Raw genomic sequence first — 47,903 nt, 5'->3', positions numbered from 1 at the left:
ATGCCGCCACTCAAGCCCGCTTGCGGGCTTGAGCAACGTGAGTTCATGGGCGTGCTTTATGGACTTCTTAGAAGTCCATGCCGCCACTCAAGCCCGCTTGCGGGCTTGAGCAACGTGAGTTCATGGGCGTGCTTTATGGACTTCTTAGAAGTCCATGCCGCCCATGCCGCCCATGCCGCCGCCGCCCATGCCGCCAGGCATGCCGCCGCCAGCCGACTCCTTCTTCGGAGCCTCCGCGATCATGGCTTCGGTGGTGACCAGGAGGCCGGCGACCGAGGCCGCGTCCTGCAGAGCCGTGCGCACAACCTTGACCGGATCGACGATACCCATGGCGATCATGTCGCCATATTCGCCGGTCTGGGCGTTGTAGCCGAAGGTCGCGCCCTTGTTCTCGAGGATCTTGCCGGCAACGATCGATGCTTCCGCACCGGCGTTGGACGCGATCTGGCGGGCCGGAGCCTGCAGCGCGCGACGCACGATGGCGATGCCCGCGGTCTGGTCGGAGTTGGCACCGGTTGCCTTGATGGTCAGCGAGGCGCGCAGCAGTGCGACGCCGCCGCCGGGAACGATGCCTTCTTCGACGGCCGCGCGGGTCGCGTTGAGGGCGTCATCGACGCGGTCCTTCTTTTCCTTGACTTCCACTTCGGTCGCACCGCCGACGCGGATCACGGCAACGCCACCGGCGAGCTTGGCGAGACGTTCCTGCAGCTTCTCCTTGTCGTAGTCCGAGGTGGTCTCCTCGATCTGCTGCTTGATCTGGGCGACGCGGCCCTGGATCTCGGCCTTCTTGCCGGCGCCGTCGACGATGGTGGTGTTCTCCTTGGAGATCGACACCTTCTTGGCGCGGCCGAGCATGTTGAGGCCGACATTCTCGAGCTTGATGCCGAGGTCTTCGGAGATGACCTGGCCACCGGTGAGAATGGCGATGTCTTCCAGCATGGCCTTGCGGCGGTCGCCGAAGCCCGGCGCCTTGACGGCAGCGATCTTCAGGCCGCCACGCAGCTTGTTGACGACCAGCGTCGCCAGGGCCTCACCTTCGACGTCCTCGGAGATGATGACCAGCGGCTTCGAGGTCTGCACGACAGCCTCGAGGATCGGCAGCATGGCCTGCAGGTTGGAGAGCTTCTTCTCGTGGAGAAGGATGTAGGCGTCTTCCAGATCCGCAACCATCTTCTCGGCATTGGTGACGAAGTAGGGCGAGAGATAGCCGCGGTCGAACTGCATGCCTTCGACGACTTCGAGCTCGGTCTCGGCGGTCTTGGCTTCCTCGACGGTGATGACGCCCTCATTGCCGACCTTCTGCATCGCTTCAGCGATCATCGAGCCGACCGAAGCATCGCCATTGCCGGCGATGGTGCCGACCTGGGCAACCTCTTCCGAGGTCTTGATCTTCTTGGCGTTCTTGATCAGCGTCGCGACGACGTCGGCAACGGCGAGGTCGATGCCGCGCTTGAGGTCCATCGGGTTCATGCCGGCGGCAACCGCCTTGTGGCCTTCCTGGACGATCGACTGCGCCAGAACGGTCGCGGTCGTGGTGCCGTCGCCGGCGATGTCGTTGGTCTTCGAAGCAACTTCGCGGACCATCTGCGCGCCCATGTTCTCGAACTTGTCTTCAAGCTCGATTTCCTTGGCGACGGTAACGCCGTCCTTGGTGATGCGCGGTGCGCCGAACGACTTGTCGATGACGACGTTGCGGCCCTTGGGGCCGAGCGTGACCTTCACCGCGTCGGCGAGGATGTTGACGCCGCGCAGCATGCGCTCACGAGCGTCGCGGGAGAATTTTACGTCTTTGGCAGCCATTTTCAGCTCCTGGCAGGGGCTTGGATTAAGCCCGAAGATTTAAATGAGGGTGAGGCCGATATTCAGCCGATGATGCCCATAATGTCGGATTCCTTCATGATCAGAAGGTCTTCGCCATTGAGCTTGACTTCGGTGCCCGACCACTTGCCGAACAGGATGCGGTCGCCGGCCTTGACGTCCAGCGGGACGAGCTTGCCGGCTTCGTCGCGGGCGCCGGAACCGACGGCGATGATCTCGCCTTCCTGCGGCTTTTCCTTAGCCGTATCGGGGATGATGATCCCGCCCGCGGTCTTGGATTCGGATTCGACCCGACGAACGACCACGCGGTCATGAAGCGGGCGGAACTTCGACTTTGCCATTTTTTATTCCTCGATGAGAATGGTGAGAACAGTTCCTCCGTCCGGCGGCGCCGGACATGTGGTTAGCACTCATCTTGGGGGAGTGCTAACGTGGCGCTGAAATAGGCTGGCAGCCCGCGCGAGTCAAGACGCCCGGTGACCATTCTCAGGACGATTGCTTCAAACGGATACTTGACTAAGTCAACTAAATGGCTGATCTTGCCGGGCAGGAGGATGCCATGACCATTCATCATCACCCAGGCAAGGAGCGGATCGACGCGGTGCGGGCCTTCAACCGCTTCTACACCCGCCAGATCGGGTTGCTCGAGGAAGGCTTGCTGAAAAGCGACTTCTCGCTGACCGAAGCCCGGGTGCTCTATGAGCTGGCGCATCGCGATGGCCTGACCGCCACCGAGCTTGCGCGCGATCTCGGCCTCGATGCCGGTTATCTCAGCCGGCTGCTGAAGAAGTTCGAGGAGCGTGATCTGGTCGAGCGCGCCACGATCGAGGCGGATGCGCGGCGCTCGTCGATCGCGCTGACCAAGGCCGGGCGGCAGGCCTTCGCGCCGCTGAACCAGGGTTCGCACGAACAGGTCGCGGCTTTGCTCGAACGGCTTTCGGCTGCCGAACAGGACAGGCTGGTCAGGGCCATGCAGACGGTGCAGCGTCTGCTGGGCGGAAGTGCCGAGCCCAAAGTTCCCTATATGCTGCGGTCTCTGCAAGTCGGCGACATCGGCTGGATCATCCATCGCCAGGGCCTGCTCTACGCGCAGGAATATGGCTGGGACGAAACCTATGAAGCGCTGGTCGCCGAAATCCTTGGTGCCTTCGTCAAATCCTTCGATCCGAAATGGGAACGCAGCTGGATCGCCGAGCGGGAAGGGGAGGTCGTCGGCTCGGTCTTCGTCGTGCGCCAGTCGGACGCGGTGGCGAAGTTGCGCCTGCTCTATGTCGAGCCTTCGGCGCGCGGTCTCGGCATCGGCAGGCGGCTGGTCGAGGAATGCATCGGCTTTGCTCGAACCAAGGGTTACAGGACACTGACGCTGTGGACCAACGACGTGCTCACCTCGGCGCGCCGCATCTACGAGGCGGCCGGGTTCAAGCTGACCGACGAGGAGCGCCACCATTCCTTCGGCAAGGACCTGGTCGGCCAGAACTGGAATTTGGAGTTATAGCAGCGCCGCAGAATTTCGAGCATCGGCCTGCGGTCGCTCAGGTCGCAGGCTTAATGTTTTGGTTCAAGCGAAAGAGATTGGTGGGGTCATACTTGTTTTTTAGCGCGGCCAGCCTCGGATAATTCTCGCGGTAAGCCGCCAGAACCCGATCAATGCCCTCTTCGCCGAGATTGTTGGCGTAGACGCCGCCGGTCGAGAACGGTCTCATTGCATCCCACAGGTCACGCGCCCATCGGATGTGCGTTTCGTCGTCAGACGGATTGTCCCAGATCGATATCGGGAAACAATCGTAAAGAGCATCTCGGTTGGCATAGGGCGTTTCATCCATCGGTACTCGCGAGATGGCGCCGCCAACCTGCTGCAGGACCAGAAGCGACTCGCGGGGTGCGGTCATGTAAGCCGCAAGCATGGCATCGATCGCCTGATCTGTGATTTCGCGCATGAACTGCGCCTTCCAGTAGTAGCGCCGCCCGCGCGGAAAGAGGCTATCCCCGGCCGATTGAATTTGAAGATAGGGGACAGGAGCAATCTGGCACTCAACCGGCGTGCCATATTCTCTCAGAGGTTGAATGATTTGCTGGCCCTCGTCGAGTGGGCCGATGTAGCACGCCGATATGCTGAAGAAGCGTTCGCCCGAGGGCGCCGTCACAAGTGCTGCATCCAGGCTCAGCTCATCCGGGGCGCCGCTCGAGAACGCATGATAGAACCGCATCGCATCGCGTGCCTCTTCGTAGCGGTATAGCATCGATCCCGCGATGAGGAGCGGACCCACGGGATGGAGCTTGTATTCGAAGGTCGTGACTATTCCGAAATTGCCGCCGCCGCCCCGGATGCCCCAGAACAAATCTGCATTTTCGGCCGCGTTTGCCGTGAGCAACCGGCCGTCCGCCGTCACGATTTCGACAGCGACAAGGTTGTCGCAGCTCAGTCCATGTTTGCGGCCAAGCTTGCCGAACCCGCCGCCGAGTGTCAGTCCGGCTATGCCGGTATCCGCGTTGACACCCATGGTCGTCGCGAGACCATGGGCCTGTGTGGCTGCGTCGAACTCGCCCAGGTTCAAGCCGGCTTCTGCGCGCGCAACACGGCGGATCGGGTCGACTTCGATCCGCTTCATGCGGGACACGTCGATCACCACGCCGCCGTCGCATACCGAACTGCCGGCGACGTTATGGCCACCGGCGCGGACGGCGACGAGGAAGCCTTGTGATCGGGCGAAGTTGACCGCCGCGACGACATCGCTGGATTCGGCGCAATAGAACACAGCCGCCGGCCTCTTATCGACCATGCCATTCCAAACTCTGCGCGCCTGGTCATAGCCAGGGTCGTCCGGAAGGATCAGATCGCCGCGGATCGCCTGCCTGAGCCGAGCGATATCTGGCGCATGCAACGTCGGCCCGGAACCATCCATAAGCTTGAACATGCTCATCGACCCTTCGCGATCCGGCACGGTTGGACAGGCCGCTTTCGTTCACCGACATGTGTCGGATCAATGATCTCATGCGGCGCCATTCGCTGCAAAATCGAATATCTCAGTCGCTGGATGAGCTAAATTCATCTAAACTGCGTGGATGAGAAAACTTCCGCCGCTCGGATCGCTTCGCGCCTTCGAAGCCGCTGCCAGGCTGATGAGCTTCAGGAAGGCCGCGACGGAACTCGGAGTGACGCCAACGGCCATCAGCCACCAGATTCGACTGCTGGAGGAGGTCTGTGGGCAACTGCTGTTCCGGCGGCGCCCACGACCGCTCGTGCTCACAGGCGTGGGCGAACGGCTATTCCCGGTAATTTGCAGCGGCTTCGACGCTTTCGCTGCGGCAATCGCATCAGCCTCGGCCGGTGTTGGCCAACGTCCGTTGCGCGTGCGAGCCCAAATGCATTTGCCAGCCGATGGCTGGTTCCGCGCCTGTCGAAGTGGCGCGAACAGCATCCGAACATTCCACTGGAGATCATCGGGACAGACGCCGTTCTGGACCTGCAAGCCGGTGACGCCGACGTTGCGATCCGCTATGCGCGCAGGATGCCGCGGGACGTTCCCGCGCAGGAAATTTTCGGGACGCATTCTTTCCGGTATGCAGCCCGGATCTGCTGGCAGGAGGACACCGACAGATCGAGCGCGCCGCCGATCTGCTGCAATACCCGCTCATCCATTTCAATTGGACGAACCGCGACCCGGAAGCGCCGACCTGGCAGCGATGGCTGGCGATCGCACGCTCGATCGATCCCAGCATCCCCAATGCCAACCGGCCATGGGACTTGAGTTTCCGCGAAGAGCTGCACGCGATTGACGCGGTAGCGGCAGGCCAAGGCATCGCTATCTGCAGCGATGTGGTCGTCAGTGGCGAACTCGAGGCTGGCAGGCTGGTCAAGGCACATGATCTCTCTCTGCCAGGCTATGGCTTTTACCTTGCTGGCGTAGCCAATCACCCCCGACAAGCGCATATCGAAGCCTTTTCCGCCTGGGTGAGATCGATAGTCTGAGCATCTGAACGCCGATCTTCCGCATGCTCGTCACAAGCGCCCGGCGTAATAAATTGCTAACCACGATCGCCCTGCACCGATTGCCATGCACACTTACCGGCTTCTGGCACAATCGGGCTCCTTGAATTATGAGCACGCTTATTATATATGTCGCTCATGGTTTCCGACGGCATCGACAGATTGGGCTTTTTGATCCACGACGTGCAGCGCCTGATGCGCAAGCGCTTCGAGGCGCGCGCCAGTGGTTTCGGCCTTTCTTCAGCGCAATGGCGGCTTCTGGTACGTGTCGCCAAGGAGGCGGGGGTCGCGCAGGCGCGGCTTGCCGAGCTTCTCGAAATCGAGCCGATCAGCGTCTCGCGTCTTGTCGATCGAATGGAGGAGGGCGGCTGGATCGAGCGCCGTCCCGACGCAACGGACAGGCGAGTGCGCATGATTTTCCCGACCGCCAAGGCGAACGCGGCCTATGCCCACGTCAAGAGCCTTGCCGGCGAGGTCTATGAGGAATCGCTCGTCGGCGTTTCGCCGGAAGATCGCCGCGTCCTGGTCAAGGCGCTGGAAACAATGGTGCAGAATCTTGCAGATGGTGAGACGCCGCCCTCGGAAAAAGTGAAGAATACGGAAGGCGCAGCAACATGAACGCGGTAGCCAAACTAGATGAGAATGCGGCCAAGCTGGAGATGGAAGCTCCCGCGAAGCCGGCGGCAGCTCCGGTGACGGTCGCTCCGCAGGTAGCTCCGGCGCCGGTGGTGCCGAAGAAGAAGCGCCGTGCCGGCCGCTTCCTTTTGATGTTTGTGCTGCCCGCTGCATTGATCGCCGGCGGCAGCTATGTCTGGGTGACCGGCGGCCGCTATCAGGAGACCGAGAACGCCAATCTGCAGCAGGCCAAGGTGTCGATAGCCGCCGATACGGCGGGCCGCATCGTTCAGGTCGACATTTTCGACAACCAGTCTGTCAAGCAGGGCGACGTGTTGTTCGCCATCGATCCCGAGCCCTATCGGATCGCGTTGGCCCAGGCCGACGCGGCGGTGGCCGGCGCGCGGCTCAATGTCGAGCAACTGCGTGCGGCCTACAGCCGGGCGCTGGCGCAGGAGAAGTCCGACGAAAGCCAGGTCCAGTACGCGCAGTCTCAATATGACCGCGCCGCCGACCTTGCCCAGAAGGGCATCAACGCCAAGTCGTCGCTGGACGAAGCCAAGAACGACCTCGACAAGGCCAAGCAGCAGCTGGCCGTAGCCCAGCAGGGGATCGTCAGCGCCAAGGCGGCACTTGGCGGCAATCCCGACATCGAAACCGACAAGCATCCGACGGTAATGGCGGCGCTCGCCGCACGCGACAAGGCGGCCTACGATCTGGTCCAGACCAAGGTCAAGGCGCCTGCCGACGGCATCATCAGCCAGGCCGCTTCGTTCAAGGTTGGCCAGTATGTCGGTTCGGGCACGCCGCTGTTTTCGCTGGTCGAGACAGGCGACACCTGGGTCGACGCCAATTTCAAGGAAACCCAGCTCACCAACATGAAGCCAGGCCAGAAGGCCGAAATCGTAGTCGATACCTATCCGGGCAAGACCTTCGAAGCCACCGTCAAGGCGATCGGCGCCGGCACCGGGGCCGAGTTCTCGCTGCTGCCTGCGCAGAACGCCACCGGCAACTGGGTCAAGGTCACACAGCGCATTCCGGTCCGCCTGGAATTGGCCGATGCCGACGCCAAGGCGGCGCTGCGCACCGGCATGAGCGCTACGGTCACGGTGGACACCGGCGTTTCCCGCGGGCTGCCGAGCATTTTCCGCGGCGCCACGGCAGGCGAGGCCAAGTAAGGAGGCCGAACAGCGGCCGCATAGCAAACAGTGAGATGGATGCAGGATTGGTCCGAAGGAGGCGCAGGAAAAGTTGAATGCGTAAACGGGCTGCGCTGTAACCTGCCTGAGCAGACAACTCCGCGCAGGATCTTCGGTTCTCAGGTTTCCGGGCGGCAGGCGCCCGCTTGTCGAGACGCTCAGTTGATGTAACCCCCACATCGATGCTCGCGTCCCACCGCGATGAGGGTCTCTCTACGGCGAGGGCCTCGCCGTCCGGAAACCCAATGTACACGTTTTTGTTACCTGCTGGAAGTTTTACGTCATGAGCAGCCCAGAACCCTTTCGCGAAGTACCGCAGCGCGGCCTGATCACAGTCGCGCTCATGCTTGCGACGATCATGCAGGCGCTCGACACGACGATCGCCAACGTTGCGCTGCCGACCATGACCGGCGATCTCGGCGCCTCCCCCGACAACATCAACTGGGTGCTGACCTCCTACATCGTTGCCGCGGCGATCATGACGCCGGTGACCGGCTGGCTTGCCGACCGCTTCGGTCGCAAGGAGCTGTTCCTGACGGCCGTGGTCGGCTTCACCGTCTTCTCCATGCTGTGCGGCATCGCCTGGAGCCTGGAGACCATCGTTTTGTTCCGGCTCATGCAAGGCGTGTTCGGCGCCGCCATCGTGCCGCTGTCGCAGACCTTCCTGCTCGACATCAACCCTAGGGAACGCCACGGCCAAGCCATGGCCATCTGGGGCGCCGGCATCATGCTGGGACCGATCCTTGGCCCGACGCTGGGTGGCTGGCTGACCGAGAACTTCAACTGGCGCTGGGTGTTCTTCATCAACCTGCCGGTCGGCATCATCGCCTTCCTCGGCATGGCGGCGTATCTTCCCAGCGTCGCCCGGCGGGTGCGCAGCTTCGGTTTCTTCGGCTTCACCATGCTCTCGCTCGGTGTCGGCGCGCTGCAGCTGATGCTCGATCGCGGCGGCGAGGTCGACTGGTTTTCCTCGATCGAGATATGGATCGAGCTCGGTCTTTCCATCACCGGCTTCTGGGTGTTCACCATTCACACATTGACGGCGGAGCACCCCTTTATCGACCCGAAGATCTTCCTCGATCGCAATTTCGTCACCGGGCTGGCGTTCATCTTTGTCATGGGCGTGCTCATCTTGGCGAGCATGTCGCTGCTGCCGCCAATGCTGTCGACCATCTTCGGCTATCCGACCCTCACCATCGGCATTGTCCTGGGACCGCGCGGTGTCGGCACGATGATCGCGATGCTGTTCGTCGGGCGGATCATGCACAGGATCGATGCCAGGATCCTCGTGGTCATCGGCTTCCTGCTGACCGCGCAATCGCTCTACACGATGTCCAGCTTCTCGCCGCAGATGGACGACTGGCTGATCCTCAGTTCCGGCGTCATCCAGGGCCTGGGAATGGGCATGGTGTTCGTGCCGCTGTCGACTGTAGCCTTCGCCACGCTCGACGCACGCTTCCGCACCGATGCCACGGCGTTGTTCAGCCTGGTGCGCAACCTTGGCTCGTCGATCGGCGTGTCGGTGGTGACGGTTTTGCTGGTACGCAACACGCAGATCAACCATGCCGAGCTTTCGGCCTACATCAATCCGTTCAATCCCAACCTCTGGGCGGCATCGCCGGCAGCGGCGGGCGGCGATCCGACGGCGCTGTCGCTGATGGATCGCATGGTCAATGTACAGGCGATGATGATCTCCTACGTCAATGACTTCAAGCTGCTGATGATGATGACGCTGCTTGCCATTCCGTTTGTTTTCCTGCTGCGCAAGCCAAAGGCCGCGCCGCCCGCCGGTGGGGCGCCTGCCGCGCATATGGACTAAGCCTCAGGGCTTACGGCAACCGCGACCGGCTCGAGGTTTCCGTTGGCTGTCCCGGTCGCGTCGCGTTGAGCCAGGTTCACCTGCCATTAGTATATCCGGACCAATATGCACTCGCTTTTGGGTTGAAGGCGAGCCTCCATTGCTTGCCTCAAGCATCAGCGGGAGGAATTGTGTTTGGCCACGAAATCATCCAGGCAAACCGCCGCAGCGCCCGAGTCCGCCAATCTGACGACGCTGGCAAAACTGGCGACTACCTCGTACGAAGTCCTCGAGCGCGAACTTCGCGCCACGATTGCGGCGCTTCAGGACCAGGCACTGCGGTTCCAGACCGCGATAGAGAACATCTCGCAAGGCATCTGTTTCTTTGACGCCGATGAACGGCTGATCCTGTGCAACCGACGCTACGCGGAAATCTATCGCCTTGCACCGGAGCAATTGCAGCCGGGTGTGGCGCTGCGCGAAATCGTCGAGCGGCGCGTCGCTGTCGGGACCTCGGCAATGAATGCGGACGCCTATCTGGGGTTGGCCCGGGCAGTCAATTCGGGCACGGCTTCGGGGAACTGGACAGCCGAGCTCGCCGATGGCCGGACAATTCAGGTCTGCCATCAACCGATGCCTGACGGCGGCTGGGTGGCCACGCACGAGGACATCAGCGAGCTCAGCGCCAATCGCTTGGTCGTTGACGAGCGTATCTCCTTGCAGACGCTGATCGACCTGGTGCCTGACTACATGTGGGTGAAGGACACCGAGAGCCGCTTCGTCGTCGCGAACCGAGCCATTGCGTCCGACAGCGGTCGGGACAGTACGAGCGACATGATCGGTCTGAGCGACTTCGACCTTCATGCGCCGGAACTTGCGCAGAAATTTCGCTTCATCGAGCAGCAACTGATGCGCGACGGACAACCGATGATCGACGAGGAAGAGTTCGTCATCGATGCGTCAGGCACCGGCAAATGGTTCCTGTCGACGAAACTGCCGTTGCGCAACGTTCAAAACAACATTTTCGGCCTCGTCGGCATTGCCCGCGACATCACTGCGCGCAAGCAGGCCGAAATCCTGCGCGACGGGCAGGCGCATATCCTCGAGATGATCGCAAAGAGCGCTCCCCTCGAAGATGTGCTCGAGCGGCTCATGCGTCTGGTCGAATCCCAACTGGCGGGGATATTCGGTTCGGTCTTGCTGCTCGACAAGGATGGCAGCCACTTGCGTCACGCCGCCGCGCCCAGCCTGGCGAGAGACTACACCGACGCCGTCGACGGCGCCGCGGTCGGCCCCGGAGCAGGGTCTTGCGGAACCGCAGTCTATCGGCGCGAGCCGGTGATCGTCGCTGACATCATGCGCGATCCGCTTTGGCAGGATTATCGCGAACTCGCGCGGCCGCACGGTTTGCGTTCATGCTGGTCGACCCCGATCCTGTCGCATCAGGGCGCCGTGCTTGGCGTCTTTGCGATGTATTCGATGACGGTGCGCGAACCGACCGAGGCCGAGACTCGCCTCATCGATTTCACCACGCGCATCGCCGGGATCGCCATCGAACGCAAACAGGCCGAAGACCGGATCCACTTCATGGCCAACCATGACGTGCTGACCGGGCTTCCCAATCGCGCCTTGTTGGAGGATCGGCTTTCACAGGCGGTCTTGTACGCCCAGCGATACGATCGCTGGGTGACGGTGGTGTTCATCGATCTGGACAATTTCAAATTCGTCAACGACACGCTCGGCCACAATGCCGGCGACGAGCTTCTGAAGACCGTCGCTAGTCGCATGGTCGACTGCGTAAGGGCGACCGATACCGTCGTGCGGCTTGGCGGTGACGAATTTGTCATCGTGCTGTTCGACCAGCCGGCGAACGTTGATCTCGTTTCCGAGACGTTGCAAAAGCTCAGGGCTGCACTTGCCGAGCCGGTTCGGCTCGGAGCACATCTGGTGCGGGCGACGGCCAGCATCGGCATTGCCAATTATCCCAAGGATGGAACGGATCCCGATACGCTGCTGGCAAATGCCGATGCGGCCATGTATCGCGCCAAGGAGTTCGGCCGCGACAATTTCCAGTTTTACGCTCCCGAGTTCAACACCAGGGCGCATGAAAAATTCGTGCTTCAGGAAGAGTTGCGAAACGCCTTGGCGCGTTCGGAATTCACGCTGCTCTACCAGCCGCAGGTGGACCTTCGGTCAGGTCGGATTTTTGCGGTCGAGGCGCTGATACGCTGGAACCATCCAACGCTTGGCACGGTAATGCCGACGATGTTCATCCCGACCGCCGAGGAGACAGGTCTGATCGTACCGATCGGCGACTGGGTTCTGCATGAGGCGTGCCGGCAGAACAAAGCCTGGCAAGACGCGGGACTGCCGCCCTTGACCGTTTGCGTGAACGTGTCGGCGCGGCAATTCAGGGAGCGCAACCTGATCGATCGCATCGTCAGCGCGCTGAAGGACAGCGGCCTGGAGGCCAGGTATCTCGAGCTGGAGGTGACCGAGAGCCTTATCATGCAGGATATCGAGCTGGCGGTCGCCACCATGAACGCCCTGCAAAGCCTGGGTGTCCAGATCTCGATCGATGATTTCGGCACCGGCTATTCCAGCCTCAGCGCACTCAAGACCTTTCCCGTGGCGCGGCTGAAGATCGACAAGTCCTTTATCAAGGATCTCGCCGCCGACGAGAACGATCAGGCCGTGGCCAGCGCGGTGATTTCATTGGGGCAAAATCTCAACCTGAGGGTCATCGCCGAGGGCGTTGAGACAGATGATCAGGTTGCTTTCCTGCGCAGGAACAATTGCGACGAAATGCAGGGCTATCATTTCAGCAGGCCGGTTTGCGCGCAGGACATCGAGGAATTGCTCGGCGGCGGCCGCAAAGACTGACGAATCGGTCGTCAGCAGGCTTCCGCCGACCAAATGGCGGAAGTTATCTGCCGAGCACAAGGCACCAGTAGCGAAGCGTGCTGTCGCGGCCGTCGCGCACGTAAGCGAGACCGAAGCGGGTGAAGCGCGGGTCGAGCATGTTGCGGCGGTGGCCTGGCGAATGCACCCAGATATCAAACAGCTTCTGCTGGTCGAAGCGGCCTTCGGCGATGTTTTCGGCGGCAGCGCCGGCAATGCCATTGTCTTTGACGCGCGAGGCAAAGTCCTTGCCCCAGCCGGTGGTGTGGTTCATTCGGCCGCCGCGCGCCATATAGCCGGCCTGCTGCAGCGCTGCCTGCTCGAGCTGCGCATCGGGGACAAGCGGCCCGAGACCCGCCGAAGCGCGGATGCCGGCCAGCGTGCCAGCGGCGGAGGCAGAGACACCGGCGCCTTCGCCGGTGGGCAGCACGGTGGCGCAGGCGACGAGCCCGGCAAGGGCGCCAAGGCCGGCAGCTCTGAGCAGCACGCGCCTGCTTAGGCTTGGTTGGGCCCCATAATTTTCGATTTTCGTAACGGTCATGCCCGCCTGACATAAGCGCGATCATGGCTTTTGCCGGGCGGGGCGGTGAAAATGCGTGATGATGGTTTCCGGCTCGATACCAGTCAGGCACGGACAGACAGTTTCTTTTGCCCCATCTCTGCGGCTTCACGAGCGCTGGCGAGGTATCCTCGGTTGCAAATTTTCTCTGGGGGATATCGCTTGCAGTGACGACCGGAGCGATTCGTACGCCTGAGCACCAAGCAGCCTCCGGTATTGGTCTTCGAGACGCTGATTGAAATCGTGGACGGTCCGGATCACCGCAAGCGTCGCGTCAGTTGCAACGATTAATTTGGCCCGTCGGTCGTTCGGATCATGCGAGCGCCGAACATAACCGAGGCGCTCCAGTTCATCGATCAACTCACCCATCGATGCTTTGCCAATGCCCGCACGCTCTGCGAGGACGCTGGGTCGGGTTCCCTCCGCGTCGATGTTGGCGAATAAAGCGCCGTGTTTGGGCTTGATTGCCGAATGGCCGCTCTCCCGGAGAACCTGGACCAAAGCGCTCGCCGACGATTGATAAGCATAGAGAAGCAGAGACTGCGTGTATGGCGGATTATCCATCTTTCCAAACTTATATGGTGTCCATATAGTATGGCAACCGAACTATATGACAGGAGGTCAGCATGGCTGCCGGCAACGTCCGAACTGAAGGGGTGGAAAGTGTCGCGCACAGGCTGATCGAAGCTTGGAATCGTCACGATGCTCGCGCCTTTGCCGCCGTATTCGCGGCAGATGCCGAATTTACAAACGTCTTCGGTATGCAGGCGACTGGACGTGACAAGATCGAGCAGTTCCATGCCCCAATTTTTGAGAAGATGTTCAAGCACAGCCACCTATCCGCGGAAAGCGTGCGGAACAGGCTTGTTCGCCCTGATGTTGCCACGCTCGACCTGCGGTGGTCCATGACTGGCGCACTCGATCCGATGGGAAACGAATGGCCGCGTCGGCTCGGATTAATCAGCGTAGTGGCGACGCGGGATCACGATGAATGGTTGATTGCAACGATGCACAATATGGAACTTGGAGACGATCAAATGGCAAAGTCTCAGGAGAAACTTCAAGAGGATAAGTAGGCTCTTCATTCACGTCAGAGTCGAAAGCGACAGCCATCCAGCATGGTCAGCCGATCTGATCGGGCAATGAGATCGAACGGCGGGTCAGGTGAATCGGGATTGGCGAGCCATGCTACAGGAGTTGGTGCTGGATGGCCCGCGCCTTGCCCGGTTTGGCCGGCCACAATGGCGCGCCATATAAGCCGGTCGCTTGGTCTTGCGGGATCTAATGTATGAACGGCTTGGCGCGCGCTGGGCTCTCGCCGGCAGTTCTTTGCGGCGCGGTGATCGCCGGTCGGCTATTCCGCCGCCACGAGTTTGGTTTCCGGCGTCGATGAAACCCGGCCGGCCCGATCGTCTTCGGTATGTTCCCACCAGTCGCCCAGGGCGTCGATAAGCGGCACAAGCTTGAGGCCGGGCTCCGTGAGGTCGTAATCCACGTGTAGCGGATAGCCGACATGCGCCGTTCGCCGCACGATCCCGGCTTCCTCCAGCTTGCGCAGTTCCAGCGCCAGGATGCGGTGCGACACTGCCGGGTTGTCACGCCTCAAATCGCTGAAGCGCTTGGTACCATCCTTGAGATAATAGAGCAGCAAGGTGGGCCATCGACCGCTGAGCACACGCATGGTCTCCTCGATCGGGCAGCGTGAGACGACATCTTTCATGGCGGGGACCTGGTTACAGAATAGTGCCTAATTTACATGGGGCGACCAGCGTTTAGGGTCAAGTTTCGCTGCGCAGCGTGACCCCTAACATGGAAGAGACAAAGAAATGGAACCTATTCTCCTTTACGGCTTCCCGCTGGGAAGTTCGATGGGGCTTGTCGCTGCTTTTGAACGCCTCGGACAACCCTATCGCCTGTGTCGTGTCGACATGCTCACTGAGATGAAGAACGAGGCCTATGCCAGCATCAACGGCCGTCAGGAAACGCCGGTGTTGATCACGGACGAGGGCAGGGTACTCACCGAGACCATGGCGATTGCCGCCTGGCTCGAAGCCCGCGATACGCAACGCCGTATCAGCTTCGATCCTCGCTCGCCGGAGGCCGACCGGATGCACCAGCTGGTCGCCTTCATAAACACCGGCTTCACCGCCGCCTTCACCCCGCTCTGGGCGGCATATGAAATGGAGTCGGCCGAACCGGTGCTGCTGGCGACTTTACGTGATTTCGGCCGCAAGGTCGTTACCAACCGCCATAACCAGCTTGAGGCGATGATCCTCGACACGGATTTCCTGATCGGCGAGCGGCTGACGCTTGCCGACACCACGTTGATCGGCGTGGCGCGCTGGGCGGAATTCCACCAGGCGGTCGACGGCGCCGCTTACCCAAAGTTGGCGGCGCTACGCCGCCGCATCGAAGCCGATCCGGCCGTGCAATACGCGCTCGCTGTCGAGGCTGGCGAAAAGCTCGCCGGGTCAGGCGCTTGCTTCGGTCACTTGCCGCTGGCCGAGGTGATCGATCGCTTCGCGGCGTAACTGTTCGCTCAGCGCCCGGCGCCCTGGCGCCGGGCGCTGGCGACAAGCACGCCCAGATCGGCTATCATGTCACCGTTCTTGAAGTGGCAGCTGCAGGCGGCCATCCTGGCGGTGACCGCCCCGACACACGGGAGAAAGGTTATGGCCGGCTTTCATGTCATGGCTGATGCACGTGGAATGCATGTACAGCCCACGGTGCGCCGCATCAGCACCGAGGATCTGATTGATGCGCTCCGTCTCGGCGTCGAGGATTTCTGGGCCAAGCCGTCGCATTATGTGTTCCTGTGCCTGATCTATCCGGTGGTCGGCCTGATCCTGACGCAGTGGACCTCGGGCTCGAACGCCATCCAGCTCATCTATCCGCTGATGTCCGGCTTCGCTTTGGTCGGTCCGTTCGCGGCTATCGGCCTTTACGAAATCAGCCGCCGGCGCGAGTTCGGCATGGATACATCCTGGTGGCATGCGCTCGATGTGCGCCACTCGCCGGCGCTCCCCGCGATTGCAGTCATCGGTATTATGCTGCTGGTACTGTTCCTGCTCTGGCTGTTCACCGCGCAGTCGATCTACACCGGCCTGTACGGCAATCAGCCTCCGGCCTCTATTGCCGGCTTTATTCGCGAGGTGCTGACGACCAGCAAGGGCTGGAAGCTGATCCTGCTCGGCAACCTGGCCGGGTTCGCTTTCGCCGCGATCGTTCTGGCGACGACCGTCGTCGCCTTTCCGCTGCTGCTGGACCGCGATGTCGGCGCGGTCTCGGCAGTCGAGACGTCGGCGCGCGCCGTCCTGACAAACCCGCTGCAGATGGCGCTGTGGGGCCTGATGGTCGCCGTGCTCCTGGTCATCGGCTCGATCCCGCTATTTGCCGGGCTTGCCGTCGTCATGCCCATCCTTGGCCACGCGACCTGGCATCTTTATCGCAGGGTGGTCGAACCGGAGCGGGCGGAGCAGGTCAGGCGGCCGATGTAGGACCGATCAGCGTTGCGCGTCGGTTGCCATCTTGACGGCCAGCGCGGTCAGCACCGTGCCCATCATCCAGCGCTGGATCACCATCCATAAGGGCCGCCCGGCGAGGAAAACCGCGATCGAGCCGGCCGTCACCGCGATGATGGCGTTGACGGTCAGGCTGATCGCTACCTGCGGGGCACCGAGCACTAGAAGCTGCGACAGCACGTGGCCCTTGCCGGGGCTGATGAATTGCGGCAGCAGCGACAGATAGAGCACTGCCACCTTCGGGTTGAGCAGGTTGGTCATCAGGCCCATCGCGAACAGCTTGCGCGGCCTGTCTTTCGGCAGTTCGCGGATATGGAAGGGCGAGCGCCCGCCGGGCTTCACCGCTTGCCAGGCGAGCCACAGCAAATAGAGCGCGCCGGCAAGGCGCAGCACATCATAGGCAAAGGGTACGGCGAGCAGCAGCGCGGTGATGCCGAACGCCGCCGACAGCACATAGAACAAGAAACCGAGCGCCACGCCGCCCAGCGAGATCAGCCCGGCCTTCGGCCCCTGCGACAGCGAGCGCGAGATCAGATAGATCATGTTCGGGCCGGGCGTCAGCACCATGCCGAGGCAGACCAGCGCGAAGGCAAGGTGGTTGGCGGGTTCAGGCAAGAGCGCATCTCCGGATGGGAACACTCACCACATGCTTCCATCATCCGCAAGGGCATGAGGGCAGGAGCCTTTGCGCCAGTGCGCCGGGCCTCCTGCCTTAGTTCCCGGACGACAATCTTGCGGACACAATGAAAGCTGGTGACAGGGCGAAGCGCTTCGGTTAATCCGGGCCGGCCGCTACGGACCGTCGGTCGCGGCGCTTGCAAGCATCATGGTACAGGGACAACGGCATGGCGGATTCGCCCGACATCATCGGTTCGCTCGCAGACTTGTCGGGAGCCTATTCAGCCATACTGTGCGACGTCTGGGGCGTGGTGCACAATGGCGAATGGCATTTCCCGGCGGCGGCTGCCGCGCTGATCGCTGCTCGCGCGGCGAGAATACCTGTCGTGCTGATCACCAATTCGCCGCGCCGCAGCGCCGACGTGGTGGCGCAGATGAACGCCATCGGCGTTCCTCCCGCTGCCTATGACCGTGTCGTAACGTCCGGCGACGTTACCCGCGATCTGATCGTCGAAGGGCCGCGAAAGATCTTCCATATAGGCGCCGATCGGGATTTCACGCTCTATGAGGGCCTCGACGTCGAGCTCGTCGAGGAGTTCGAAGCATCCGGCGTGGTCTGCACCGGCCTGTTCGACGACGAGGTGGAGAAGCCGGAAGATTATGCCGATCTTCTGCGGCGGCTGCGTGCCAGGAACCTGCCCTTCATCTGCGCCAATCCCGACATCGTCGTCGAGCGCGGCGAACGCATGATCTGGTGCGCAGGCGCTTTGGCCCGCGAATACGCACAGCTTGGCGGACGCACGCTGATCGCCGGCAAGCCGTACGCGCCGGTCTATGACGTCGCCATGAAGGAGGTCGCCGTCATTCTCGGCCGCCCGGTCGAGCGTTCGCAAGTTCTGGCCATCGGCGACGGCATGATGACCGACATCAAGGGCGCGGCCGACAATGGCTTCGACGTGCTCTACGTATCGGGCGGCATCCATGCCCGCGATTACGGTGAGACGCTGCAGCCGGATCCGGCTAGGCTCGCGGCCTTTCTGGAAAAATACGGCTACAGGCCGGTCGCGGTGATTCCCAGACTGCAATAGGTTCAAGCCATGACGGCAATGTTCGAACGCATTTCCGCAACCGCACCGCTGCCGGCCCATCTGCGCGGCGGCGTGGTGGCTATCGGCAATTTCGACGGCGTCCACCGCGGCCACCAGGCGGTGCTCGAACGCGCGCGCGCCGAAGCGGAGCGTCGCGGCGTACCCGCCCTGGTGCTGACCTTCGTACCGCATCCGCGAAAGGTTTTCAGGCCGGACATGCCGTTGTTCGTGCTGACACCGCCGCCGATGAAGGCGCGGCTGTTGTCGCATCTGGGCTTTGCGGCGCTGGTCGAGCAGCCGTTCACACGCGAGTTCGCCTCCTTGTCGGCGGAGGCTTTCGTCACCGGCGTGCTCGAGCGCAACCTCGGCATAAGCCACGCCGTCACCGGCTTCGATTTCCATTTCGGCAAGGACCGCCAGGGCGGTCCGGCCTATCTGATGGCTGCCGGCGAGCGCCACGGCTTCGGCGTCACGCTGGTCGATGCGTTTCGCGACGAAAGCGCCGAGGTGGTGTCGTCGAGCCGCATACGCACGCTGCTGTGCGAGGGCAATGTGGCCGAGGCCGCCGGCTTGCTCGGCTACCGTTTCACCGTCGAGGCGGAGGTGATCGGCGGCCAGCAGCTCGGCCGGACACTCGGCTTTCCGACCGCAAACATGAGGCTTTCGCCGGAAGCCACCCTCAAGGAAGGGATTTATGCCGTCCGCTTCCGCCGCGCCGACGGTTCCCTTCATGATGGCGTCGCCAGCTTCGGCCGCCGGCCGACGGTCGACGACAATGGCGCGCCATTGCTGGAGACCTTCGTCTTCGACTTTTCCGGCGACCTCTATGGCGAGATTTGTGCCGTGTCCTTCTTCGGCTACCTGCGCTCGGAGGTGAAGTTCGACGGGCTTGACGCGCTGGTCGCCCAGATGAAGCGTGACGAGGCCGAGGCGAAGGCACTGCTCGCCGGCGTCAGGCCGCTTTCCGGGCTGGACCGCGCGATCGCGTTTTGACAACCCGCGCCGTCGTCGTCCGCGTCGCTTCGCCCTGGGATGATGAAGCTGGGGATTTCAGCCAATCTCGAAGGTATGCGATAGAAATGAACGACGAGCATTACCTGTCGGCGTCCTGCAATCCGCCATGTCGATCACAATTTATCTCTTCAGCGCCAGGCCGACGGCAATGAAGGTCCAGCCTTGGAAAATCAGGTCGACGGCTAGGAACAGGCCGAGCACCCACACGCTGTTGAACGGCCAACCCATGGCGATGACCAGTCCCGCCAGCGCGCTGATGACGCCGGCCGTGACCACCCAGCCCCAGCCCGGCTGCGGCCGGTGGCTGTAGCCGACCCAGGCCCTGAGCACGCCTGAGGCAAGCAGCGCGACCGCCAGGAGGAATGTCAGCACCGCCGAGGCCAGCAGTGGATTGTAGAAGGCGAAGAACCCGGCGACGGCGTAGAGAAGCCCGCTGAGCAGCCAATAGAAGAAGCGGCCCCATGTCTTCACGCCGAAGGCATGGATGATCTCGACAATGCCGGCCATCAGCATCAGCCAGCCGACGACATAAACCGAGGCGACGGTTGCGATGAACAGATTGCCGAAAGCAATGCCGCCGAAGATGAGCAGCAGCACCCCGAGCGCGACGAACCATCCCCACTTCGCCCGCGTCTGGCCAATGGCGTCTTTCATGGCATCGCTGTGCACGGTCATTGCCCTTCTCCGTCAAGGTTGCCTAGCTTCTTTGTTCCGAAAGGTAGCGCCGATCGCCTTGCCCGTCCAGCGAGCAGGCTGTGAGCGCAACACTCCCGAGCGATCCGCTTGCCAGACCTTCGCTTTTTATCCGAAGCGGCCAAATACCAGATGGAATATTCGATCGTGTGCAGCGGTGGGCCAGCGCTAAAAGATGACAAGCGGGTTTACGGGCGACCCCCGTCGTCCCGTGTATTCGCCATGGCGCAAGTGAAACGAAAAATTGCCAGCGCTGGAATTGGCCCTTTATCGATGACGTGCGGCTGCTGCTGTATACCGTTTTCTACGCTTGATGAGGCTGGGGAAGCAAAATGAGCGATATGGACGAACACCGCGATCTGCTGGAGATCAATGCCATCCGCAGGCTGTTGACGTCAAAACCACGAACGGTCCGCTGGGACGAACGCCGGGCACGGCTCGACGAAGTCGGTTCGGTCTGGCCGGTCGCGGAGGACATCCGATGCGAGCATGTGGTTTTCGATGGCCTCGAGGGAGAGTGGTCCCTGGCGCCTGGCAGTGACAGGGATAAGATTCTGCTCTTTTTCCACGGTGGCGGCTACTGCTCCGGCTCTCTTAAAAGTCATCGTCGAATGGTGACCGAGGCAGGTCGGGCAATGGGAATGCGCACCCTCGCGATCGACTATCGACGCGCGCCGGAACATCCTTTCCCTGCGCAACATGAAGACGCACTCACCGCATGGCGCTTTCTGAGGCGGCAAGGCATCGCGCCGGATCGCATCGTGGTTGGGGGAGACAGTGCGGGCGGCAATCTCACCCTGTGCCTGGTCAGTATATTGCGCACGGCAGGCGAGCGGTTGCCGCGATGTCTTTGGCTGTGTTCGCCCTGGACGGACCTTTCGATGTCCGGCGCGACACTATCAACCAAGGACGCAATCGACCCTATCATCCACCGGGCGTATTTGGGGGAACTGGCAACCGCCTATGTTCCCAATGGCGTTGGTCGGCGCGATCCGCTGATCTCGCCTTTGTTCGCCGATCTGAGCGGATTTCCCCCAATGCTTATACAAGTCGGTTCGGCCGAGACGCTGTTGTCGGACGCAACTCGGCTCGCGGAAGCCGCTGGCGCGGCTGACGTCAAAGTACGTCTCGAAATTTGGCCGCATATGATTCACGCTTGGCCGGTTTGGAATGCGGGGCTGGGTGCCGGTCGGCGCGCTCTTCACAGCGCGGGCATGTTTGCCCGCGAATATTTATAACCCCTGCCGAGGCAGCTGCTGGCGCATTCCAAACGTCTTGATCTGGAATCTTGGTGCGCCAGTACAATTCGCTGCAATGCGGAAAACAGCCCGGCCAATGCCGCCAACGTTACGGACATTAAGTCAAATTTTACCGAACTGGCGCCATGGCTTGGATAAAGGCTGATAGTGTTCGTCAACGCGTTCGACGTATGGAGTAATGATGCGGTCTGTCCCGACGGTCTTGGCCGCATTCATGCTCGGCGCCTGCGGCGTTGCCAAGGCAGGCGAGGGCACCTTTGGCTGGATGTCCGGAGACTGGTACCTGACGGTCGGCGCCACCGGCATGGTTGCCCCGAATTTCGAAGGCGGCAAAAAGTACCTGCTCAGCGCCTCGCCGATCATCTCGCTCGGCAAAGCTGGTCCCGCGGCGCGCTTCACCTCGCGCAACGACAATATCTCGTTGGCATTGATCGACGATGGCGGCGTCCGCGCCGGCCTGACAGGCAAGTTCCTGTTTTCCCGCGACGGTGGTGATGCCGACGAGTTGAAGGGCCTCGACCCGGTGCGCTGGGGCGGCGAGGCCGGCGGCTTCTTCGAATTCTATCCTTTGGATTGGCTGCGTGCCCGCGCCGAATTGCGGCATGGCATTCGCGCCCATAACGGCTTTGTCGCCGACATCGCCGCCGACGCCTTTTACGATGTGACGCCCGATGTCAGGATTTCGGGCGGGCCGCGCGTTTCATTCGCCTCATCGGACTATTTCGACGCCTATTACGGCGTTGATGCCGAGGAGTCCCTGGCCTCGGGGCTCAGCGAATATCATCCCGGTGGCGGGGTGAAGTCGGCGGGCCTGGGCGGCGCGGTGACCTGGAAGGTGACCGAGCCGATGACGGCCAGTCTGTTCGGCGAATATTCCCGCCTGATGGGCCCGGCCGGCGATTCCAGCCTGGTCAAGGAGCGCGGCGATCGCAACCAGTTCACGATCGGCGTGTCGACAACCTACCGCTTCGATTTCTCGATGTGAGCGGGCGGGCGTCGGCTCATTTGATCAAACGGCTGTCGAACGGATAATGGTATAGGCCCGCAATCGTAATGCGTGACGCATCGTCATGGGTCGGGTTGAGCAGATAGTTGTTTGCCTTGCGCATTATGATCGAAGGAATTTTCATGAGCGCGTAACGATTGGCCGAGAGAAAGTCCGTGCCCTGTCGCCGTGTCGATTCCATGTCCTTGTCCCAGCCGTCCTGAATAACCGGTTCGGTCATTTCTATTCCGTCCGGAACGTCGATTTCGATAAGCTGGTAGGTTTCCGGAACGGTTTCGCGCGTCGCATGCACCAGTATCTCCAGCAGTGCCGTCGAAGGGTGGTCGGTGCAATAGACGATGGGCATTCCGCGCCTGTTCCATCTTCCATCAACGAGCGTTCCGCCACGACCCGAGAGATCCGCGAAACTGGAGATGCGCCAGATGCGCATCGTCAGGCAAGCATGCCAAAGTCGATACGGATAAGCTCTTCGGAAACGACGTGGGCGCCGGTCTCTGTCTCAAGGAGATCGATCGGCCTTGCACCATCCAATGCTATGATCTCGCTTCTCAGCCAACGCTGGGCTTTCTCATGGCTACCGAATACCCGATCCGCCTGCTCGGCGATGCGTTCAAGGCGCAGGGCGCGGTCGGATTCAGCTGGCGAAAGCGGCTCGGCATGTTCCTTGCGACGCGCCAGCGTGCGGCGGGGGGCAACGATACGATAGAGTTCTTCGCTACTGAAACCCAGACTGCGCAGATGATCGATCTTGTCCGTAGGGACGGAAAAGTCGCGTGTTGCGCGAATTGCCCTTGCTGCGACCGACATGAATTGTTTCCTTGGCACTGCAGGCCATTTGCCTACAAATGTATGCGCAATTGGCACCTAACGCAAGGAAGCATCAGAGTTCGGGCTTTTCAATATCGCCTGTCTCGGTTAAAAGCCCAGCCATGACGAGCTTTTCGCGCCTTCTCGCGACTGCGATACGAATTACAGGCCCGGTGTTCCGGGCGGCTTGACCGCCGCCGGGGCCGCCGGGAATCTTGCGCGCGGCCTCTCGCGCTTTTTCCAGATCATCAACGCATATCGCCCAAAAGTGGGTCCGGTTTTGGGAAGACGATATGCGTCAAAGCGAAGAACTTCAACGCCCGGGCTCTTTTGCCGCCGGCAACGCATATGGCAGACGAATGACTGATACCGAGACCGCCGAGACGATCGACTATTCCAAAACGCTCTACCTGCCGCAGACGGATTTCCCGATGCGCGCCGGTTTGCCGGAAAAGGAACCGCTGCTGGTCAAGCGCTGGCAGGACATGGACCTTTACCGCAAGTTGCGCGAAGACGCAGCCGGCCGCGAAAAATACGTGCTGCACGACGGCCCGCCTTACGCCAATGGCAACATCCATATCGGCCACGCGCTGAACAAGATCCTCAAGGACGTCATCACCCGCTCGTTTCAGATGCGCGGCTATGACTCGAACTATGTACCCGGTTGGGATTGCCACGGCCTGCCGATTGAATGGAAGATCGAGGAGCAGTACCGCGCCAAGGGCAAGAACAAGGACGAGGTGCCGGTTAACGAGTTCCGGCAGGAATGCCGTGAGTTTGCGGCGCACTGGATCAAGGTGCAGGGTTCCGAGTTCCAGCGCCTCGGCGTCGTCGGCGACTTCGACAATCCCTATACGACGATGGCTTTCCACGCCGAGGCGCGCATCGCCGGCGAGCTGCTGAAATTCGCCATGTCCGGCCAGCTCTATCGCGGCTCCAAGCCGGTGATGTGGAGCGTCGTCGAACGCACCGCGCTGGCCGAGGCGGAGGTCGAATACCAGGACTATGAGTCGGACACGATCTGGGCGAAGTTTCCGGTCGTCAGCCTCGCTCGCCAGGTCATCAACATCGAGGATGGACAGCCAGCCCTGGATCCCAAGCTGACGCAGACGTCGCTCGATCTGCTTGATGCCAGCGTCGTCATCTGGACGACGACGCCGTGGACAATCCCCGGCAACCGCGCCGTCAATTACTCGCCGCGCATCAACTATGGTCTCTATGAGGTTACAGCGGCCGAGAACGCCTTTGGTCCCCAGCCCGGCGAAAAGCTGATCTTTGCCGAGAAACTTGCAGACGACGCTGCCGCGAAGGCCAAGGTCACCCTGAATCGGCTTCGCAACGTTGGCGCCGAAGAGCTTGAAAATCTTACGCTTTCGCATCCCCTCAAAAGTCTGGGTGGCGGCTACGATTTTCCCGTGCCCATGCTCGCCGGCGATCATGTCACCGACGATGCCGGCACCGGATTCGTCCACACCGCGCCGGGACACGGCCGCGAAGACTTTGACGCCTGGATGGATGCCGCCTCTGACCTTCGCCAGCGCGGCATCGACACTGCGATCCCCTTCACCGTTGACGATGCCGGCTTCTTCACCAAGGACGCGCCGGGCTTCGGCCCGCACCGCGAGGGTGGAGCGGCGCGCGTCATCGACGACAATGGCAAGAAGGGCAACGCCAACCAGGCTGTCATCGACGAGCTGATCAAGCGCAACGCGCTGTTCGCGCGCGGCCGCCTGAAGCACTCCTATCCGCATTCCTGGCGCTCGAAGAAGCCGATCATCTTCCGCAACACGCCCCAATGGTTCGTCTATATGGACCAGGAGCTTGGCGACGGCACGACGCTGCGCGGCCGCGCGCTGAAAGCCATCGACGATACCCGCTTCGTGCCCGCCGCCGGCCAGAACCGCATCCGCGCCATGATCGAGGAGCGCCCCGACTGGGTGCTGTCGCGCCAGCGCGCCTGGGGCGTGCCGATCGCCGTCTTTGCCGATGCCGACGGCAACGTGCTGCGCGACGAGGCAGTCAACCAGCGCATCATGGACGCCTTCGAGAAAGAAGGCGCCGACGCCTGGTTCGCCGCCGGCGCCAAGGAGCGGTTCCTCGGCAATCACGATGCCTCGAGATGGCAGCAGGTCATGGACATCCTCGATGTCTGGTTCGATTCAGGCTCGACGCATGCCTTCACGCTTGAGGACCGGCCCGACCTGAAATGGCCGGCCGACCTCTATCTCGAAGGCTCCGATCAGCATCGCGGCTGGTTCCACTCGTCGCTGCTCGAAAGCTGCGGCACCAGGGGCAGGGCGCCCTATGACACCGTTGTCACCCATGGCTTCACCATGGATGAGGAGGGGCGGAAAATGTCGAAGTCGCTCGGCAACACGGTCGTGCCGCAGGACGTCATCAAGCAGTCCGGCGCCGACATCTTGCGGCTGTGGGTGGTGACGACCGATTATTGGGAAGACCAACGGCTCGGCAAGAACGTGCTGCAGACCAATATCGACGCCTACCGCAAGCTGCGCAACACCATCCGCTGGATGCTGGGCACACTCGCCCATGACGACGGCGAGGAGGTGCCGCTGGACAAGATGCCGGAGCTGGAGCGGCTGATGCTGCACCGGCTCGCCGAACTCGATGAAGTCGTACGCTCGGGCTACGACGCGTTCGAATTCAAGCGCATCACCCGCGCGCTGCTCGACTTCATGGTGGTCGAGCTATCGGCCTTCTATTTCGACGTCCGCAAGGACGCGCTTTACTGCGAAGCGCCTTCCAGCGTGAAGCGCAAGGCTTCCGTGCAGGTGGTGCGCCATCTCTTCGACTGCCTGGTGAAATGGCTGGCGCCGATGCTGCCCTTCACTATGGAAGAGGCTTGGCTCGACCGTCATCCGGATGCGGTCTCGGTGCATCTCGACCAGTTCCCGAAAATCCCGGCGGACTGGAAGGACGAGGCGCTGGCGGAGAAGTGGCGCAAGGTGCGGCAGGTCCGCCGTGTCGTCACCGGCGCGCTGGAAATCGCCCGCGCGCAGAAGGTCATCGGCTCTTCGCTGGAAGCGGTGCCGGTCGTCACCCTCGACGATGCCGCGCTCGAAGCGGCGATCGCCGATGTCGATATGGCCGAGATGGCGATCACCAGCGATCTGGTAATCGTGCACGGCAAGGCGCCGGCGGGCAGCTTTACCCTCGACGACGTTAAAGGCGTCGCCGTGGTCGTCGAGAAGGCGGAGAACCGCGGCCTGGTGAAGTGCGCGCGCTCTTGGCGCTACACCGCCGATGTCGGCTCAGATCCGGAATTCCCGGATGTTTCGGCCCGTGACGCCGCTGTCCTGCATGAACTCAAGGCTTTGAGCCGCCTCTAAGGCGGTGCACAAATGCCACGGCGGGCAGCCGATCGGCCCCGGCGCGTTGCCCTTAACGAGTGGTTGAGGTAAACACGCGAAACTCCGGACGACAAATTGTCGCCGGAATTCCGTCGGAAGAGCATAGGCGACGGGGACCGGACCTTTCTTTGGCCGGCGGCAATCGAGAGGCTGTCTACAGTGGGACTTTTTGGCATGACCGAGAGAACTTACGCGCGCGTTGCGCTGCTGGCGCCGCTTGTCGTATCGGGCCTCGCCTTGTCCGGCTGCATGGGCTCGCCCACTTACGGGACCGACAAGCCTGCTGCCTCGCAGCTTGCCGACGACCTCACTGGGGCTTTTTCCTTTGCACCCAAGCGCAAGAACAACATCGACTACAAGCCGCGCCCCACGCTGGTGAAGCCAGGGCCGGGGCAGAAGGAAGTGTTGCCGCCGCCCCAGGAAAGCATCGAGACGGCAAGTGCCGAATGGCCCGAATCGCCGGAGCAGCGCCGTGCCCGCCTGCGCGCCGATGCCACCCTGCATCAGGACGACCCGGCCTACCAGGCGCAGATTGTCGATGACGTGCAGACCGACCCGGTGGCCGTCAAGGCCGCGATGGCGCAGTCGGCTTCGAGCCATCCGCCGGCCTGGACTCCAGCGGAGTCGGACAAGGGCCGCGCCGCGGAAGTCAAGCGCCGTCTGGCTGAAGGCAAACAGGGCGACCCGACCACCCGCAGATATCTGAGCGAGCCGCCGGTGCAATACCGCGCCGCCGCCCCCACCGCGCCGGTGGATGACCTCGGCGAGGATGAGTACAAGAAGGAACGCCGCCTCAAGAAGGAGGCGGCCGCCAAGAGCAAGAGCGGCGGCATGTTCGACTGGCTGCCTTGGTAGCCTGACAGCGCCAGAGACGTTCTTGCCTGGATTGGCTGACTTGGATTTGGACCGTCTGCCGGACTGGAAAATCAGGGTCCGCGTCGCTCGCGAAAAAAGTCTTTCAGCAGCGCTGCCGCAGCGTTCTCGGCCATGCCCGGATAGATGTCGGGCACATGGTGGCAGGTCGGTGACGTGAAGAAGCGAACGCCGTTGACCACTGCGCCGCCCTTCTCGTCGGCAGCGCCGAAATAGAGCCGGCGCAACCTGGCGAAGGAGATGGCGCCGGCGCACATGGCGCACGGCTCCAGCGTCACATAGAGATCGTGGCCGCTGAGCCGCTCGCTGGAAAGCTTGCGGCAGGCTTCGCGGATCGCCAGCATCTCGGCATGAGCGGTGGGATCGGCGAACTCGCGGGTGCGGTTGCCGGCACTCGCAACGACCGTATCGCCGCCGACGACGACCGCGCCAACCGGCACCTCGCCACGCTGGGCGGCGGCTTCGGCTTCTTTCAGCGCCAGCGCCATGAAATCCTGCCGCTTCACGCGGTTTCCATTCCGATTATCTCCTCGCCACTAGAGCGCGATCCTGTTACTACCCGCGCAAACGAGCAAAGGCCACATGGACGACAAAAACAAGAAATTCCCGCGCAAGGCCGGCCCGAAGCCGGCAGGGCCGCGTGGTCGCGATAGCGCTCCCGGCAAGGGCGGCAAGCCGTCCTTCGGCGCCAAAAAACCCTACACTCCGCGCGGCGACCGGCCGGCGGCGGCCGAAGGCGAACGGCCGAAGCGCGACTTCAAAGGCGACCGGCCATTCAGCAAAGGGCCGCGTCCGGAAGGCAAGCCTTATGAACAGCGCGAGGGTCCACGCAAGCCGTACGCACCGCGCGGCGACCGGCCAGCGGCGGCCGAAGGCGAACCGCCGAAGCGCGACTTCAAGGGCGGCGACCGGCCGTTCAGCAAAGGGCCGCGTCCGGAGGGCAAGCCTTATGAGAAGCGCGAAGGTCCGCGCAAGCCCTACGCGCCGCGCGGCGACCGGCCGGCCACTGCCGAAGGCGAGCACGGCGAATGGCGCTTCGACCGTCCCAAGCGTGACTTCGGCGATCGTCCCAAGCGTGATTTTGGCGGCGATCGGCCGCAAGGTGGACAAACGGCACGGGCGGGGTCGGACGGCGGCTTCAAGCCGCGCCCGCGTCGCGTCGAGCTAACGGAAGAAGCCGGCGAACGCATTGCCAAGCGGCTGGCGCGTGCCGGCCTGGCCTCGCGCCGCGACGCCGAGGAACTGATTGCGGCCGGTCGCGTCAAGGTCAATGGCAAGGTGTTGTCCTCGCGGGCCTTCAACGTGATGCCCGGCGACATCATCCATCTCGACGGCATGGAGATCCCGCCGATCGAGCGCACCAGGCTGTTCCTGTTCCACAAACCGGCCGGCGTGGTCACCACCAACCGCGATCCCGAAGGCCGCAAGACCGTCTTCGATGTGCTGCCCCCCGGGCTGCCGCGGCTGATGACCATCGGCCGGCTCGACATCAACACCGAAGGCCTCCTGCTGCTCACCAATGATGGCGGCCTGTCGCGCGTCCTCGAACTGCCGGCCACCGGCTGGCTCAGGCGCTACCGCGTGCGCGTCCACGGCAAGGTCGAGGAAAGCGCGCTTGCCGGCCTGCGCGAAGGCCTTGCCGTCGACGGCGTCTTTTATGGCGCCATCGAAGCGACGCTCGACCGCGAGCAGGGCTCGAACGCCTGGCTGACACTCGGCCTGCGCGAAGGCAAGAACCGCGAGGTCAGGAACATCCTGGGCTCGCTCGGTCTCGACGTGACGCGGCTGATCCGCATTTCCTACGGGCCGTTCCAGCTCGATGATTTGCCGGAAGGCCATGTGCTGGAGATCAAGGGCCGTGTGCTGCGCGACCAACTCGGCGAGCGTCTGGTCGAAGAGTCCGGCGCCAATTTCGACGCCGATATCGCCAAGCCATTTTCCAACAAGCCGGTCAGGCGTGAGCGGGAGGAGGAGCCCGAGCGGCCGAAATTCAACCGCGACGGCGAACGCCGGCCGATCGGCGAGGGCGGCCTGATCAAGAACCGCAAGCGTCGCGAAGGCAGCCGCGACGAAGCGCTCGGCAAGCTGTCGACAAGCCCCGACAGGAGCTTTGGGCCGAAAAAGAGCTTTGGCGAGCGTGGCCCCAGACCTGAACGCAGCGACTTCGGGGACAAACCCCGTGGCGACAAGCCTCGTGGCGGCTTCGGTGGCAAGAAATCCGAACGGGAGCAGCGGCCGATCGAGCCGCCGGGCCAGCGCAAGGCCAATGTCTGGATGGCGCCGGGCGCACGGCCGATCGGCAAGGGCAGGGCGGAGGCAGACGCCGCCAAGGCGGCAGAAAACAAGGCGCGCAAGGCCTCGTTCAAGCCGTCTTACGGCAAGCCCGGCGGCAAGCCGCAAGGCGGCGGTGCAAAGCCGTTCGGCAAGCCACGCGGCGAGCGTCAGGATGGCGGTGGCGACCGGCCGCGCGGCGGCCCGAAGGGAAGCAATGCGGATCGTCGGCGGTGAGTTTCGCGGGCGTCCGCTGGCGACGCCCCGCACCTTTGCCATCCGCCCGACGACCGACCGCACGCGTGAGGCGGTCTTCAACGTGCTGGCGCATCGCTTTCCCGAAAGACTGGACGGCGCGCGCGTCCTCGACCTGTTCGCCGGCACCGGTGCGCTCGGCCTCGAAGCGCTGTCGCGCGGCGCCTCCTACGCTGTCTTCATCGAAGAATCCGCCGAGGGGCGCGGCCTGATCCGCACCAATGTCGAGGCCTTCGGCCTCACCGGCCGCACCAAGATATTCCGCCGCGACGCGACGGCCCTGGGCGAGGCGGGCACCATCGCCGCATTCGGCCTGGTCTTCGCCGATCCGCCCTATGGCAAAGGCCTTGGCGAACGGGCCTTGCGCTCGGCCAAGGCCGGCGGCTGGCTCGCCCCCGGCGCGCTCTGCGTCGTCGAGGAAGCGACGGCGGCGCTGTTAGAGGCAGGGCCGGGCTTCTCGGTTGTCGACGAGCGCAACTATGGCGAGACGGTCATCCGGTTCATCGAGGCCGCCTGAGTTCGGTGTCCGCGATGGCGCCTTCAAAATGACGCACAATTCGCTTTGCCTCGACCTGCAACCCCGCCTATCGTCCCACCACCAAACCGGAGCCATCTATGACATTTCAGGCTGAATGGCTACGCGCAACGCTCTTGGGGCTGGCTCTGGTGATGGCCGCGCCGGCTCTGGCGGGCAACAATCCCGACGACGGCGTCGTGACCGATTTCCTGCTCGACAACGGCATGGAGGTCGTGGTCATCCCCGATCACCGCGCCCCGATCGTCACCCATATGGTCTGGTACAAGATCGGCAGCGCCGACGAGCCGCCGGGCAAGTCCGGCATCGCCCATTTCTTCGAGCATCTGATGTTCAAGGCGACCAGCAACCATGCGGCCGGCGAACTCGACCGCGCCGTCGCCGCCATCGGCGGCTCGGACAACGCCTTCACCTCCTACGACTACACCGCCTTTCACGAGACGGTGGTGCCGCAGGCGCTCGGTGAGATGATGGGCTTCGAGGCTGACCGCATGCGCAATCTCATCCTCAACGACGATGTCATCAAGACGGAGCGCGACGTCATCCTCGAGGAGCGCCGCTCGCGCATCGACTCCAATCCGCAGGCGGTGCTCGACGAGGAAGTCGATGCCACGCTGTGGCAGAACCAGCCCTACCGCATCCCGGTCATCGGCTGGATGCAGGAGATGGAGAAGCTGAACCGCACCGACGCGATGGCCTTCTACAACAAATATTATACACCCAATAACGCCGTGCTGGTGGTGGCCGGCGATGTCGAGCCGGAAACGGTCAAGGCGCTGGCCGAAAAGACCTATGGCAAGGTCGCGCGCGGCCCGGATCTGCCGCCGCGCATCCGCCCGGTCGAGCCGGAACAGAACACCAGGCGTACGGTGACGCTGACCGACGGGCGCGTCAGCGTGCCGAGCTTTACCACGCAATGGGTGGTCCCGTCCTATCACACGGCAAAGCCCGGCGAAGCCGAAGCGCTCGACGTGCTGTCCGAAATCCTCGGCGGCGGCAACCGCAGCCGGCTCTACCAGGAGCTTGTCGTCAGGCAAGGCATCGCCGCGACGGCCGGCGCCTTCTTCCAGGGCACCATGCTCGACGACACCAATTTCACCGTCTACGGCGCGCCGCGCGGCGATGCCAAGCTTGCCGACGTCGAGGCCGCGGTCGACGCCGAGATCGCCCGCATCGCCAAAGACGGCGTCACCAGCGACGAGCTGGAAAAATCCAAGGACCGTTTCGTACGCTCGATGATCTTCGCCCGCGACAAGCAGGAGGACATGGCCAACATCTATGGCTCGACGCTCGCCACCGGCGGCAACGTCCAGGACGTTCAGCAATGGCCGGACCGCATCCGCAAGGTCACCGCCGACCAGGTCAAGGCGGTCGCTGCCCGCTATCTCAATCTCGACCACGCAACGACCGGCTATCTTCTGCCGCAAACCCAAGCTGGGAATTGATGTGATGATGAGCCAGCATGGTCCCGCTCTGCCTTCTCCCCTCGTGGGCTCCTCCCCTTCTCCCCCAGGGGGAGAAGGGAAGCGCCAGCACGCCGGCCAGATTCTAGCGACCCTGTTCCTTTCCCTCGTCTTCCTCGTCCTGCCGGCGCTTTCCGCTCGCGCCGCCATGGACATCCAGGAGGTGACCTCGCCGAAGGGCATTACCGCCTGGCTGGTGGAGGACTATTCGGTGCCGATCGTCGCCATCCGCTTCGTTTTCGATGGCGGCGCGACGCAGGATCCGCCCGGTAAGGAAGGGCTTGCCAATCTGATGAGCGGCCTGTTCGACGAAGGTGCCGGCAACCTCGACAGCGAGGCCTTCCAGATCAAGCTTGACGAGGTCGGCGCCGAGATGAGCTTCGATGCGCAGCGCGATGGCATTTACGGTTCGATGCGCATGCTGGCCGACCAGCGCGACGGCGCCTTCGACCTGCTGCGCGTGGCGGTCAACCAGCCGCGCTTCGACCAGGTGCCGATCGACCGCATCCGCGCGCAAATCCTGTCCGGCATCATCGCCAGCGAGCGCGATCCCGATACGCTCGCCCAACGCAAATGGCTGGACGCGATCTATGGCAGGCATCCCTATGCGCGACCCGACCAGGGCACCAGGCAGAGCATCGCGACGATCACGCCGGCCGATCTCAGCGCCTTCCACAAGGCAAATTTCGCCCGCGACGGCCTGCATGTCGCGGTGGTCGGCGCCATCGATGCCGAGACGCTGAAGCAGAAGCTCGACCTGGTGTTCGGCAGCTTGCCGGAAAAGCAGGCGCTGACGCCCGTTCCCGACATCGACCTGAAGCTTGGTCAGCAGCTCGAGGTCGTGTACGACCAGCCGCAGGCCTCGCTGCAGCTCGCCTATCCCGGCGTGAAGCGGAATGCGCCGGATTTTTTCGCCGCGGTGCTGATGAACGAGATCCTCGGCGGCGGCACCTTCACCTCGCGGCTGTTCGACGAGGTGCGCGAAAAGCGCGGCCTGGCCTACAGCGTCAGCTCCGACCTCGTCGACCACCAGCATTCCGAGGCGCTGTCCATCACCACCTCGACCCGCGCCGACAGGGCGGCCGAGACGCTGGCCGTGGTGCGCGACGTGGTCAAGCGCATGGCCGAGGAGGGGCCGACCGAAGCCGAGCTGGCGGCGACCAAGAAATACATGATCGGTGCCTATGCCATCAACAATCTGAATTCCTCGGGCGCGATCGCCTCAACGCTGGTCGAGATCCAGCTCGGCAAGCTCGGCATCGACTACATGCAGCGCCGCGCCGCCCTGATCAACGCGGTGACGCAGGACCAGGTGAAAGCGGTGGCGAAAAAGCTGCTCTCCGCCGAGCCGGCCGTCATGGTGGTCGGGCCGAAGCTAGGCGCGGCCAACAAGGGATGAGCCCTAGCTTCGGCATCGCCTTTGGCGGCGGCGGCGCGCGCGGGCTGGCGCATATCCATGTTATCGAGGCGCTTGACGAGCTGGGCATCAGGCCGGCGGCAATCGCCGGCTCGTCGATCGGCGCCATCATGGGCGCCGGCATGGCCTCTGGTATGACCGGCAAGGACATCCACGACTATGCGCGCTCGATCCTCGGCCGGCGCGCCGAGGTGGCGACGCGCATGTGGCGGGCGCGGCCCGGCACTTTTGCCGAGGCAATGCAGGGCGGCCTGCGGGTCAGCCAGTTCAATGTCGAGCGCATCCTCAAGGCGTTCCTGCCCGATGCCATTCCCGAGACCTTCGCCGAACTCAAAATACCGCTGAAGGTGACGGCAACGGATTTTTATGGCCACAAGCTCGCGGTGTTGGCCGAAGGCGAACTGCCTTCGGCGCTGGCCGCCTCGGCGGCAATTCCGGCGGTGTTCCGCCCGGTGATGCGCGACGGCAGGATGCTGATCGACGGCGGCATCTACAATCCCGTGCCATTCGACCTGATCGAGCTGGACGCCGACATCATCATTGCCGTCGACGTGGTCGGCGCGCCGACCGAGGCCGGGCGCAAATTCCCGACCTCGGTCGACCTGATGTTCGGCGCCACGCAGCTGATGATGCAGTCGATCATCGCCAGCAAGCTGAACCAGAGCCGGCCCGACATATTGGTCCGGCCGGCGGTGTCGAAATACCGGGTGCTCGACTTCATGAAGGTCGAGGCGCTGATGGCCGAGACGGTTGCGATCAAGGACGAGCTGAAGCGCGAGGTGGAGCAGGCGCTGAAGGCGAGGGAAGACGCTGCGGTCGCGGGCAGGCAGCGGACGGTGTAGGGAAGCTGCCAATCTCCCCACTTGAGGAGATGTCGCCGAAGCCGACAGAGGGGTCGTCTCGCGCAATGCGCCAACCCCCCGCTGTCGAAAGAGAGGAGCCGCGCCCGGTCGAACCGACCCCCTCTGCCCTGCCGGGCGTCTCCCCCTCGAGGGGGGAGATTGGCTGATCACGCCATCCCGGCCGCATACTCCAGCGCCACCACGCCGTTGCTGAATTGCGTGGCCGAGATCAGCTCGAGCGGCAATTGCGCGCCAGGCGGGAACAGCAGCTTGCCCTGGCCGACGGCACCGGGGTAGCTGAGCAGCCTGATGCGGTCGACCAGGCCGTTGCGCAGCAATTCCTGCGCGACGCTGAGGCTGCCATGCACATAGATGTTGCCGCCGCTGCCTTGCTTCAGCCCTCTGACCGCTTCCGGCAACGCGCCCTGCAGGAGTTCGGCCGGCTGCCAGTCGAGCGCCTGCAAGCTGGTCGAGGCGACATATTTCGGCAGCGCGTTGAAGCGGTCGGCGAAGTCTCCGGTCTCCTTGGGCCACGAGCCGGCAAAAATCTCATAGGTCGTGCGCCCCAAAAGCATGGCGCCGCTGTCGGCAAGCTCGTCCTCCTTGAACTTCTGCATCTCATGGTTCCAGGCGACGCTCGGCAGCTTCTCGACCTCGGCGATGCCGTCGACGCTGATGAATTCGGTGACGATGAGTTTTCGCATGGCGGGTTCCTTTCTGCCGAGCGCGGGTCTTGTGCGAACTGCTCCGTCAACTAGCGCGGCACTTTTTCAGGGGGAGGGCTTTCCCTGTTCAGATTCGATCTGCAATGACCGCCCGCTGAGCAATACCAGTTTCCTGGCCAGTATCTGCTCCACGTCGAAGCATGCCTCGGCGACTGGATCATCTACCATGAGCCAGCAAGGTAGAAGAGAGCCGAGCTATTTCGCCGTGGCTAAGGTCCAGCTTATCGCCGATCGTGCGCGTCACGTGCTGCCTACAGCTTGGCAATACCGGCTTTCAGCAGTCCTTCGCGGACGTGCTGCACATCGGACTCCTGGGCATAGTGCAGGGTGGCGATGAATGAATCGAGGTCGAATTGGGGATCGAGCGTTCTGATCTTGCCCAGATGCGCCGCGGCCGCGATTTCGTCGCCGAGCCAGCCGTAGCAGGCAGCGGCGAAAGCGTGCTGAACCGCGTCCATGGTCGACAGATGCATGAAAGCTTCGATCGCCTCGCCATACTGGCGCGCGGCGAAATGCGCCTTTCCCAGATGGCTCCAGAACCTCTCCGGATGGTGCGGGTTCAACTGCATGGCCTTGCGGATCCATTCAATTCCCTCTTCCGGCCTCCCGAGCCACGTCAATAACTCGCCTTGCTGCACCACCACGAGGTCGTAATTGGGGTTGAGGGCCAGCGCCCGCTCCTGATGGTAGCGCGCAGTGGTCAGCTCATTGTTGTTCACGTTCACTGCCGCGAGAATGCGGTGGACATCGGCATCGTTGTTGTCCAGCGCCAGCGCCCTGTCCAGCGCCGCCATGATGTTGTTCCAGACGGCATCCCTGTCTTCGCACCAGTTATGGACCCAGGCCTGGCCAAGAATGCAGGCCCGCCAGGCATGGGCATGGGCATAATCGGGGTCGAGCGCGACGGCCCTTTCTATCAAGGTTCGCGCGCGTTCATTATCGGCAATGGTGCTTCGGTGATGCAGCACCTTGGCAGCAAGGACACATTCATACGCGGCCATGTTTGCAGGTTTCGCCCGCGCGAGCTGGTCGCGCTGAGCCGCCTCGACACGACCGGGCAGCGTGGCCGCGATCGCCGCCGTCACCTCATCCTGAATCGCGAATATGTCGACCAGCTTCCGGTCATACTTGTCTGCCCAGATATGAGCGTCATTCGCCGTGTCGATGAGCTGAACCGTCACGCGCACCCTCTCGCCGATCTTGCGGACGCTTCCCTCCACCAGGTATTGGACGTCGAGTTTCTCGGCCACCTCGCGCACATTCACGGCGCGGTTCTTGTAGACGAAGCTGGAATTGCGCGAGATGACGAACAACTCATGGTGGCGGGACAGTTCGGTGATGATGTCCTCGGTCAGTCCGTCCGCGAAAAATTCCTGCTCGGGGTCGCCGCTCATGTTGGTGAATGGCAGCACCACTATTGAAGGTTTCGAGATCGATCGCTTTACCTCGACTTCCGGCAGGACAGGACTGTCAAGCCCGATGCGATAGAGGCGAACCGGGCGGCTGATGTTCTTCAACGTCTTCTCGCCCAGGTCCTCCATGGCAATTTCGAGACGGTCGGCAATTTGGGTCGCCACCGCTGCGGTCACGCAGATGCCGCCGACGTCGGCGAGTTGCTCGATGCGCGAGGCAATATTGACGCCGTCGCCGAAAATGTCCTCATCGTCGAAAATGATGTCGCCGAGATTTATGCCGATCCTGAACTCGATACGCCGTTCTTGCGGCACATCCGAATTGCGCCGTTTCATGCGCTGTTGGATTTCCACGGCGCATTTCACGGCGTCGGTCACGCTCTGGAACTCAACGAGCATGCCGTCTCCGGTGGTCTTGATGATCCGGCCCTTGTTCTTGGCAATGGCGGGATCGACCAGTTCTATGCGATGGGTCCGAAGGCGTGCGAGCGTGCCGGATTCGTCGGCCTCCATTAGCCGGCTGTAGCCCGCCATATCGGCAGCCAGAATTGCGGCTAGTCTCTGTTCCATCGCTGAACCAAAAACCAAGCCTACGCTTCCTGGGCCGCCAAATCCAGCAATTTGGGCTTGTGGCTGAAGTCCTCCTACTGCAGCAGCAAGAAAGGGCGGATCAGAACCCTCCGCCTGGTGGCTGCCGATCGCATCAATGGCGGGAGGCGCGGCGCCGAGCTCGTCGAGGCGACATATTTCGGCAGCGCGTTGAACCGGTCGGCAAAGTCGCCGGTTTCCTTGAGCCACGAGCCGGCAAAGATCTCGTAGGTCGTAGGCTTCGTGAAAATTAGCTCGGGATTTGTCATTTTTGGCCGATGGCAGAGGCAAGCGTCGACTTGGTGGTCCGCTAGAAAACAGAACGGGGTTAGTCCCCAGGCACTTGTCCCCCGCGTGCACTTTAGCGCCAAGGTGGTAAGCTCCAAAACTGAGTCGGAGCACTGGTGGAGGGGTCATGGGGCAGACAAGCAAAGTTTTTGATCGAGAGCGCTCGCCGTCTGTCAAGGCCGGCGGTCTGCGGTGACGAAACCGATCAAGTCCCTCCGACCCTTCTTCAGCTACTACGGCGGAAAGTGGCGTGATGCGGTTCGTCTCTATCCGAAGCCGGAGCACGAAACGATCATCGAACCATTTGCGGGGTCAGCCGGATATAGCCTAAGGTATCCGGACAGGGCGGTGATTCTGTACGAGATTGACCCAGTTATAGTCGCGGTCTGGCGTTTCCTGATCTCTGCTACACCAAAAGACATCTTGGCAATTCCAGACCTTCCTCTTGATGGGACTTGTGACGACCTAAAGGTTTCTCAAGAGGCCAAGTGGTTAGTCGGTTTCTGGCTCAATCGTGGCACTGCCAGTCCACGCAAATCTCCGTCAAAATGGATGCGCGACAAGATTCGTCCTGGATCGTTTTGGGGCGAAAGAGTGCGAAACACGATCGCGACCCAAGTCGAAAATATTCGCCACTGGAAGGTATACAATAGCGGCTATGTTGAGTGTCCCGAAAACTCAGAGGCTACCTGGTTCATCGATCCACCCTATCGCGAGGCGGGCCGGCACTATCGCTTCGGCTCGGAAATCATCGACTATTCCGCGCTGGCAACTTGGTGCCGAAATCGGTCTGGGCAAGTTATTGTTTGTGAAAATGCGGGAGCAGACTGGTTGCCTTTTCGAGATCTAGGATCAACTAAGACCACTCGAGCAGACCGTCGCTCAAAAGAGGTCTATTGGCTAAGTAAGTTCGACAAAGACTTGAATTCCATTGATGAGAACGCAATCATTGATGCAGGTACAAATGGGACCGTAGACAACGGGGTGCCACAGGAGAAGAACGCCGCATGACCGCCCGAGCGGTGCACTTGCATAGAGCGTTGTTAAAAGCCCTGGGTGGCCGGGTGCATTGGACCAGTCCTACCAACGAAAAGCCACTAATCTTAGACTTACGTGAACCAGAGTCCCTGCGTCTGAGGGTCTATATGTACAGCCTAGTTGGCGGCGCTGGCGAACGGGCTCGGCGCGAATACAAAATCGTGCTGCGGGTTCGGGATCAGGCGGTGGGCCAGTATGGTTCGTTCGATCATTCCGACGGTCGGTTCACCACTGTAGTCGGCTATGATGCAGACTTGGACGTCTTTGTGTTTTGGGACGCTAGCCTGCATCCTCGATTTAAGAATGGCGGTAACTTGCAGGTGCGGGATCAGGTCGTCCGCAAAGCTGCCGTCTATGGGACCGCCGAGCAGGTGCGGTACCTGACGAACGGCGCCAAGGAAGCAGTGTTGGTCTGCCAAAGCCCGGACTTGTGGCGAACTCTTGAGACAAGGATAACCACTACTGGCGGGATCGAGGAAGGTGAATGTTTGACCTTTCTCAACTGAATTTGAAAACCTCTTATCATAAGGGTCGCGATGATATTGCGCGCGACTTCTATTTACCTTGCATGATGCAAGCGACCCATTTTGATCGAGCTGTAGGCTATTTTCGGAGCACAGTCTTCATCATTGCTTGGCAGGCATTAAAGGGCTTCATAGAGCGTGGCGGTAAGATCCAAATCCTATGTTCGCAGATTCTAGCTGATGCCGATGTCGATGCTTTGGAGGCTGGCTATGCGGCACGGGTCGACGAGGTAATCGGAAGGCGGTTGCTCGAACAGGTTACATCTTTGCTGCAGAATGAAGAACTCTGCGAGCCAGCCAAGATTTTGGCGGGACTGGTCGCCCGCGGTCTTCTTGACCTTCAGGTGGCAATTCTACGAGAGAACGACCTGCTTTCCGCCAAGGGACGCATATTTCATGATAAACTAGGTATTTTCCGCGACCCGATTGGTCATCGGGTGATATTCAAGGGCTCTATGAACGAGACTTGGACGGGTCTCGCTTCGGACGGAAATTTAGAGTCGGTTGACGTTGCCGTAAGTTGGCTCGGCCTTCGTGACCTTGAGCGATGCAATGTTGAGGAAGGCTATTTCAGTGATCTTTGGCAACGAAAATACCCTGGGCTCTGTGTTCGCCCCTTTCCGGAGGTGGCGCGCGCTGAACTGACCAGCGCCGCGCCCGACGATTTCGAACGAGCATTCGATGATTTTCTCCAGAAAACCACCTCAACAGAACCTGCGGATCCCCGCGGCCGGGTTCTGAAACCACACCAAGCACTCGGCTTGACCTCTTGGGCAGCCAATGGCCGCCGAGGCATTCTCGCGTTCGCCACTGGGGCAGGTAAGACCTTCACAGCAATCACCGCCATTCGCGAAGCTTTGAGAGAACATCGAAATGTAGTGCTAGTGATCGTCCCGGATCAGACTCTCTTTGGCCAATGGGAAAAGGAAATCCGCGAGACTACCGCGGACCTCACTCCACGGATCCTGCGCGCGGGCGCCGGACATAGCGGCTGGCGTGCGACATTGCGTCAGTGGACGACGCCCAGCGAGCAGCTGCGTATCGTGCTGGCTACCGTCCAAACCGCATCGAGTGATGAATTTCGCGGCCAGCTTGATGGCGGGGCGCATCTTATGATCGTTGTAGACGAAGTGCATCGCTTGGGATCGCGGAAACATCGGAAACTAATGGACGATGCCAACTTCGGGCCACGGCTTGGGCTGAGTGCGACGCCTGAGCGTTATGGTGATGCTGATGGAACTGCTGCAATCATGACTTTTTTCGGCGGCGTCCTGCGGCCACGTTACACGCTTCCCGACGCTATTCGCGATGGAGTTTTGACACCCTACTTCTACCGGCCCCACGCCCTGCGTCTAGAGCCAGATGAGCAGGATGCTTGGGCGAAGTTGAGCCGGGAGATCGTACGGATACAAGCGCGAATTCGCGCCAATGACAGAACGCCCGGTTTGGCCGAGAAGGCGCAAAATCTGCTGATCCGCAGGGCGCGCCTAATTAAGCAGGCGCGCGCCAAGGTGCAACTAGCCGTCCGCGTGATTAGCCAGGGCTACGTGGTCGGCGAACGATGGCTGATCTACTGTGACGACAGCACACAACTTAACACTGTCAACGCCAACTTGGCAGCCGCGGGCATTTCGACCTTGGCGTATCATTCCGCGATGGAAGGTGATCGAGATCAAACGCTAAGGTGGTTGGCTAAGCGCGGTGGCATTGTTACAGCTATCAAGTGCTTGGACGAAGGCGTGGACATCCCCTCTGTGACTCACGCCCTAATCCTGGCTTCATCCAAGAACCCGCGGGAGTTTGTGCAGCGCCGTGGCCGCGTACTTCGTAAGGCCGAGGGCAAGGCGCTAGCGTACATCCATGACGCCATCGTCCTTCCATCTAGGCTGGACTCGGACGAAGACAGTGATGAGCGAAGGTCAGATCCAATAACATCCGGAGAGCTGGCTAGGGCGATCGAATTTGCCACATATGCGTCCAACCCCGCGTCAGCGACCGACCTACAACAAATTGCAGTACAAGCAGGACTCGACTGGCACGCACTTATGAGGCTTGGGGTGGAAGATGCGGAAGACTGATCTGGAAGACATTCGCTCGGTGATCCATCGGATTCGTGCAGATCGCTTTTCTCATCTGGACGAGCAGTTTCTCGACGCCGTTTTGGACGCTGAGGCACGTACATTGGAGGACGACGCTGGCGCGGTCCAATTGATCCGGCGCGCTGTGGACACTGCGCTAGCAAAGATGGGCTAAAGCAGATGCTGCTGCTTAAGAAACTGGAAATCGAAGGATTTGGGCCGTTTGCGGACAAGCAAGTCCTGTTGTTTCCGGCAAAGCCCGGTGTACTGGTTGTCTATGGCGAGAACATGCGGGGCAAGACTACCCTTTTGAACGCTATCCGATACGCGTTTTTCGGCAAAGTGTTAGGGAGGGGGCGGCGTGAACGACTAGTCCATAGCTTATCCAATCGCGAGCGAGCATCGGCGGGCAAGTTCGGCTTCAATGTCGCTTTGGAATTCGAGTTCGATGGTCAAGCCTTCGAGCTCTATCGCGGGCATGAAGCACGTGGCCCAAGCCCCATCAATGACGGCGACTATCGCTCTGAGGTACTCCTTCGGCGAGGTGGCCAGGTGGTAAGCCAGCAGGAGCAAGACCGGCTTCTTGGTCAAATTTTTCCGGAGGACATTTCACGGTTTTTTCTTTTCGATGGCGAGCTTCTCCAAGAGTATGAGGAGTTGATCATCAACGAGAGTGAGGTTGGACCTCAGATTTCAAGCGCGATCGAAAGAATTCTTGGCGTGCCGATCCTCAAGGCGGGACGCCGCCACCTTCTTGGGTTGGCGGACGAGGCCGACAGGCAGGCCGCTACGGAGGCGTCTCGACATCAAGAAACTCAGAGCTTGGGCAACGCGCTTCAGGCGGCTATTACGCTGCGCAAGGCTCAACAAGATGAACTCGTCCGACTAAAGGACAATCTCGCAGACCTCACTCGACAAAAGGGCGAAATCGACGCCAAGCTCGCGGCTGATCGACGAGCCGCTGATCTCATGAACCGTCGCCAGGATGCGCTCAATCGCGCTGCTGCAGCGGCGACGAGGCAAGTGGATTTGCGATTGGACATCAAACGCGCCATGAGCGATGCGTGGCGGACGGTTTTGCACGAGCCCATTCGTAAGGCCAGGGAACAAGCACAGATCAACTTGCAGTCGCAGATCGAGGCCTTAAAAGTCGAGCTGCGCCGCGCGGCCGTTGAGCGAAGTCATTGTGACATCTGTGAACAGGATGTTGCCCCAGCCCTGCGGTCGAGGCTGCTCGCGACATTGGGCGACACGGGAGCAGCGCGGCCTGCAGACCAAGCGTCGATCCGCTTGGGGGCCGTAGGCGGGTTCAGGGATTTCGATGTGTCCGGCGAAGTACGTCAATTGGTCCGGCAAATTCAAGATATGGCAGTGGTGGAACAACACGAGCGCGAAGAAGCGAAAGATCTTCTCTCTTCGCTGGCCGATACGGACCAAGCGTCCGTCCGCAGTACCCAAGCAACTTACGTCGAAGTCATCGAACAAATTGCGATCGTCAAGCAGGGTATCGAGAAGCAGGCGGCCCAGCTCGAGCAGCAGGAGACGCGCGTCGATGGATTGCGTCGAAAATTACAGAACACCGCTCGAGCTGATGTTATGGCTGTAGAGGCTCGAGCCAAGCTCTTGCGAGACAGTGCCGCCGTGTTCGACGATGCGGTAGAAGCATACAAGACGGAATTGCGAAAACGTGTTGAGGCCAGCGCCACTGAACTGTTTCTAGCAATGACCACCGAGAAGACTGACTTTGCTGGCCTGAGAATTAACAATGACTATGGCCTGACGATCATACATAGGGATGGTCGTCCCGAGGACGCGCGTTCTGCGGGAGCCGAACACGTCGTCGCCTTGGCGTTGATGGGTGCGTTGCAGCAAAATGCCCCGTTGCGCGGCCCCATAGTGATGGACTCGCCCTTTGGCCGTCTTGACGATGGCCACACGTCCAACGTCGTGAGCGGTCTCCATAAGATGGCCGATCAAGTTGTTCTTCTTGTCTATGAAGCAGAAGTTGGCCGTCAGCGTGCCCGGGAGCTTTTGGGCTCTCGGCTGGTTGCTGAGTACGAGCTCGAACGCGTGAACAGCCGGCGTACCAACATAAGAGAGATTCGCTGATTATGGATCAAGACCGGCGTAGCATTGGCCTTTCGGCCGAATCTCAACGCCTCATGGAAGAGATTCTGAACAAAGACTGGTTCAATGAAGCTCAAGAAGCGGCCCGCTTCTCCATGGCCTATGCGATCAAAGCAGGTGTCACCCCTGGTGCGACGCCGGGCGTGGACACTCGTTGGGCGAGCGGACTATTTGACCCGACCGGCGAGATCGTATCCCTTGTGAATGCGCTCTATCCAGAAGTGACAACTCCAGTGCGTGCGATCGAAAACTTCGTCAACGAAGGCCTGCGATTGGTGCACGAACGATTGGTTATCCGAGGCGAAACACCCGCGGATTTGCTGGGCTGAAGTCATCGCCGACGTAACATACTTTGATGGCATATCTCTTGCCATCCTCGCACCCTTCCCCTAATCGCCCATTGGCGAAAACCTGTTCCCAATCGCCCCGCCGTCGCTGACCTCACCATTTCAGCACCCGCAGGCCCCTAAGAGAAAAGCTTTTCCCACCGGGAGATCGATATCCAAATCATGGCGTCCGACGCCCAGCCAACGCCCGCCAAACAGCCGGTCACCCTCCGCGAGGTAGCCACATCGTCGGCGTCAGCCTCGCCACCGCCTCGAAAGCCCTGAACGGGCGGATGACCGCCGAGACGCGGACCCGTATTCGCGAGACGGCGCAGCGGCTTGGCTTTCGCCCGAACAGCCTGGCGCAGAGCCTCCCCAGGCGGCTCCTTTACCGTCGGGCCCGCTGACCAACGACCTATCGCCGCGCCTTCGGCGCGCATTTGTGACGGTCACCGCCTTCATGAAGCAACTCTGATCCCAAATGTCATCGTGCGATGCCAAGCCGTTGCGTGAGCGGATGCGGGTAACATCGGCGAAATGGAACAATCCGGCAGCCGGCGGGTTTGTAGGATGAAGGGCGATCTGTTTCGGAGGAAGATTACGATGAAACGCGTCCTCGCCCAACATGCGGTGCGACTGATGCTCGGCGCCGCCTGCCTGCTCACAGTTGTCGAGATTCCCAACCCAATTGCGCCATTGTCGCTTGTGTCCGAGGCAAGGGCTGCCACCACCGTTTCGATCAGCACATTCTACGAAGACCTGTCTTCCTATGGCGATTGGGTCTCGTATCACGGAGCGACCGTTTTCGTGCCGGTCGATGTGCCTGACGACTGGCGTCCGTATACGCTTGGACATTGGGTCTACACCGAGCAGTATGGCTGGCTGTGGGTGTCCGACGAGCCATTCGGCTGGGCGACGTACCATTACGGCCGGTGGGGCTATGCCGACGATATCGGCTGGTATTGGGTTCCGGGCACTCGCTGGGCGCCAGCGTGGGTGAGTTGGCGTCGTGACAGGGAGCACATGATTTGGGCTCCGCTGCCGCCGCGCCGCGATCCGGATTTGATTTCAATCGAGGTGACCTTCGACACGACGCCGGATTACTACTGGGTTGTGGTCCCCACCCGCGAATTCCTTGCCGCGGACATTTCTACCGTCGTTATCCGTGATGAGCCGGAGTTTGTGCGCATCGTCGAGGCGGCCGAGCCGGCCGGCGACGTGACGATCCAGAACAACGTCGTGATCAACAAAGTCATTGATGTCGATGTGATCGAAAAGGAGACGAACCAGAAGGTGACTGCCGTCAAGGTCAGCAAGACCGACGCGCCCGAGCAGTCCGGCAAACTGGAAAAAGATACGGTCGCTGTCTTTGAGGGCGAGGTGAAAGCCGACCCTAAGGCCAAACCAGCCAAGCTCAAAGACATCGAGGAGGTGAAGCAGGTTCAGGCTGGCCGCAAATCGAAGCCGACCGAAGGCGCTGCATCGACCGAGCAGGCGAAGCCCGAAGAAACTGCCAAGCCTGAGAAGCCGAAGGTCGGCGAGCAGCCGACCACCGAGCAGCAGCAGGCCGAACCTGGCAAGGCGGCCAAGCCTGAGAAGCAGAAGACCAAGGAGCAGCCCGCCGCCGAGCAGCAACAGGCCGAGCCGGAACAGGCGGCCAAGCCTGAGAAGCAGAAGACCAAGAAGCAGCCCGCCGCCGAGCAGCAACAGGCCGAGCCGGAACAGACGGCCAAGCCCGAGAAGCCGAAGACCAAGAAGCAGCCCGCCGCCGAGCAGCAACAGGCCGAGCCGGAACAGACGGCCAAGCCTGAGAAGCCGAAGACCAGGAAGCAGCCCGCCGCCGAGCAGCAGCAGGCCGAGCCCGAACAGGCGGCCAAGCCTGAGAAGCAGAAGACCAGGAAGCAGCCCGCCGCCGAGCAGCAGCAGGCCGAGCCCGAGCAGGCGGCCAAGCCTGAGAAGCGGAAGGCCAAGGGGCAGCCCGCCGAGCAGCAGCAAGCCGAGCCGGAACAGGCGGCCAAGCCCAAGCCGGAGAAGCAGAAAAACAAGGCGTGCGATCCGCAGACTGAGAGTTGCTAGCCTACGGGTAGACTGCGGCACCGCGATTATTCGATCGCGGTGCCGCTGAGCGGCCATTCCCCCTTGCCATCCCCACATCCTTCGTCCTAATCTCTCCCTTGAGAAAACCTTTTCCCAACTCGCCTCGCATCCGCTGACATCACCAATCAGCACCCTGAGGGGCCATAAGAGAAAAGCTTTTCCCACTTGGGAGGATCGATATCCAAATCATGGCGTCCGATGCGCAGCCAACGCCCGCCAAGCAGCCCGTCAACCTTGCGTGAGGTGGCAGCCCTTGCCGGCGTCAGCGTTGCCACCGCGTCCAAGGCGCTGAACGGGCAGGGGCGGATGACGGCCGAGACGCGGACCCGGATTCGCGAGACGGCGCAGCGGCTTGGCTTTCGCCCGAACAGCCTGGCGCAGAGCCTGCTCAGGCGGCGCTCCTTTACCGTCGGGCTGTTGACCAACGACACTTATGGCCGCTTTTCGCTGCCGCTGATGGCCGGCGTTTCCGATGCGCTGGTCGATGCCGGCGTCTCGGTGTTTTTGTGCAATGTCGAGGACGACCCGCGCCTTGCCCAGCTGCATGTCGATGCCATGCTCGACAAGCGCGTCGACGGCATCATCGCCACCGGCAAGCGCATCGACCGCCATCTGCCGGTCGACCTCGCCAATCTCGGCATTCCGGCGATCTATGCTTTCACCGAGCCCGATCCCAACGCCATCGCCTTCGTCTCCGACGATGCCGGCGGGGCGCGGCTGGCGGTCGAGCATTTTTGCCGGCTCGGGCGGCGGCGCATCGCCCATGTCAGCGGGCCGGCGAGCTTTGCCGTGGTGCATGCCCGCGCCGAGGCCTATCGCGCGGTGCTGGCCGAGAACGGCCTGCCGGTCATGGAGCCGCTGCTTGGCCGCTGGTCGGAGGCCTGGGGCCATGAGGCGGTCAAGACGCTGTTCGACCGCGAGGGGTTTGACGGCAAGCGCGAAAAACCGGACGCGGTGTTTTGCGGCAACGACCAGATCGCGCGCGGCGTCATCGACGCCTTGCGCGAACGCGGTATCGGCGTGCCGGACGAGGTCGGCGTCATCGGCTTCGACAATTGGCAGATCGTCGCAGAGGCAACCCGGCCGCCGCTGACGTCGGTCGACATGAATCTCGCAGCACTTGGCCGCGAGGCCGGCCTTGCCCTGCTTTCGCTCGTCGGCGGCGAACCCGCTGTGCCGGGCATCAGAAAACTGCCGTGCCGGCTGGTGGTGCGTCAGTCATGCGGCCGTCCGCCGGACGGCTGAAACGAAACGGGCCGTGTCGATTGCAAAGCGCTGGGGCGCGGTCGAGTTAAACCATGTGGAGGAGAAGCATGAGAACCACCATTACCGGGCTCGCCATCGCGGCGAGCATATTGGGCACGCTGGCAACAGTCGGCTCGGCCGCCGCCGACACCGCCAACATCTGGGTGCGCGCCGACGGCTCGAACTTCATGCCGCGCATCGTCGACGCCTTCAACAAGGGGCATCAGAACCAGATCAAGCTCGACATCATCCCCAACGCCGAAATCATCCCGAAATACGGCGCCGCCGCCGCCGGCGGCACCGCACCGGATGCACTCTCGCTCGACCTGATCTACACGCCGTCCTTCGCCGCCGCCGGCCAGCTGGAGGACATCACCGACTGGGCGAAATCGCTGCCCTATTTCGCCAGCCTGTCGCCGGCGCATGTCAAGACCGGCACCTATAAGGGCCGCATCTACGGGCTGCCGTTCTCGGCGGATTCCTCGGTGCTGATCTGGAACAAGAAGCTGTTCAAGCAGGCCGGCCTCGACCCGGAAAAGGGCCCGACCAACTGGGCCGAGATCGAGAGCGACGCCGAAAAGGTCAACGCGCTCGGCGGCGACATCAAGGGCTTCTATTTCTCCGGCAATTGCGGCGGCTGCAACATCTTCACCTTCACGCCGCTGATCTGGGCCTCGGGCGGCGACATCCTGACGGAGGACGGCTCCAAGGCGACGCTCGACACGCCGCAGATGCGCGGCGCCATCGACCTCTACCGTTCGATGGTCAAGAAGGACCTGGTGCCTTCAGGCGCACAGACCGACACCGGCTCCAACTTCTTTGCCGCCTTCGCCACCGGCAATATCGGCATCTCGCCGTCCGGCGCCTTCGCCATCGGCGCGCTGAACACGCAATATCCGGATATTGACTACGGCATCACCTTCCTGCCCGGCAAGGACGGCGGCTGGTCGTCGTTTGCCGGCGGCGACAATTTCGTCGTCACCAAGGGCACCACCAAGGTCGCGGTGGTGAAGGAGTTCCTCGATTTCGCCTATTCGCTCGAGGGCCAGACCATCCTGGCGAAATACGGCAGCCTGCCGGTGCGCGGCGACATCGCCAATGAGGCGTTGAAGGACCTCGACCCGCGCTACAAGGTCGCCGCCGAAGCGATGGCCAAGGGCCGCACGCCCTATTCGGTGGTGTTCAACGACCTGATCAACTCGGCCAACGGTCCGTGGAACCAGATGATGAACGAGGTCTTCTTCGGCGAAGACGTCGACGGCGCCATCGCCAATGCGCAGGAGACCATGCAGTCGATCATCGATTCGGCGCCGCAGAAGTAAAGCGCCGCCTCCCCCTCGAGGGGAGGTCGGACCGCAGGTCCGGGTGGGGTCATCGCGGCAGTGCTCGACGCTCTTTTGATGTCGGCGCGCTTCGCGGAGGACCCCACCCCCGGCCTTCGGCCGGACCCTCCCCTCAAGGGGTGTTTGGACCGGGGACATCGCGAACAGGTGTGCGAGGACATCGCGAACAGTTTGGCGCGCTTTGCGCTGGGGGGTTCGGGA

40 protein-coding genes and 4 pseudogenes are annotated in these 47,903 nt (G+C 61.9%); 31 read left to right on the top strand and 13 right to left on the bottom strand.

Annotated features, from left to right (window positions below):
* Positions 1-144: 144 nt before the first annotated feature.
* Positions 145-1,800 carry a chaperonin GroEL gene (gene groL / locus NKI63_RS28340; RefSeq protein ID WP_352649698.1) on the bottom strand — a complete coding sequence of 552 codons (1,656 nt, stop codon included), beginning with the start codon at positions 1,798-1,800 and terminating at the stop codon, positions 145-147.
* Positions 1,801-1,862: 62 nt separating this feature from the next.
* Positions 1,863-2,159 (bottom strand): co-chaperone GroES, encoded by a 297-nt coding sequence (gene groES, locus NKI63_RS28335; protein ID WP_006203049.1) that lies wholly within the window; start codon positions 2,157-2,159, stop codon positions 1,863-1,865.
* Positions 2,160-2,377: 218 nt separating this feature from the next.
* On the opposite strand from groES, the gene NKI63_RS28330 reads away from it, so the two are divergent.
* Positions 2,378-3,313, top strand: coding sequence for a bifunctional helix-turn-helix transcriptional regulator/GNAT family N-acetyltransferase (locus NKI63_RS28330; RefSeq protein ID WP_352508884.1), 936 nt, complete (start codon positions 2,378-2,380; stop codon positions 3,311-3,313).
* 37 nt (positions 3,314-3,350) lie between these two features.
* Here NKI63_RS28330 and NKI63_RS28325 read toward each other — a convergent pair whose 3' ends face one another.
* Entirely contained in the window at positions 3,351-4,739 is a 1,389-nt protein-coding gene (locus tag NKI63_RS28325) for an FAD-binding oxidoreductase (protein ID WP_352508885.1), read from the bottom strand.
* Between the two features lie 142 nt (positions 4,740-4,881).
* Here NKI63_RS28325 and NKI63_RS28320 point away from each other — a divergent pair.
* From NKI63_RS28320 to NKI63_RS28295, 6 genes and pseudogenes are all read left to right on the top strand, one after another.
* Positions 4,882-5,019, top strand: a pseudogene (locus NKI63_RS28320) (LysR family transcriptional regulator); the annotation flags it as partial.
* Positions 5,020-5,096: 77 nt separating this feature from the next.
* Positions 5,097-5,788: pseudogene (locus tag NKI63_RS28315) on the top strand (LysR substrate-binding domain-containing protein).
* A 156-nt stretch (positions 5,789-5,944) separates the two neighbouring features.
* Positions 5,945-6,424 carry a MarR family winged helix-turn-helix transcriptional regulator gene (locus tag NKI63_RS28310; RefSeq protein WP_352508907.1) on the top strand — a complete coding sequence of 160 codons (480 nt, stop codon included), beginning with the start codon at positions 5,945-5,947 and terminating at the stop codon, positions 6,422-6,424.
* Positions 6,421-7,599, top strand: a complete 1,179-nt coding sequence (locus tag NKI63_RS28305) for an HlyD family secretion protein (RefSeq protein WP_352508886.1) — start codon at positions 6,421-6,423, stop codon at positions 7,597-7,599. Before NKI63_RS28310 ends, NKI63_RS28305 begins: the two co-directional genes overlap by 4 nt.
* A 304-nt stretch (positions 7,600-7,903) precedes the next feature.
* Positions 7,904-9,439 (top strand): DHA2 family efflux MFS transporter permease subunit, encoded by a 1,536-nt coding sequence (locus NKI63_RS28300; protein WP_352823999.1) that lies wholly within the window; start codon positions 7,904-7,906, stop codon positions 9,437-9,439.
* A gap of 174 nt (positions 9,440-9,613) precedes the next feature.
* Positions 9,614-12,301: an EAL domain-containing protein gene (locus tag NKI63_RS28295; protein WP_352508888.1), complete on the top strand. Its 2,688-nt coding sequence runs from the start codon at positions 9,614-9,616 to the stop codon at positions 12,299-12,301.
* A 43-nt stretch (positions 12,302-12,344) separates the two neighbouring features.
* Here the strand turns inward: NKI63_RS28295 and NKI63_RS28290 are convergent, their stop codons facing one another.
* Entirely contained in the window at positions 12,345-12,860 is a 516-nt protein-coding gene (locus tag NKI63_RS28290) for a CAP domain-containing protein (RefSeq protein ID WP_352508889.1), read from the bottom strand.
* A 126-nt stretch (positions 12,861-12,986) separates the two neighbouring features.
* Positions 12,987-13,442 (bottom strand): MarR family winged helix-turn-helix transcriptional regulator, encoded by a 456-nt coding sequence (locus NKI63_RS28285; protein ID WP_352823998.1) that lies wholly within the window; start codon positions 13,440-13,442, stop codon positions 12,987-12,989.
* Positions 13,443-13,504: 62 nt separating this feature from the next.
* Between NKI63_RS28285 and NKI63_RS28280 the strand changes: the two genes are divergently transcribed.
* The gene (locus tag NKI63_RS28280; RefSeq protein WP_352508891.1) at positions 13,505-13,954 is read left to right on the top strand and encodes an SgcJ/EcaC family oxidoreductase; all 450 of its coding nucleotides are present in this window, start codon (positions 13,505-13,507) and stop codon (positions 13,952-13,954) included.
* Positions 13,955-14,232: 278 nt separating this feature from the next.
* Here the strand turns inward: NKI63_RS28280 and NKI63_RS28275 are convergent, their stop codons facing one another.
* The gene (locus NKI63_RS28275; protein WP_352508892.1) at positions 14,233-14,598 is read right to left on the bottom strand and encodes a winged helix-turn-helix transcriptional regulator; all 366 of its coding nucleotides are present in this window, start codon (positions 14,596-14,598) and stop codon (positions 14,233-14,235) included.
* Between the two features lie 106 nt (positions 14,599-14,704).
* Between NKI63_RS28275 and NKI63_RS28270 the strand changes: the two genes are divergently transcribed.
* Positions 14,705-15,409, top strand: a complete 705-nt coding sequence (locus NKI63_RS28270; RefSeq protein ID WP_352508893.1) for a glutathione S-transferase family protein — start codon at positions 14,705-14,707, stop codon at positions 15,407-15,409.
* Between the two features lie 141 nt (positions 15,410-15,550).
* Positions 15,551-16,375 carry a DUF2189 domain-containing protein gene (locus tag NKI63_RS28265; RefSeq protein ID WP_352508894.1) on the top strand — a complete coding sequence of 275 codons (825 nt, stop codon included), beginning with the start codon at positions 15,551-15,553 and terminating at the stop codon, positions 16,373-16,375.
* A gap of 6 nt (positions 16,376-16,381) precedes the next feature.
* Here NKI63_RS28265 and NKI63_RS28260 read toward each other — a convergent pair whose 3' ends face one another.
* Positions 16,382-17,014 carry a LysE family translocator gene (locus NKI63_RS28260; RefSeq protein ID WP_352823997.1) on the bottom strand — a complete coding sequence of 211 codons (633 nt, stop codon included), beginning with the start codon at positions 17,012-17,014 and terminating at the stop codon, positions 16,382-16,384.
* Positions 17,015-17,244: 230 nt separating this feature from the next.
* Here NKI63_RS28260 and NKI63_RS28255 point away from each other — a divergent pair, with 230 nt between their 5' ends.
* Both NKI63_RS28255 and NKI63_RS28250 read left to right on the top strand, forming a co-directional pair.
* A complete protein-coding gene (locus NKI63_RS28255; RefSeq protein ID WP_352508895.1) occupies positions 17,245-18,105 on the top strand; it encodes a TIGR01459 family HAD-type hydrolase in 861 nt (286 codons plus the stop codon).
* 9 nt (positions 18,106-18,114) lie between these two features.
* A complete protein-coding gene (locus NKI63_RS28250) occupies positions 18,115-19,098 on the top strand; it encodes a bifunctional riboflavin kinase/FAD synthetase (protein WP_254817425.1) in 984 nt (327 codons plus the stop codon).
* A gap of 141 nt (positions 19,099-19,239) precedes the next feature.
* Here the strand turns inward: NKI63_RS28250 and NKI63_RS28245 are convergent, their stop codons facing one another.
* Entirely contained in the window at positions 19,240-19,794 is a 555-nt protein-coding gene (locus NKI63_RS28245) for an HdeD family acid-resistance protein (protein WP_254817426.1), read from the bottom strand.
* Between the two features lie 350 nt (positions 19,795-20,144).
* Here NKI63_RS28245 and NKI63_RS28240 point away from each other — a divergent pair, with 350 nt between their 5' ends.
* Together NKI63_RS28240 and NKI63_RS28235 are read left to right on the top strand one after the other, a co-directional pair.
* Positions 20,145-21,050: an alpha/beta hydrolase gene (locus NKI63_RS28240; protein WP_352508896.1), complete on the top strand. Its 906-nt coding sequence runs from the start codon at positions 20,145-20,147 to the stop codon at positions 21,048-21,050.
* 199 nt (positions 21,051-21,249) lie between these two features.
* Entirely contained in the window at positions 21,250-22,056 is an 807-nt protein-coding gene (locus tag NKI63_RS28235) for a MipA/OmpV family protein (RefSeq protein WP_502896144.1), read from the top strand.
* 16 nt (positions 22,057-22,072) lie between these two features.
* On the opposite strand, the gene NKI63_RS28230 is transcribed toward NKI63_RS28235, so the two are convergent.
* Both NKI63_RS28230 and NKI63_RS28225 read right to left on the bottom strand, forming a co-directional pair.
* On the bottom strand, positions 22,073-22,507 hold the full coding sequence (locus NKI63_RS28230; protein ID WP_352479905.1) for an RES family NAD+ phosphorylase: 435 nt from the start codon (positions 22,505-22,507) through the stop codon (positions 22,073-22,075).
* Between the two features lie 2 nt (positions 22,508-22,509).
* Positions 22,510-22,884, bottom strand: coding sequence for an Xre family toxin-antitoxin system antitoxin (locus tag NKI63_RS28225; RefSeq protein ID WP_352479906.1), 375 nt, complete (start codon positions 22,882-22,884; stop codon positions 22,510-22,512).
* Positions 22,885-23,243: 359 nt separating this feature from the next.
* Between NKI63_RS28225 and ileS the strand changes: the two genes are divergently transcribed.
* Complete coding sequence (gene ileS, locus NKI63_RS28220; RefSeq protein ID WP_352479907.1) at positions 23,244-26,234, top strand: isoleucine--tRNA ligase; 2,991 nt, start codon at positions 23,244-23,246, stop codon at positions 26,232-26,234.
* Positions 26,235-26,429: 195 nt separating this feature from the next.
* Complete coding sequence (locus NKI63_RS28215) at positions 26,430-27,110, top strand: hypothetical protein (RefSeq protein WP_352508897.1); 681 nt, start codon at positions 26,430-26,432, stop codon at positions 27,108-27,110.
* 71 nt (positions 27,111-27,181) lie between these two features.
* Here NKI63_RS28215 and NKI63_RS28210 read toward each other — a convergent pair whose 3' ends face one another.
* On the bottom strand, positions 27,182-27,634 hold the full coding sequence (locus NKI63_RS28210; protein ID WP_352479909.1) for a nucleoside deaminase: 453 nt from the start codon (positions 27,632-27,634) through the stop codon (positions 27,182-27,184).
* 76 nt (positions 27,635-27,710) lie between these two features.
* Between NKI63_RS28210 and NKI63_RS28205 the strand changes: the two genes are divergently transcribed.
* From NKI63_RS28205 to NKI63_RS28185, 5 genes are all read left to right on the top strand, one after another.
* Positions 27,711-29,636, top strand: coding sequence for a pseudouridine synthase (locus NKI63_RS28205; RefSeq protein ID WP_352823996.1), 1,926 nt, complete (start codon positions 27,711-27,713; stop codon positions 29,634-29,636).
* Entirely contained in the window at positions 29,617-30,171 is a 555-nt protein-coding gene (gene rsmD, locus NKI63_RS28200) for a 16S rRNA (guanine(966)-N(2))-methyltransferase RsmD (RefSeq protein WP_352508899.1), read from the top strand. Before NKI63_RS28205 ends, rsmD begins: the two co-directional genes overlap by 20 nt.
* Before the next feature lie 98 nt (positions 30,172-30,269).
* Positions 30,270-31,634: a M16 family metallopeptidase gene (locus NKI63_RS28195; RefSeq protein ID WP_352508900.1), complete on the top strand. Its 1,365-nt coding sequence runs from the start codon at positions 30,270-30,272 to the stop codon at positions 31,632-31,634.
* Positions 31,635-31,800: 166 nt separating this feature from the next.
* Positions 31,801-33,051: a M16 family metallopeptidase gene (locus tag NKI63_RS28190; protein ID WP_502900521.1), complete on the top strand. Its 1,251-nt coding sequence runs from the start codon at positions 31,801-31,803 to the stop codon at positions 33,049-33,051.
* On the top strand, positions 33,048-33,911 hold the full coding sequence (locus tag NKI63_RS28185; RefSeq protein WP_352703336.1) for a patatin-like phospholipase family protein: 864 nt from the start codon (positions 33,048-33,050) through the stop codon (positions 33,909-33,911). Before NKI63_RS28190 ends, NKI63_RS28185 begins: the two co-directional genes overlap by 4 nt.
* Positions 33,912-34,078: 167 nt before the next feature.
* Here the strand turns inward: NKI63_RS28185 and NKI63_RS28180 are convergent, their stop codons facing one another.
* Positions 34,079-34,615, bottom strand: a complete 537-nt coding sequence (locus NKI63_RS28180) for a dihydrofolate reductase family protein (protein WP_352823995.1) — start codon at positions 34,613-34,615, stop codon at positions 34,079-34,081.
* 111 nt (positions 34,616-34,726) lie between these two features.
* Here NKI63_RS28180 and NKI63_RS28175 point away from each other — a divergent pair.
* Positions 34,727-34,868, top strand: a pseudogene (locus NKI63_RS28175) (HNH endonuclease); the annotation flags it as partial.
* Between the two features lie 19 nt (positions 34,869-34,887).
* Here NKI63_RS28175 and NKI63_RS28170 read toward each other — a convergent pair.
* Positions 34,888-36,618: an adenylate/guanylate cyclase domain-containing protein gene (locus tag NKI63_RS28170; RefSeq protein ID WP_352824000.1), complete on the bottom strand. Its 1,731-nt coding sequence runs from the start codon at positions 36,616-36,618 to the stop codon at positions 34,888-34,890.
* Positions 36,619-37,116: 498 nt separating this feature from the next.
* On the opposite strand from NKI63_RS28170, the gene NKI63_RS28165 reads away from it, so the two are divergent.
* The 9 genes and pseudogenes from NKI63_RS28165 (at position 37,117) to NKI63_RS28125 (ending at position 47,681) form a co-directional block, all read left to right on the top strand.
* Positions 37,117-37,935: a DNA adenine methylase gene (locus NKI63_RS28165; RefSeq protein WP_352823994.1), complete on the top strand. Its 819-nt coding sequence runs from the start codon at positions 37,117-37,119 to the stop codon at positions 37,933-37,935.
* On the top strand, positions 37,932-38,468 hold the full coding sequence (locus tag NKI63_RS28160; RefSeq protein WP_352823993.1) for a hypothetical protein: 537 nt from the start codon (positions 37,932-37,934) through the stop codon (positions 38,466-38,468). The genes NKI63_RS28165 and NKI63_RS28160 overlap by 4 nt, the downstream gene beginning before the upstream one ends.
* Positions 38,447-40,564, top strand: coding sequence for a DEAD/DEAH box helicase family protein (locus NKI63_RS28155; RefSeq protein WP_352823992.1), 2,118 nt, complete (start codon positions 38,447-38,449; stop codon positions 40,562-40,564). Before NKI63_RS28160 ends, NKI63_RS28155 begins: the two co-directional genes overlap by 22 nt.
* 180 nt (positions 40,565-40,744) lie before the next feature.
* The gene (locus NKI63_RS28150; protein WP_352823991.1) at positions 40,745-42,673 is read left to right on the top strand and encodes an AAA family ATPase; all 1,929 of its coding nucleotides are present in this window, start codon (positions 40,745-40,747) and stop codon (positions 42,671-42,673) included.
* Between the two features lie 53 nt (positions 42,674-42,726).
* On the top strand, positions 42,727-43,020 hold the full coding sequence (locus NKI63_RS28145; protein WP_352823990.1) for a hypothetical protein: 294 nt from the start codon (positions 42,727-42,729) through the stop codon (positions 43,018-43,020).
* A 180-nt stretch (positions 43,021-43,200) separates the two neighbouring features.
* Positions 43,201-43,416 (top strand): annotated as a pseudogene (locus tag NKI63_RS28140) (LacI family DNA-binding transcriptional regulator); the annotation flags it as partial.
* Positions 43,417-43,620: 204 nt separating this feature from the next.
* The gene (locus tag NKI63_RS28135) at positions 43,621-45,093 is read left to right on the top strand and encodes a DUF6600 domain-containing protein (RefSeq protein ID WP_352823989.1); all 1,473 of its coding nucleotides are present in this window, start codon (positions 43,621-43,623) and stop codon (positions 45,091-45,093) included.
* A gap of 264 nt (positions 45,094-45,357) precedes the next feature.
* Positions 45,358-46,359, top strand: a complete 1,002-nt coding sequence (locus NKI63_RS28130; RefSeq protein ID WP_502900522.1) for a LacI family DNA-binding transcriptional regulator — start codon at positions 45,358-45,360, stop codon at positions 46,357-46,359.
* Between the two features lie 68 nt (positions 46,360-46,427).
* Entirely contained in the window at positions 46,428-47,681 is a 1,254-nt protein-coding gene (locus tag NKI63_RS28125; protein ID WP_352823987.1) for an ABC transporter substrate-binding protein, read from the top strand.
* The last annotated feature ends 222 nt before the right edge of the window (positions 47,682-47,903 follow it).

Source organism: Mesorhizobium sp. M0410, assembly GCF_040321435.1.
Lineage (GTDB): Bacteria > Pseudomonadota > Alphaproteobacteria > Rhizobiales > Rhizobiaceae > Mesorhizobium.
Note: the sequence above shows the minus strand (reverse complement) of the source record. Positions and strands in the feature narration are given on the sequence as shown.

Coding starts and splice junctions, on each gene's coding strand:
- groL (WP_352649698.1), bottom strand. CDS start 1,800: ATGGCTGCCAAAGACGTAAAATTCTCCCGCGACGCTCGTGAGCGCATG.
- groES (WP_006203049.1), bottom strand. CDS start 2,159: ATGGCAAAGTCGAAGTTCCGCCCGCTTCATGACCGCGTGGTCGTTCGT.
- NKI63_RS28330 (WP_352508884.1), top strand. CDS start 2,378: ATGACCATTCATCATCACCCAGGCAAGGAGCGGATCGACGCGGTGCGG.
- NKI63_RS28325 (WP_352508885.1), bottom strand. CDS start 4,739: ATGAGCATGTTCAAGCTTATGGATGGTTCCGGGCCGACGTTGCATGCG.
- NKI63_RS28310 (WP_352508907.1), top strand. CDS start 5,945: ATGGTTTCCGACGGCATCGACAGATTGGGCTTTTTGATCCACGACGTG.
- NKI63_RS28305 (WP_352508886.1), top strand. CDS start 6,421: ATGAACGCGGTAGCCAAACTAGATGAGAATGCGGCCAAGCTGGAGATG.
- NKI63_RS28300 (WP_352823999.1), top strand. CDS start 7,904: ATGAGCAGCCCAGAACCCTTTCGCGAAGTACCGCAGCGCGGCCTGATC.
- NKI63_RS28290 (WP_352508889.1), bottom strand. CDS start 12,860: ATGACCGTTACGAAAATCGAAAATTATGGGGCCCAACCAAGCCTAAGC.
- NKI63_RS28285 (WP_352823998.1), bottom strand. CDS start 13,442: ATGGATAATCCGCCATACACGCAGTCTCTGCTTCTCTATGCTTATCAA.
- NKI63_RS28280 (WP_352508891.1), top strand. CDS start 13,505: ATGGCTGCCGGCAACGTCCGAACTGAAGGGGTGGAAAGTGTCGCGCAC.
- NKI63_RS28275 (WP_352508892.1), bottom strand. CDS start 14,598: ATGAAAGATGTCGTCTCACGCTGCCCGATCGAGGAGACCATGCGTGTG.
- NKI63_RS28270 (WP_352508893.1), top strand. CDS start 14,705: ATGGAACCTATTCTCCTTTACGGCTTCCCGCTGGGAAGTTCGATGGGG.
- NKI63_RS28265 (WP_352508894.1), top strand. CDS start 15,551: ATGGCCGGCTTTCATGTCATGGCTGATGCACGTGGAATGCATGTACAG.
- NKI63_RS28255 (WP_352508895.1), top strand. CDS start 17,245: ATGGCGGATTCGCCCGACATCATCGGTTCGCTCGCAGACTTGTCGGGA.
- NKI63_RS28250 (WP_254817425.1), top strand. CDS start 18,115: ATGACGGCAATGTTCGAACGCATTTCCGCAACCGCACCGCTGCCGGCC.
- NKI63_RS28245 (WP_254817426.1), bottom strand. CDS start 19,794: ATGACCGTGCACAGCGATGCCATGAAAGACGCCATTGGCCAGACGCGG.
- NKI63_RS28240 (WP_352508896.1), top strand. CDS start 20,145: ATGAGCGATATGGACGAACACCGCGATCTGCTGGAGATCAATGCCATC.
- NKI63_RS28235 (WP_502896144.1), top strand. CDS start 21,250: ATGATGCGGTCTGTCCCGACGGTCTTGGCCGCATTCATGCTCGGCGCC.
- NKI63_RS28230 (WP_352479905.1), bottom strand. CDS start 22,507: ATGCGCATCTGGCGCATCTCCAGTTTCGCGGATCTCTCGGGTCGTGGC.
- NKI63_RS28225 (WP_352479906.1), bottom strand. CDS start 22,884: ATGTCGGTCGCAGCAAGGGCAATTCGCGCAACACGCGACTTTTCCGTC.
- ileS (WP_352479907.1), top strand. CDS start 23,244: ATGACTGATACCGAGACCGCCGAGACGATCGACTATTCCAAAACGCTC.
- NKI63_RS28215 (WP_352508897.1), top strand. CDS start 26,430: ATGACCGAGAGAACTTACGCGCGCGTTGCGCTGCTGGCGCCGCTTGTC.
- NKI63_RS28205 (WP_352823996.1), top strand. CDS start 27,711: ATGGACGACAAAAACAAGAAATTCCCGCGCAAGGCCGGCCCGAAGCCG.
- rsmD (WP_352508899.1), top strand. CDS start 29,617: ATGCGGATCGTCGGCGGTGAGTTTCGCGGGCGTCCGCTGGCGACGCCC.
- NKI63_RS28195 (WP_352508900.1), top strand. CDS start 30,270: ATGACATTTCAGGCTGAATGGCTACGCGCAACGCTCTTGGGGCTGGCT.
- NKI63_RS28190 (WP_502900521.1), top strand. CDS start 31,801: ATGGACATCCAGGAGGTGACCTCGCCGAAGGGCATTACCGCCTGGCTG.
- NKI63_RS28185 (WP_352703336.1), top strand. CDS start 33,048: ATGAGCCCTAGCTTCGGCATCGCCTTTGGCGGCGGCGGCGCGCGCGGG.
- NKI63_RS28180 (WP_352823995.1), bottom strand. CDS start 34,615: ATGCGAAAACTCATCGTCACCGAATTCATCAGCGTCGACGGCATCGCC.
- NKI63_RS28170 (WP_352824000.1), bottom strand. CDS start 36,618: ATGGAACAGAGACTAGCCGCAATTCTGGCTGCCGATATGGCGGGCTAC.
- NKI63_RS28160 (WP_352823993.1), top strand. CDS start 37,932: ATGACCGCCCGAGCGGTGCACTTGCATAGAGCGTTGTTAAAAGCCCTG.
- NKI63_RS28155 (WP_352823992.1), top strand. CDS start 38,447: ATGTTTGACCTTTCTCAACTGAATTTGAAAACCTCTTATCATAAGGGT.
- NKI63_RS28150 (WP_352823991.1), top strand. CDS start 40,745: ATGCTGCTGCTTAAGAAACTGGAAATCGAAGGATTTGGGCCGTTTGCG.
- NKI63_RS28145 (WP_352823990.1), top strand. CDS start 42,727: ATGGAAGAGATTCTGAACAAAGACTGGTTCAATGAAGCTCAAGAAGCG.
- NKI63_RS28135 (WP_352823989.1), top strand. CDS start 43,621: ATGAAACGCGTCCTCGCCCAACATGCGGTGCGACTGATGCTCGGCGCC.
- NKI63_RS28125 (WP_352823987.1), top strand. CDS start 46,428: ATGAGAACCACCATTACCGGGCTCGCCATCGCGGCGAGCATATTGGGC.